This window comes from Micromonospora costi (assembly GCF_003626655.1).
GTDB lineage: Bacteria > Actinomycetota > Actinomycetes > Mycobacteriales > Micromonosporaceae > Micromonospora > Micromonospora costi.
In genome coordinates this window covers 168162-223427 of the sequence record NZ_RBAN01000006.1, presented here as the reverse complement: position 1 = coordinate 223427, position 55266 = coordinate 168162, and the positions used below count along the sequence as shown (strand labels likewise).

The window sequence follows — 55266 nt, the reverse complement described above, 5'->3', positions numbered from 1 at the left end:
GCTGCGCTTCGATCCCGTGACGCGCTGGTACGCCCGGCTCGCCGGCGACACCGACCACGAGGTCTGGGCGCTGAGCTGGCTGCCCGGGCAGGGCACCGACCTGCACGACCACGGCGGCTCTTCGGGCGCGTTCCTGGTCGTGGCTGGAACGCTCACCGAGGAGACGGTCGCCGGCGGGCGGCTGCGCCCGCACCGGCTGCCCGCCGGCACCGGTCGTCGCTTCGGCGCCCGGCACGTGCACCTCGTCCACAACCAGGACGGCGAGCCGGCGGTCAGCGTGCACGTCTACCGGCCGGCGCTGCGCCGGATGACCCGCTACCGCCTCGCCGACGGCCGGCTGCGGGTCGCGGACGTCGCCGAGGCCGGCGTCGCCTGGTGACCGGGGCGCCGCACCCGCCGCCGGCGAAACACCCGCGCGCCCCGACCAACCCGTTGTCGACATCGGAAGGAACCCACCATGCGTCAGACCCGCGCCACCCGCTGTCCGGCCCCCACGCCGCCGCCGGGCTCCCGCGGCATCGACGAGATCCTCGCCGCCGCCCGGGCCCGGCTCGACCGGCTCGACCCGGAGCGGGCGCACGTGGCGTACCGGACCGGCGCGCTGTTGGTCGACATCCGGCCGGCCGCCCAGCGGGCCGCGCACGGCACCGTCCCGGGAGCGCTCGCCGTCGAGCGCAACGTCCTGGAGTGGCGCTTCGACCCGCGCTGCCCGGCCCGCCTGCCCCAGGCCGTCGGCTACGACCTGCCGGTGGTGATCCTCTGCCAGGAGGGCTACACCTCCTCGCTCGCCGCCGCCGCCCTCCAGGACCTCGGACTGTGGCGGGCCACCGACGTGGTCGGCGGCTTCGCCGCCTGGCGGATCGCCGGTCTGCCCGCGCTCGGCCCGACCCCGCTGCCCCCGTCCCCGTTCCCGCCCCCGGTCACCGCCGCCCGGGCGCTCCACTGACCGCCGCGCTCCACCGGGCGCGGCGGGCGTACGCCACACCAGGAGGCACCATGTCCGTCGTCGCCATCCCTCCCCGCCCCCGCCCGCCGGTCCGCGGTGACCGCCCCGGGCCGGCACGTGCCGTGGCGACCCTCACCCTCACCGTGGACCTCCAGCCAGGGCCGATCACGCCCCGGCTGGCCCGGCTGCTCGACCTGCTCGGAGAACTCGCCGAGTCCGGCGAGGGGCGGCTGCGCGCCGTCGAACCGGCGCCGGTCGCGCCGCGCCCGGTCCCGGACCCGCCCGCGCCCCACGAGATCCGCATCCTCGCTGGCACCCGCGTGGTGCGCCACGGCGACCGGGCCCTGCCGCTCACCCGGATCGAGTACGACCTGCTGCTCTACCTGGCCGAGCGCCCCCGGCGGGTGTTCACCCGGCTGCAGCTGCTGGCCAACGTCTGGGGGTACGAGCACGCGGTGGCCCGCACCGTCGACGTGCACGTGCGCCGGCTGCGCGCCAAGTTCGGCAGCGGCACCCCGCTCGTGACCACGGTGTACGGCGTCGGCTACCGGCTCGCCGACGACGCCCGCATCAGCATCGAGCGCGAGCGCTGACGGGACGCCGGTCCCGGCCGGCGCGCCGCCGCCACCCGAACCGGGGGACGGCGCGCCGGCCGCCCGTTGTCCCTCCGGCGTGACGCGCCGGTCCACAGGGGAGCGCGGCCGGCCGACGTGAACGGCCCTCACCGACCGGGGGGCGGACGCCGCGGACGCGAGACGTGAACCGGGCGGGCACCCCCCGTATCGGGTCATCTCGGCGACTCTGCTGTAATCATCTCGGCCTCGTACGCAGAGCGAGCATCCGGCTCCGGTGTGTTCGTCAATTGTCACATTCATGCAACGCAGCCGCCCCTTGACCCCCGCACGGGCGCCGGGAAGCATCGATGAAGCGGCGTCCCGGGCCGTGGGGAGATACCCGGACCAGCCAAGGAGGACCATGTCGGTCAGCCCCGCCTCGTCGCGCGCCGGATGGCATACGTCCCAACCCGCGGTTCCCGGTCGACCCCCCGGCGGCCAGCGCCGTCCGGCGAACAGCCCCGCGCCGGTCCTCACGGTGACCCTGTCCATCCCGCTGTCCTGCGAGGAGTCGCTGACCCCGCCGGCCCGCCGGCTGCTGGAGGCCGCGCGGGAGCTGATCGAACGCGGCGAGGGCACGGTCTCCGGCGTCCCCGCCCCGGCCGGTCGGGTCGACGTCCCGGCCGGCCGCACCGCGCCCCGGCCGCTGGCCCCCACCATCCCCAGCCTGCACATCCTCGCCTCGTCCCGGTCGGTGCTGCGCGACGGCGAGCCGCTGCCCCTGACCCGGCTCGAGTTCGACCTGCTGCTGCACCTGGTCGCGCATCCCCGCCGGGTCTTCACCCGGCTGCAACTGCTCAACGCCGTGTGGGGCTACGAGCACGCCGGCGTACGCACCGTCGACGTGCACGTCCGGCGGCTGCGCGGCAAGGTCGGCGTCGACGTGCCGCTGGTCACCACCGTCTACGGGGTCGGCTACCGCCTCGCCGACGACGCCCGGGTCACCGTCGACCGCAGCGGCTGACCGGCGCGGGGGCAGGATGGGCGGGTGCGCATCCGACCCATCTCGCCCGAACGCCTCGTCACCGAGCTGACCGACCGGCTGGCCGAGCGGGCCGCCCACGCCGACGCCGCCACGCCCCCCGGCCGGCTGCGGGTGGGCGTCGACGGGCCGGCCGCCGCGGCGCCCGACGAACTGGCCGCCGCCCTGGTCGACCCGTTGCGCGAGCGGGGCCGCCCCGTGCTGCACGTCCGCGCCGCGGACTTCCTGCGCCCCGCCTCGGTACGCCTCGAACTGGGCCGCACGAACCCCGACGCGTACTACGAGGGCTGGCTCGACGAGGCCGGGCTCCGCCGCGAGGTGCTCGACCCCGCCGGGCCGGGCGGCTCCGGCCGGCTGCTGCCCTCCCTGTGGGACGCGACCGCCGACCGCGCCAGCCGGGCCGCGTACGTGCCGCTGCCGCCCGGCGGGGTGGTGCTGGTCAGCGGCCCGCTGCTGCTGGGCGGCGGCCTGCCCTTCGACCTCACCGTCCACCTGGAGCTCTCACCGGCCGCGCTGCGCCGCCGTACCGACCCCGGGGACTCGTGGACGTTGCCGGCCTTCGAGCGGTACGCCACGGAGGTCGCGCCCGCGTCGTTCGCCGACATCGTGGTCCGGTTCGACGACCCCCGGCACCCCGCGGTCGTGGAATCACCGGCGTCCGGCTGAGGACCGGAAATCCCCGGTTTGATCGTCTGATCCCGCGGGTATTCGCCCGGCTCACAGAGCACGGGTGACCGCCCGTGCACCCGACGCGACCGTGACCGGGGCCATCGCGCACCGGGCCCCCGGTTGTCCCGAGGCCAGGAAAGGCAGGCAGCCATGCTCGTCCACGACACGGTAGGCACGAGCCGCTCGCAGGCGGAGATCGACCAGATCCGGCAGTCCCTCCAGGCGCGCTACGACGAGCTGTCCGCCGAGTACGAGCAGGCGGTGCTGCAGAGCCAGGTGCTGCGGCTCGTGGAGGTCGGCGACACCGCCGGCGACGACCAGGCCGACAGCGGCACCAAGACCGCCGAGCGGGACACCGCGCAGTCGCTGCTGCGCACGATCCTCGACCGCCGGGCCCAGTACGAGCACGCGCTCACCCGCCTCGACGAGGGCACCTACGGCTACTGCGAGGGCTGCTCGTCGCCCATCCCCGTGGAGCGGCTGGAGATCTTCCCGTCGGCGACCACCTGCGTGTCCTGCAAGCAGACCCGCGAGCGCCGGGCGGCCTGACGTACGGTTGCCGGTCGGTCCGGAACGCGGTGGACTCCACTCATGGGTGACATCCTGGTGGGCACCGCGTCCTGGACCGACCGGACACTGCTGGATTCCGGGTGGTATCCGCAGACCGCCGACACCCCGGAGAAACGGCTCGCGTACTACGCGCGGCAGTTCCCGCTGGTGGAGGTCGACGCCACCTACTACTCCCCGCCGGCCGAACGCACGGCCCGGCTGTGGGCGGACCGCACCCCGGCCCGCTTCACCTTCAACGTCAAGGCGTTCAGCCTCCTCACCGGGCACCCGACCCGGGTCAGCGCCCTCTACAAGGACCTGCGCCCGCAGACGGACAAGCGCACCGTCTACCCCGGCGACCTGGCCCCCCAGGCGTACGAGGAGGTGTGGACCCGGTTCCTCTCCGCTCTCGACCCGCTCGTCGAGGCGGGCAAGCTCGGCGCGCTGCTGTTCCAGTTCCCGCCCTGGTTCACCATCAAGCGGGACAACAAGCAGTACCTGCTGGAGGTCGCGAAGCGCTGCGCACCGCTGCGCCCGGTGTACGAGTTCCGGCACGCGTCCTGGTTCGACGGGGCCAACCGGGACGAGACGCTCGCGTTCCTGCGCACGCACGAGCTGCCGTACGTCTGCGTGGACATGCCGCAGGGCCACCGCTCGTCGGTGCCGCCGGTGCTGGCGGCCACCGCGGACCTCGCGGTGGTGCGTTTCCACGGGCACAGCGACAAATGGACGAGCAAGGACATCCACGAGAAGTTCGGCTACCGCTACTCCGACCGGGAGTTGCGGGACTGGGCGCCGCGGCTGCGCGAGCTGGCCGGCGAGGCGCGGGAGACGCACGTGCTCATGAACAACTGCTACCGCGACTACGCCCAGACCAACGCGGCCACTCTCGCGTCGCTGCTCGACGCCGACTGACCGGACGTCACCCGGACGGGGTGAGGCGGGCTCACCCGGCACCGACGCAGTGTGGAGGGTGCGTGCGGTGGCCGCGGTCGACGCCGCCGGCGCACCACGAGGAGGTGACCGGGAATGACCGCTCGGGTGGTGGCGGATCCCCGCAGGGGTGCCGTCCTGCACGTGGTGGGCGCGTCCGGGGACGTACGGCAGGGCCCGCGGGCCGGCCGGCGGAGCCCGGTGCGGACGCGACCCGGCCCGGCAGGGCCGCCGCGACGGGACGACGACCGACGCTGGGAGACCGACGAACGGGGGTGGGGAGATGTCTGAGCAGTTCATTTCGGCGATCGAGTCCTCGATCGACAAGACCAACGTGATCCTGAAGGACATCGAGAACGCCTACGGCTGGCCAAAGGAACAGCGCAACCAGTCGTACGCGGCGTTGCGTACCGTGCTGCACCTGCTGCGCGACCGGATGCCGGTGCAGGAGAGCGTCGAGTTCGCCCAGCAGCTGCCGATCGTGGTGCGGGGCGTCTACTTCGACGGGTGGCAGCCGCAGGACGTGCCGGTCAAGCTGAACCGGGACGACTTCCTCTACGAGGTCCGGCAGGGCTTCCCGTACGACGTGGAGGGCGGCACCGAGCGGGTCGTGCAGGTGGTGCTGGACACGCTGCGCCGGCACATCACCCAGGGCCAGTGGGACGACGTCAAGGACACCATGCCCCGCGACCTGGCCCGGATCATGCCGTGAGGTGACGCCGGCCCGCCCCGCCCGGGGCGGGCCCGGGCTCACCCGCCCGGCACACGGCTCACGGCCAGCCCGTGGCGGCGGGCGAGGCCCGCGAAGGCCACCGCGTCCACGATGGCCGCGCCGCCCGGGTCGTTGTTGAAGTAGACGTACGCCGGCACGTCCCCGAACGCGCCGGCGAGCCGCCGTACCCACGAGCCGAGCGCCGCGCGGCCGTACCGCGGGTGCGGCCGTGCCCGCCCCTCGTGCAGGCGCAGGTAGCCGAAGTCGGTGGTCCGCCACAGCGGCGCGACCGGCCGGCCCCGCCGGTCGGCCCAGACCAGCGCGGCCCGGCGCCGCTCCAGCACCGCGCGCGTGGTGGCCGTCCACCAGGACGGGTGGCGCGGTTCGACCGCCACCCGCACGTCGGCGGGGAACAGCCGCAACGTGGCGTCGAGCGCGGGCGGATCCGCGGGCAGGTTCGGTGGAAGCTGGATCAGCACCGGGCCGAGCCGGTCACCGAGCGCCGTGGCCCGGTCCAGGAACCGGGCCACCGGTTCGGCCGGATCGCGCAACCGTTTGATGTGCGTGAGGTAGCGGCTCATCTTCACCGCCACGCAGAAGTCGCCCGGGGTCCGGGCCCGCCACGCGGCGAACGTGTCCCGCTCGGGCAGCCGGTAGAACGCGTTGTTCACCTCCACGGTGGCGAACCGCTCCGCGAAGTGCTCCAGCCACAGCCGCTGCGGCAGGCCGGTGGGGTAGAACGGACCGCGCCAGTCCCGGTACTGCCATCCCGAGGTGCCGACCAGCATCATCCGGCGGTCACCACAGGTCGAAGTGGAACACCTCGAACGCGGCGCCGTGGCGCACCCCGAGCCGGTCGCCGGCCGGCCGCGCCAGCCCCTCCAGGAACTCCGCGGCGTCGAAGCCGCCGTCGCCCAACCCGGTCAGGTATGCCTCGTGCGCCCGCAGCGAGGCCACCCCCCGGTCGAAGGTCGCCGTCACGTCGACCCCGTGCGCCGCGCGGGGCGACGCGGCCGCCCACACCTGGCGTACGCCGGCCCACCGCTCGACGCCCCCGGTCAGCTGCTCGGGGAAGACCCACCGGTTGCCCGCGTCGCGCGCCGCGTCCAGAACGGCCCGTCCCGTGGCGATGTGGTCGGCCTGGTTGAGCGCGTACGCGCCGTCCCAGGTCTCGCGGAAGTTGTTGGTGATGACGATCTCGGGACGGTGCCGGCGCACCACCTCGGCGATCGCACGGCGCAGCGGCACCCCGTACTCCAGGATCCCGTCGGGCAGCCCGAGGAACTCGACGGTGTCGACGCCGACCACGGCCGCGGACGCCCGCTGCTCCTGCTCGCGGACCCGGCGGGCCTGCTCGGGCTCCATCCCGTCGATGCCGGCCTCGCCGCTGGTGACCAGGCAGTAGACCACCTGCTTGCCCTGCCCGGTCCACCGGGCGACCGCCGCCGCGGCACCGAACTCCAGGTCGTCGGGGTGGGCCACCACGGCGAGGGCACGCTGCCAGTCCTCCGTCACCGGTTCGAGCGCGGCTGGCGCGATCGGCTCACTCATCGGCACCTCCTGCGCACCCATCCTGCCACCGCCGTCGCGCCCGCGCCGCCCGCGGTGACCGCCCGAACCCCGGCGTTCGCCCGCGGCGGGCGCTCACCGCGAACCGCCCATACGCGGCCAGGCGGGCGTCTACGGTGAGGTTAGAAGATCGGGCGTGGGGTACCACCCGCTGCACGACGGTCCCCGGCGTACGGCGGGGCGGCACAAGGGAGCACCCATGGCACTCAACGACGACGACATGACCACCCGCGGCGCCGGCGGCGCCGAAGGTCCCGCGGACGGCGGCGCGACCCCGGGCCAGCGTGACGGGGGCGCGGACGGCAGCGCCGACCAGGGCGTCGAGCGCGGCATGGACCGTGGCGCGGACCAGGGCGCCGAGGGCCCGGCCGACGGCGGTGCGACCCCCGGCAAGCAGGACGGTGGCGCCGACGGCGGCGCCGAGGGGCCGGCCGACGGCGGTGCGACCCCGGGCAAGCAGGACGGTGGCGCCGACGGCCCCGCCTCCTGAGGGACGACCGTGACGCGCAACGACCCGCCGGGCGGCACCGACCGCCCGGCGGTCCCGTCCGAGACCGCGGCCGCGGCGCTGGCCCGGTGCGTGGCCGTCGAGCCGGCGAAGTTCGCCGCCGCCCACTGGGGGCAGACGCCGCTGTTGTCCCGCGCCGACGAGCTGCCCAACCCGGCCGGCTTCACCGACCTGTTCAGCCCGGCCGACGCCGACGAGCTGCTCAGCCGGCGCGGCCTGCGTACGCCGTTCCTGCGGATCGCCAAGGACGGCGATCTCGTGCCGTCCGGCCGCTGGACCGGCGGCGGCGGCGCGGGCGCCGAGATCACCGATCAGGTGCTCGACGAACGGGTGCTGGAGCAGTACGCGGGCGGCGCGACCCTGGTGCTGCAGGGGTTGCACCGCACCTGGCCCGCCCTCATCGACTTCGCCCGCGACCTGGGCCTCGCGCTGGGCCAGCCGTTGCAGGTCAACGCCTACCTCACCCCGGCGGGTAACCAGGGCTTCGCCACCCACTACGACACCCACGACGTGTTCGTGCTCCAGGTGGACGGTCGCAAGCACTGGCGGATCCACCCGCCGGTGCTGCCGGACCCGCTGGAACGCCAGCCGTGGGGCGGGCGCGCCGACGAGGTGGCCGCCACCGCGCAGGGGCCCGCCGCGCTCGACGTGGTCCTCGCTCCCGGTGACGCGCTGTACCTGCCGCGCGGGTGGCTGCACAGCGCGCAGGCGCAGGAGTCCAGCTCACTGCACCTGACCGTGGGCATCCGCGCGCTGACCCGGTACGCGCTCGTCGAGGAGCTGATGGCGCTGGCCGCCGAGGACCGGCGGCTGCGCTCCAGCCTCCCGTTCGGCACCGACGTCGCCGACCCGGACGCCGTCGAACCGGAACTCACCGAGACCGTCGAGGCGCTGCGTGACTGGCTGCTGCGCGTCGACCCCTCGGCGGTGGCCGCCCGGCTGCGGCAGCGGGCCTGGCCGGCCGCCCGGCCGGCGCCGATCCGCCCGCTCGCCCAGGCCGCCGCGCTCGCCGCCCTCGACGCCGACGCGCGGCTCAGCCCACGCGCCGGGCTGCGCTGGCAGCTCGTACCGGCGGGCGCCGACCGGGTGGCGTTGCGGTTGTTCGACCGCACCATCGACCTGCCCGCGTCCTGCGAGCCGGCCGTGCGGGCACTGCTCACCGGCACCGCCATCCGCGTCGGTGACCTGCCGGGCCTGCCCGACGACGCCGACCGGCTCGTCCTGGCCCGCCGGCTGCTGCGCGAGGCGGCGGTCGTCCCGGCCTGAGCCGCGGGCCCGGGGCGCCGTCCCGGCCTGAGCCGCCGGCTGCCGGCCGCTGGCCGCGGCCCCGGAGCGTCGGCCTGCGGTCAGCGGCCGACCACGAGCAGCAGCGCCGTGGTCACCAGGCCGGCGACCAGCACCACGGTGATCGGGCGTGGGCCGAGCACGGCGTGCCGCCGGTCGGCGAGCACCTTCGCCGGCACGAGCCCCATGAGCGGCCCGAACAGCGTCACCACGAGCGCCAGCACCGGCATCCCGACGGCCAGGTCGCCGCCGTAGCCGACGCCGGCCGCCCGGGCGCCCGCCCCCAGCGCGTACGCGACGACCGCGCCGGCCACGCCGCAGAGCGCGAGCAGTGGGTTCACCGAGCCGGGCAGCTCGCCCGGCTGCCGGGTCCGGTCCAGCAGCTCCTTCACCCGGGCCAGCAGCAGCACCGGATCGGCGTCGACGCCGGCCGTGGGCGCCGGCGGGCCGGCCAGCCGCCGGCCCCCGGCGCCGAGCCGGTCCCGCAGCTGCTGCCACAGGTGCGCCGCCTCCGCGTCCACCCGCTCCTGGAGCTCGCTCGCGGTGGCGAGTTCCGCCTCGGCGCGCCGCACCTGCGCCTCCGCGTCGGCCACGGCCCGGTCCGCGGCGGCGCACTGCCGCTCGTACCAGGTGCGAGCCTCCTCGCGCTGGGCGTGGACCCGTGCGGTCAGCTCGGCGAGCCGCCGTACCTGCGCCGCGTACGTCTCACTCGTGACCGGCTGGTTCATCGTGACGGTCCATAGGGGATGATCACCTGTCCGGTACGGTGCACGGCCCGGTCGAAGAAGAGCCCGCGCCACGGGCGGGGGTACCAGTCCGGGCCGCCGGTGCCCGGGTAGAGCGAGGAGCCCAGCTCGCCGCCGTGGGCGTCCAGTGCCACCCACGCCCCGATCTGGTCGGTGCGCGCCGCCGGCCCACCGAGGTCGGCCCGCATCCGCGCCACCCCCCGCCACCAGGCCAGCACGTGGGTACGCCGCTCCGGCCCGTCGTGCAGGATGTGGCGCAGCTGCTCCAACCCCGTACGCCGCCCGGCCCGCGCGGCGAGCGCGCCCGCGGCCGCGTCGACCGCGAAGAGCAGCAGGTAGTGCGGGTCACCCGCGCTCGCCAACCCCTCCGCCGTCTCGGCCATCAGCTCCGGCACGGTCTCCTCGTCGTACCAGGCCGCGTCGTCGGCGAGGTCCTCGTAGAGCGCGCGGGCGACCGGGTCGGCGTCCGGGTCGAGGCAGGCGATGGAGAACCGCGCGGCACCCGGCCGGTGCTGCCGGGCGAGCGAGCGGGCGGCCGCGTCGAGCACCGCGCACGCCTCGTCGACCCGGGTGCCGAGCACCGCCAGGTTCCGCCCGGGTGCCCGGGGCAGCCGCAGCGCGGCCGACCGGGCCTGCACGTCGATGATCTCGCCGAGCAGCGCGACCGGGCCCCGCGTGGCACCGTCGCCGGGAGACAGCGCGCGGAAGTCGGGCGCGTCGGCCAGCCGCGGAATGGCGTCACCGTCGAACAGCCGGGCGGGCGCGGCGTCCTGCGGCCGCATCCGCCACAGCCGGTGCTGCAACCCGCTCCAGGTCTCCCAGTCGCTGGCCGACGGGATCCGGGCCACCTGGTTGCCCTCGGGCAGTCCCGACTCGGCGTTGACCACGGCGTGCCAGCGGGGCAGCGACTGCGCGGCGTCGTTGCGCTCGGCCAGGATGCGCAGCGCCTTGGGCAGCGCGATGCGCAGGGTGAACTGGGCGACCAGGGCGGGCCGGCCCCACAGCGCCTCGATGCCGCGGACGTCCTGCGAGGCGAGCACCAGGTGGATGCCCTGCGAGCGGCCCCGCCGCGCGAGGTCCTCCAGCAGGTCGGCCGCCTCGCGGGCGACCACGTCCCGGCCGGCGAGCAGCATCTGGAACTCGTCGACGACCGCCACGATCCGCGGCCACCGCCCGGTCGGGTCCACCGCGCGCAGCTCGGCGAGCTTCGTGACCTCGTGTTTCTTGGCCGCGTCGGCCCGCCGGCGCAGCTCCTCGGCGAGGAACCGCAGCAGCGCGAGCCCGAACTCCCGGTCGGTGTTCACGTTGATCCCGACCAGTCGCATGTGCGGCAGCCAGCTCGGGTCCCGCCGGCCCTGCGCGAACCGGGCGAAGGACACCCCCTCCTTGAAGTCGAGCAGGTAGAACTCCAGCTCGGCGGGGGAGTAGCGGGCGGCCAGCGCGCCGATCCACGCGAAGATCAGATTGGTCTTGCCGGTGCCGGACGGCCCGCCGATCAGCGCGTGCGGCGGGTAGTCGCCCAGCGTGACGGTGACCGGTCGGCCGTGCGGGCCCTCGCCGATCGGCGCGGTCAGCCCGGTCGCCGAGTCCTCCCGCCACATCCGCTCCGGCGGCGGCAGGAGATCGGTGAACGGGGTCGGGGGCGGGCCCGCGTTGACCCGGGCCGCGAGGTCCCGGCAGGTCTCGGTGACCAGCGGCGCGGGCGGCGGCGGGTCGAGGCGTACGGGCAGGCCGGCGACCTGCGCTCCGTCCGGACCCGTCACCACCCGCACGACCGTCGGGTCGTCGGGCAGCGCCACCCCCCGGACCACGAGGTGCACCCCGCACGCCGCCCCGGTACGCACCACCCGGTCGAGTTGCCCGCGCTCGTGCCGGGACAGCTCGTCGCCGCCGAGCAGCACCGCCACCCGCCACGGTTCGGGCCGCCGGCCGGTCGCCCCGGCCAGTTCCCGCAGCGAGACGTGCTCCCCGGCCAGGACGGTCTCGTTGATCCGGCGGATCTGCTCCACCAGGTCGTCCAGCAGCCGACCCAGCCCACCCGGGCCCACGAAGGTGAGCAGACCCGCGGTGCCGAGCGGGGCGAACCCGGCCAGGCCGCCGCCCAGGTGCTCCGGGTCGTACCCGACGAGCCGGACGGCGCCCGGGTCGGCGCGGCCCAGGGCCCGCAGCAGCAGCGCGGAGACCACCGCGTCGCAGCCCTCACGGTCGTCGCCGGACAGCTCCACGTGCCCCGCGTCGAGCAGCGGCACCAGCGCCGGCACCGGCTCGGCGCCGGGGATGGCGAGCGTGCCGACGCGCAGCGCGCCGGGTGGCTCCCCGCGGCCGGCCGGTGTGCCGCGCCAACGGTCCCACTCCTGCCCGGCGGCGCCGGGCGCCTCCCGGCCCGCCGCGTCGGCGGCCCGCCGGGCCAGCTCGGCGATCCGTTCGGCGTGGCGGGCGTCGATCTCGGCGAGCCGCCGGTCCCGTTCCGCGCCCACGCGTTCCGGCACGGCCGCCGCGGCCCGGCGTATCCGGGCCAGCCGCTCCCGACCGGCGGCCAGGTCGGACTGGGCGGCGAACAGCCGGGTCCGGGTCGCGCCCAGCGCCTCGGCGAGCGTGTCGCGGACCCGGCCGACCAGCTGCGCGCGCCGGTCAGCCATCGTCGCCCCGGCGACCGTCCCGCCGCGGCGCGTCGTGCCACGGGCCCGGCCGCAGCGGCCGGACACCGGCGCCCGCGGGCGCGCGGTCGGCCGCGCCGCCCGGCGTCCGACCGGCCTCGGCCCGGCCCGCGCCGGCCGTGGCCGGCGTGGCGTGCCCTGCCTCGACCCGGCGCGCACCGGCTGTGCCCAGCGTGGCGCGTCCGGCCTCGGCCCGGCCTGCACCGGCTGTGCCCGGCGTGGCGTGTCCGGCCTCGACCCGGCCCGCACCGCCGGCCGTCGTCGCCGTCGGCCGGCCGGCCCCGCCGCCGGGTCGCCCGCCGCCCGCGGTCCGCCCGGCGCCAGGATCCGCTCGGTCGGCCCCGGCCCGGCCCGCCTCGCCGGCGCGCGTCCGGTCGCCCGCGTCCGCGCGTCCCGGATCGTGCCCGCGGCCCGCGTCCGCCGGCAGGTCCCGGCCCAACCGGGCCAGCAGCACCCCGGCCAGGACGCCGGCGGCCACCGCGGAGTCGGCCGCGTGCGGCTGCTCGCCGGAGCGCCGCGGCGGGGGCATCCGGCACACGCGGGTCAGCAGCGTCTCCAGCACGGGCGCCGGCAGGCCGGGCAGCAGGTCGCGGACGCGGCCGTCGAGCTGGCCGCGCAGCCGGCCCAGGTCGTCGGCGCGGGGCGGGTGCCCGAGCAGTTCGGTGGCGAGGTCACGCAGCAGCGGCGGGGCGATCGCCGCGAGCCCCAGCCCGACGTCGGCGTGTGCCCGGCGCAGCTCGGTGCGCAGCCGGTCCCGGTCACCGGCGCGGACGCCACCCACGACGCGGCGCAGCAACTCGGCGGAGTCACCGACCCGCTCGTCGGGCTCCTCGGCGCCCTCCGGGCCCCCGGTCAGCTCGGCCACCCGCACCGACCACCAGCGGCGCAGGCGCACCTGCTCGGGTGGCTCGGGCGCGACGGTCACCGGGGCCGCGGCGCGCGGCGCGTCGTGCCGCGGCGCGGGCTGCCGGGGCTGCGCCGGCGCGCCGCCGCCGTCGGCTCCCAGACCGATCCCGGCCAGGTACGCGGCGAGCTGCTCCTGCGCCAGCCGCAGCGCGTACCCGGCGGTCTCGGCGTGCTCGGTCGCGGCGGACAGCTCCGGCACCCCCATCGGGTTGGCCGACTCCTGGCGGACCCAGCGCAGCCGCTCGCTGGCCAGCCCGAACTTCTCCAGGGCCTGCGCCACGAGACCGACCGGCAGGTCCTCGGCGGCGGCGCGGACCTGCGCGCCGACATCCTCGACGATCGACATCGCCGGGCTCAGAGGGCCGAGACGTAGAGCTGCGCCTGCTCGACCGCGACCAGGGTGGCGGCGAGGCACTCCTCCAGCTCCTGGCTGGCCTGGGTCAGCGAGGCCTGGGCGGCCTCGACGGTCTCGTGCCCGCTGCCCTCCAGCGCGCCGGCCAGGGTCTGCTGCGCCTCGGCGAGCTTCTCACCGGCGGCCTGCACGGCGCTCTGGCCGTCGCCGATCTGTTGCAGTGCCACGTCGATGGCTGCCTTGAGCTCGGCGACGCTCGCCACGGGGGTTACCTCCTGGGGGCGGGGAGGCCTTCATTAGAGCCTATGCGTACGGCGGGGGATCATCCGCCCTGTCAGTGTTCCTGCCCCGGTGACCGCTTGTCACCCTGAAGCGCCGGGAGTCCGATTGGCGGGACTGCCGCCATCCGGAGCGCCACCGCCGGACGCGGGATCCGGCGCCGGAACGGCGTCGCGCAGCCAGCGCGGCCCATACACCTCGGCACCCCGCGCGGTGACGCGGTCGCGCAGCTCCCGATCAGCCGTGACCACCACCCGCCGGCGGCCCGGATCGGCGCCCACCAGCTCGACCACGGCGTCGTCGCCGGAGCCCCGGGCCGCGACCACCGCCACCCCCGGCACGCCCGGCACGTCCCGCGCCCGGCCCTCCACGACCAGCACCACCTCCACCGGCGGCGGCAGCTGCGGCAGGCCGGCGGCGGCCACGCCGGTCAGCGAGTCACGCAGCCGGGCGGTGGCCCCGGCCCGGTCGCGCCACCAGCCGTCGGGGCGCGACCCGACCACGTTGGCGGCATCCACGATCAGCAGCGGCGGCACGTCCATGGCCTCCAGCGTGCCACCCCCGGCGGCGGGGGTGCCCGGGCGGCGGCGTTTGTCGCGGCGAGCGTCGGGTAGCCCCTGCCGACCGTGCCGCGCGACAGCGGAGGACAGACATGTTGGGACCCGGCGACTTCGGCACCGACCCGTGGGACGAGTTCCTGGCCCGGTACTTTGGCCGCGGCGAGGGCGGGCGCCGGCCGCCGCACCGGGTCGACATCACCCGTCTGATGACCGCAGACGCGCGGGAGATGCTCGCCGACGCGGCCCGCCGCGCCGCGCAGAAGCAGAGCAACGACCTCGACACCGACCACCTGCTGTGGGCGGCCCTGCAGCGGGAGCCGCTGCGGGACCTGGTCCGGCGGGCCGGCGCCGACCCGGACACGCTGCTCAACGCGCTGGGCGGGCGGGGTGACGGCGCGCCGCGCGGCGAGGTGCCGCCGAACCTGTCGCTGACCCCGGCGGCGAAACGGGCGCTGCTCGACGCCCACCAGCTCTCCCGGGCCATGGGCGCCAACTACATCGGGCCCGAGCACATCCTCATGGCCCTTCCGTTGAACCCGGAGTCGCCGGCCGGCCGGATGCTCGCCGCGGGGCGCATCCAGCCCGAGTCGTTGCAGGCGGCCAACGCCGAGCGGGGGCCGATGACCGGCCCGCGGCCGGACCGCGGCACACCCACCCTCGACCAGTACGGCCAGGACCTCACCGACCTGGCCCGCAACGACCAGATCGACCCGGTCATCGGCCGGGCCGACGAGATCGAGCAGGCCGTGGAGATCCTCTCCCGGCGTACCAAGAACAACCCGGTGCTGATCGGCGAGGCCGGCGTCGGCAAGACCGCCATCGTGGAGGGGCTGGCCGAGCGGATCTGCGACGGCGACGTGCCGCAGACGCTGCTCGGCAAGCGCGTCGTCCAGCTGGACCTCGCCGGCCTCGTCGCCGGCACCCGCTACCGGGGTGACTTCGAGGAACGGCTCAAGAAGGTCATCGACGAGATCCGCGCCCACCGCGACGAACTGATCATCTTCCTGGACGAGATCCACACCCTGGTCGGCGCGGGCGGCGCCGGCAGCGAGGGCGGCATGGACGCCAGCAACATGCTCAAGCCCGCGCTGGCCCGCGGCGAGCTGCGGGTGATCGGCGCGACCACGCTGGACGAGTACCGCAAGAGCATCGAGAAGGACGCCGCGCTGGCCCGCCGGTTCCAGCCGGTGCTGGTGCCGGAGCCGAGTGTCGACGACACGATCTCCATCCTGCGTGGCCTGCGCGACCGGTACGAGGCCCACCACCAGGTCCGCTTCACCGACGAGGCGCTGATCGCGGCGGCCGAACTGTCCGACCGCTACGTCACCGACCGGTACCTGCCGGACAAGGCCATCGACCTCATCGACCAGGCCGGCGCGCGGGTGCGGTTGCGGACCCGGACGCCCGCCGCCGACGTACGCGACCTGGAGCGGCAGCTCGACGAGGTGCGCCGGGACAAGGAGCAGGCCGTCGCCGACGAGAAGTACGAGCGGGCCTCCGCCCTGCGCGACCGGATCGCCGAACTGGAGCAGCAGGTACGCCGCGCGCACGGCGAGGACGGCAACGGCTCCCAGGTGCCGGAGGTGGGCCCGCAGGAGATAGCCGAGGTGGTCTCCCGGGCCACGGGCATCCCCGTCGCCCAGCTCACCGAGGAGGAACGGGACCGGCTGCTGCGCCTGGAGGGGCACCTCCACGAGCGGGTGGTCGGGCAGGACGACGCCGTCGGCGCCGTCGCCGAGGCGGTCCGCCGGTCCCGCACCGGCCTGGCCGACCCCAACCGTCCGATGGGCAGCTTCCTGTTCCTCGGCCCGACCGGCGTCGGCAAGACCGAGCTGGCCCGGGCCCTCGCCGAGGCGCTGTTCGGCGAGTCCGACCGGATGGTCCGGGTGGACATGAGCGAGTTCCAGGAGCGGCACACCGTGAGCCGGCTCGTCGGCGCGCCGCCCGGCTACGTGGGCTACGAGGAGGCCGGCCAGCTCACCGAGGCCGTTCGCCGCCGCCCGTACGCCGTCGTGCTGCTCGACGAGATCGAGAAGGCGCACCCGGACGTGTTCAACATCCTGCTCCAGGTGCTCGACGACGGTCGGCTCACCGACAGCCAGGGCCGGACCGTGAACTTCAAGAACACGGTACTGATCATGACGAGCAACCTCGGCTCGGAGCTGATCACCGGCACCCAGCGGGCCGTGGGCTTCGGCGCGGGTGAGCCCGGCAGCGCCCAGGAGAGCGACGAGCTGCGGGAGCGGCTGATGCGGCGGCTCCAGGAGAACTTCCGGCCGGAGTTCCTCAACCGCATCGACGAGGTGATCATCTTCCGCCGGCTGGAGGCCGCGCAGCTGCGCCAGATCACCGAGCTGCTGCTCGAGGAGACCCGCCGCCGGCTGCACGCCCAGGACATCGAGGTGGAGTTCACCACCGCCGGCATCGACTGGCTCGCCGAGCACGGCTACCAGCCGGAGTTCGGCGCCCGGCCGCTGCGCCGGGTGATCCAGCGCGAGGTGGACAACCAGCTCTCCCGCATGCTGCTGGAGTCGGCCATCTCACCCGGCCAGCGGGTGACGGTGGACGCCCGCGACGGGGCGCTCACCTTCGACGTGGGCGCCGGCGAGCGGGGCTACACCGCCGCCACGACGTCGCACCCGCGATGAGTGGCGGGAAGGGGCCCGAGCGGGAGGAACCCCGGGAGCGGGAGGAACCCCGGGAGCCGGAGGAGTCCCGGGAGGAGACCGGGCATCCCGAGCCGATCCGGGTCCGCCCGACGGCCAACCCGTCGCGGGTACGGATGCCGGCGGAGGGCCCGAGCCGGAAGAAGGACGAGGGGGACCCGGAGGAGACCGGGCCGCCACCCGGAGAGGAGGGCTGATGGTACGCGAGAAGCGGCTCGAACCCGAGGTGGAGGTGCTGTGGGACGACTTCCACGCCCAGGTCAACGTCCCGTCCGAGCAGCTGCGCCGGTGGCTGCTGACGCGGGGCTCCGGTGAGGAGGCCTTCGGCGCGGACCCCGACCTGGGCCTGCCCGAGCCGGGCCGGCAGATCCTCCAGGTGCTGACCAAGCGGAAGGTCGACCTCACGCCGGAGGACATCGAGGTGATGCGGGAGGCGGTCGACCGCATCCAGTCCCTCGTGGACGCCCGGCCGCCCCGGGGCAACGCCGACGACGAGTGGCGGCACTCCCTGCTGGACCTGGGCCACGACGTCCTCATCGAACGCTGAGGCACGCCACGTCGGCGTCGTCGCCCCGGCACACCCTGCCGGGGCGACGACGCCGTGGTCGGCCGCCAGTGCGGGCGGGTCAGGTGCCCTGGTCGGACTCCAGGCTGCCGATGGTGATCCCGGCGGCGTCGGCCGCGGTCTCCCGGTCGGCGCGCATCTGCTCCTCGCGGGTGAGCAGGTTGGCGTACTCGGTGATGTCCGCCGGCCCGGGCACGTCCGGCAGCCGGCGCAGAAAGGCCTCGACGTCCTGGGCGGCGGCGGTGTGCGCCGCCGCGGCCCGGCGCAGCCGCGCCCGGTCGTCGTCGGCGGAGGAAGAGTCCGTCATGGTGGCCCTGATACCCGCCACTACGCGGTTCGCACCCCATCCAGGTCGGTGAACGGCCCCGCCGGCGTCGACCGGCGGACGCCGAAGGCCGGGTTGCGCACCAGCCAGGCCAGGTACGCCGGGTGCGGAGCCAGCGAATCGGTGTACGCGGACTTCGCCGTCTCCAGCACCGGTTCGGCGACCGGGGCGGCGGGGGAGTCGGGGTGCCAGCCGAACATCAGCCGCCAGCGCAGCGGCGTGCCGGCCAGCCGCCGGGTGACCAGCCCGCCGGGCGGACGGAACGTGGCCTGGCACAACGCGACCGCCTCACCCGCGTCCACAAGGTCGACGCAGCCGCGGACGTCGGCCTCGTACACCTTCCGGGGTGTGAAGCCGGCCCGGGCGCAGGCGGCCGCGAAGCAGTCGCCGAAGCAGCCGTCGCCGGGCGCCGCCACCCACTGCTCGTCGCGCAGGTCCACGAGCCGGATCTCGTCGCGCCCGGCGAGGGGGTGGGTCTCCGGCAGCAGCACCATCACCGGGTCGACGGCCACCTCCCGCCAGCTGAGCCCGAGATCGGCCGACGGGTTCGAGTCCCCGCAGACGCCGGTCAGCACGAAGTCCAGCCGGCCGCCGACGACCAGCTGGGCCAGCTCGTCGACCGACCACGAGGCGTACGTGGTGATCTGCGCCTGCGGGTGCTCGGCCGCGAGCCGGTGCACGAGCCGGCCGAGGATGGGGCTGTTCACCCCGCCGAACCGGTACCGGCGGGGGGCGTCCGCGGCCCCGGCCAGGCGGGCGGCCTCGTCCTGCAGGCCCTTCATGGCGGGCAGCAGCACCCGGGCGCGGGCGAGCACAAGCTCGCCGAGCGCGGTCGGCCGGGCGCCCCGCCGGTCACGCTCGAACAGCGGGCCGCCGAGGGTCCGCTCGATGCGTTGGAGCTGGGCGGTCAGCGCCGGCTGGGCCAGGCCGAGCGTGGAGGCCGCCTTGGTGACGCTCCCCGTCTCGGCGATCGCGCACACCACCCGCAGGTGTCGCAGCTCCAGATTCATACCGTGACGGTATGGCCCCGCTCCGGCCGGCGGAAGGGCCCGGACGGATCGGCGATGGTGGATGAGCGGCGGGCGCGCCGGGCACCGGCCGCGGCGCGCCGCACCGGCGTCAGCCGCGCGGGGGCTCCGGCAGGTCGTCCAGGTACGTCGGCCGGCCGGTGACCGCGTCGCGGACCTTGTCCACCACGCCCAGCGCCGGCTCGACGATCCGGTTCCAGGGCGGGGTGGCCGGTGTGCCCGGGTGCGGCCGGGTGGGTGCGGCCTCCTCGGCGATCTCCAGCCGGTTGCCGAGCCGGATCAGCTCCTCCGCGGTGGCCACGGCCCGCAGCTCGGTGAGGAGCGCGCCGACGCCGTCGACGTGGTGGCGCACCCGCTCGGCGACCTCGCCGAGGTCGTCGCCGGCGAGCGCGGCGAGCAGCGTGAGCAGGGCCGCGTTCGCGTCGAGTTCCCGGTCCACCCGCTCGGCCGCCGCGGGCAGCGCCACCCGTACGGCCGGCAGCAGGTACTGCTCCTCGGCGGACAGGTGCCGCGACAGCGCGGCGGTCAGCACCTGCACGCCCTCCCGCGGGTTCGCGTCCGGCCCGGTGAGCTGCGCCACGAGGTCCAGCAGCTGCCGGTGCTCCTCGTCGACGATGTCGGTGATGCGGCGTCCGCCGGGCCGGTAGCCCTCGTCCGGAGTGGGCGGCAGCGGCGGCAGGGGGACGGTCATGGTGCCCTCCTCGTCTGGCGGGCGGTGCGGACGGGACGTACGGTCGCGGGCGGCGGTACCCGGGCGGGCGTGCCGCGAAACCGCGCCCCGGCGCCGGGGCGGCACGTGCTGACCGCGGCGGGCGTCGCGGCTGGTATGAAGAAGCGATGACGAGCGACGCCTCCCGACCCGCGCCCACCGACGAGGTCGTGGACCTCTGCCGCGACCTGCTCCGGATCGACACCACCAACACCGGCGACAACGACACCAGCGTGGGCGAGCGCCGCGCGGCCGAGTACGTGGCGGAAAAGCTCGCCGAGGTCGGTGTCACGGCCGAGATCCACGAGTCCGCGCCGGGGCGGGCCAACGTCGTCGCCCGGATCGCCGGCACCGAGCCCGGTCGCGGCGCCCTGCTCGTGCACGGTCACCTCGACGTCGTCCCGGCCGACGCCGACGAGTGGTCGGTGCACCCGTTCTCCGGTGAGATCCGCGACGGCTACCTGTGGGGCCGGGGCGCCATCGACATGAAGGACTTCGACGCCATGGTGCTGGCCGTCGTGCGGCACTGGCAGCGCACCGGCGTCCGCCCGACCCGCGACATCGTCCTCGCGTACACCGCTGACGAGGAGGCGGGCAGCGACTACGGCGCCCACTTCCTGGCCCAGCGGCACCGCGACCTGTTCGACGGCTGCACCGAGGCGATCGGCGAGGTGGGTGGCTTCTCGTACTCGGTCAGCGACACCCAGCGGCTCTACCTCATCGAGACGGCCGAGAAGGGGCTCGACTGGCTGCGCCTGCACGCCAAGGGCCGGCCGGGACACGGCTCGATGGTGCACGACGACAACGCGGTCACCGCGCTCGCCGAGGCGGTGGCCCGCGTCGGCCGGCACCGCTTCCCGGTGGTGGTCACCCCGACCGTCCGGGCCTTCCTCGAGGAGGTCTCCGACGTGCTCGGCATCGAACTCGACCCGGACGACCCGGAGACGGCGATCGCCAAGCTCGGGCCCATCGCCAACATCATCGGCGCCACGATCCGCAACACCGCCAACCCCACCCGGCTCGCCGCCGGCTACAAGGACAACGTGATCCCCGGTCGGGCCACCGCCACCATCGACTGCCGCAGCCTGCCCGGGCAGTCGGAGCTGCTGGAGGCGCAGCTGCGCGAGCTGGTCGGGCCGGACATCGCCATCGAGTACATCCAGCGCCAGCCGGCCCTGGAGACGACGTTCGACGGCGACCTGGTCGACGCCATGTCCGCCGCCCTGCGGGCCGAGGACCCGGGGGCGCGCCCCGTCCCGTACATGCTCTCCGGCGGCACCGACGCGAAGGCGTTCTCGCAGCTCGGCATCCGGTGCTTCGGCTTCGCCCCGCTGCGGCTGCCCGCCGACCTGAACTTCTCCGCGCTGTTCCACGGCATCGACGAGCGGGTTCCGGTCGACGGACTACAGTTCGGCGTGCGGGTTCTCGATCGGTTCCTCCGCACCTGCTAACCCGTGTCCGGTCGCAACCCGACGCGGAACCTCCCCATCGTGAAGGGACAACCTCGCATGACCGACCAGCACGGTGAGCTGGACGCCGCCCTCGAGCGGGTGATCGACGCGGCCCGTCGCCATCTGGCCGCCGTTCGCGCCGCGCAGGGCCGCATCGACGACGACGACGTCTGGCAGGCGTACGTGGCGTTGAACAACGCCTCCTACGCCTACGACGAGCAACTTCTGGACGCCTTCGGCGAGGTGACCCCCTGGGACGTCGACTCGATCGACCCCGACGAGGCCGACGAGCGCTTCGGCGGCGGCGCGGAGGGCGTCGAGGCCACCGACCCGCACCCGCGGGTCATCTCGGTCCGCCAGCGCCGCGACTACCGGGTGCCCAGCATCTCCGCGCTCATGCGGGTCGCGGAGATCGCGCGCCGCGAGAGCACCCCCGAGGACGACGAGCCGGCACCCGTCGAGGGCGTCGGCGAGGCGGTGCTGGAGCTGCTGCAGAGCGGCGACGGCTCGCTGGGCGCGCTGGACATCCCGGAGCTGGAGCCGCTCGACGGGGTGGTGATGGTCAGCGAGGTCGGCACCCCGGTCGACCTGGAGTCGTTCGACGACGACGACCCGGTCGGCCCCTTCCAGCCGGCCGCCGACGACCGCCTCGTCGGCCGGCTCGACGAGCACCCGTTCCTCGAACTCGACGACGAGCACGACCACGCCCACTAGGCCCGTCGCCCCGGGGCCCGGCCGTACGGCATCGGGCCCCGGGGCGCCGGCGTCTCCGGGTCCGCGGGACGCGGCCCTCAGTACGACAGGCCCGGCTGCGGCTGGTTGATCCGCCGACGGCGCAGCATGACCTGCCGCGTGCCGTCCCGGAACAGCCGTACCCGGGCCAACTCCCATCCGGAGAACTCCGCCTGGATCGCCAGCTGCGCCGCGGCGGTCAACCGGTCGACGTTCGGCGGCAACCGCAGCGGCGCGTATTCGTAGTCCATGGGCCCTATGCTGCCCAGCCCGGCGACCGTCCGCCACCCCCTGGGGCGTGACCGACGCCGCTGCCCGGGAGGTTCGTGCCGCCCTGGGCGTTACCCCGCCGCCGCGTTCGCCGTGAGCAGCCCGGCCAGCGCCGGCGCGGACAGCGCGACCGCCCGGGTGCTGCCCGGGTCCACCGCCAGACCCCACGAGGCGTCCGGCCAGTCCGCGAACAGCTCCGCGCAGGGCAGCGCGACGAACGGCACCCCGCCCCCGGCGAACGCCGCGAGGGCGCGCGGGGACGTGAACACCGGCAGCAGCGGGGCGCCCGTCGGGTCGCCGACCACCGTCCAGGGGAAATCGCCGTCGGGCGTCGGCTCCCCGGCCAGCGGCACGCACACCGTGGCGCCGGCCAGCAGTCCGAGGTACGCCGGCAGGTCCCGCCGCTCGGCGGCCTCGGCGAGCCGGGCCGCCACCTCGGGTTCGCCCTCCGCGTCGTCCGGGGCGGCCCGCGGGGCCGGCGCCACCGCGGGCGGCCGGTCGGCGTCCGGGCCCGCGGTCGGGCCGGGTGTCGGTGTCGGTGCGGCGGTCGGGCCGGGCGTCTCCGCGGTGGCCGGGCCGGGCGTCTCTGCGGCGGTCGGGCCGGGCGTCGGGGGGACGGGTCGGCAGGAGAGCGCGCCCGGATCGCCGGTCAGCACCTCGGCGGCCGTGCGGGTGACGAAGGCGCTGAGCCGGTCCAACTGCTCCGGGGTGCGGGCCGTCTCGTACCACCAGACCGTGCCGCCGGTCGACCGCTGCCAGCCGAGCGCGGCCAGGCGGGCCTCGTCGTAGCCGGGACACAGCGCCCGGACCACGTCGCGGCGCACCAGCAGGCGCAGCCCGCGGGAACCGGCGGACAGCTCCAGGTCGGTGTCCCGGTCGCAGCCCGCGAGCGTGTCGCGCAGGCGGGCCACGATCTGCGGCCAGGTCGGCGCTGTCATGCCGGCGCGTCCGGCAGACGGCCGCCGAGCCGCCCGAGCCGGTCGACGGTCTCCTCCAGGCGGCGCATGGCCGAGAAGTCGCCCGGCTTGCCGAACAGCTCGGTGAGGCCCGCGCCGAGCGTGGCGTCCAGCCCCTCGGTGCGTTCCTCCATCTGCGTCACGGCGGCCGTCCGGGCCTTGCCGTACGCCTCGAGCACCAGCTCCGCGATCCCCTCGGTGCCCAGGCGCAACGCGGCGGGCGCGAGAGTGAGACCGGTGAGCACGCCGGTGACGTCGACGGTCGCGGTGACCAGACCGGACTCGTCCGTCGCGGTGCCGGACAGCTCGGTCAGGTCGTCGCGGAGGCCGGCGAACCGGCGCTCGATGTCCGCGATCCGCCCGGCCAGTGCGTCGAACGCGGACGACGGGTCAGTCATGCGAATCCTCCCCCGTGGACGGTGGCACCGGGGTGGTGCCCGATGGCCGGGAAATCGTATCGTCGGTGCGCCGGACACACGGGGGAGGAGCGGGCATGCCGCCGGATATCGAGGTCGACGTGCAAGCGGTCCGTCGACTGGAGAACAGCGCCAGGCAGGTCGCCGGCTCACTGGGCGCCCTCGAGGCGCGGATCGCCTCGGCCGGTGACGTGCCGTCGGACGCCTTCGGCCACCTGCCGTTCGCGAGCGACATGCTGCGCGACAAGTACGCCGAGCAGGTCAACGACGGCATGGAGCTGTTCCGCGCCGCGCAGGCCGCCTTCGAGCGGGTGGCCTCGGCACTCGGCGACACGGTGACCGCGTACGAGCGCAACGAGCAGGAGATCGACTCCGGCTTCAAGGCCATCCAGTCGGGGATGGCCCGGTGAGCGGGCCCGCGGGCAGCGCCGTCCAGTTGTGGAACGGCCTCGACAACGCGCTCTCCGGGGTGGAGGCGGCGGTCGACAGCGTCTGCCGCACCCTGGCCTGGCCGCTCATCCAACTCGTCGACATGGTCGACGGCGAGCCCGCCGCCCTGCAGGCCAAGGCCACCGAGTGGGACGCGCTGGCCGCCCAGGTGCGCGAGCTGGCGCAGGGGCACCGCGGCACCCGCGAGGCCGCACAGCCCGGCTGGCGCTCGCCGGCCGGTGACGCGTACGGTGAGCGGCTGGCCGAGGTGGAGCAGCAGCTTCTCGACCTCGCCGAGCAGTTCGCCGCCACGGCGGAGTACCTGCGCGGTGTGGCCGAGGCGCTGCAGATCGTGCACGACGTGCTCGTCGACCTCTGCGTCGAGTTCGTGAACTGGCTGCTGGTCACCCTCGTCACCGCGCTGCTCATGGCGCCGTTCACCGCCGGCGCGTCGTGGGCAACGGGCATGGCGGTGTCGGCGACCCGCGGCATGATCACCGTGGCCCGGGCGCTGAAGGTCATCAAGCCGCTGGCCACCCACCTCCAGAAGGTGATCCGGCTGCTCCAGCGGGTGCTCGTCTACCTGCGGAAGCTGCGCAGCCACCTCGACAAGCTCGTCGACAAGCAGAAGGCGCTGCGCAAGGGCATGAAGTCGGTCAACAAGCGGCGGCTCGCCGGCAAGGCCGACAAGTGGTACCACAAGGTCACCGACCCGGCGAAGGGCACGTTCAAGCTGGGCAAGTCGGGTTCGCCGTTCGACATGAGCAGCCTGGAGCGGATGAAGGCCCTCCGCGAACACGGCTTCAGCGAGGGCGCCCGGGTCATCGGCCGGGACTGGGCCACCAACCTGCCGTGGAACGTGCCGAACTCGGTCGTGCACGGCGTCACCTGGGGTTCCGTCGCGCTCGTGAGCGGGCTGTCCGTGCCCGGTGCCGACCTGGTCAGCGACAAGGTCGGCCAGGCCGTGCAGGACGGCGCGGACTGGATCGACCAGAATGTCTTCGGGCAGCCGCCTGCCGAGCAGCCGGCGGGTCGTTAGGCAGGTCGAGGAGGCCGTACGTGACGTCAGGGGAGCGGGGTCGGCTCGGTCGGCTCGCCGACGCGGTGCTCGGCGGTGCGCGGGCCGCCCGCGACAAGGCCCGCGAGCTGCGCGACGAGTTCCGCACCAGCGACGGGCCCGAACGAGCGCTCGTCGCGCCGCTGGTGCCCGGCCAGGAGCTGCGCTACGTCGGGCTCGCCCCGGTCCGTACGCCCGAGACGCACCGCGCCGGCAGCCAGCTCGCCGACCGGATGGGCGACGAGCTGGCCGACGCTCTGGACCCGCGCGCCCTGTTCGGGCTGCTCAACATCGTCAACCCGGTGGTCTGGGTGGACGCGGTCATGACCCCCGTACGGTTGGCCGCGGGGGTGCTGCTGCTGCCCGGCAAGGCGGCCGCCGTCGCGGCCGGCCTGCCCGAGGCGGCGGCCGGGGATGCCGCGCCCGAGGCGGGTCCACCGCACCAGCCGGCGCAGCGGGAGCCGCTGCCGCTGACCGAGGAGCAGGAGGCGTTCCGGGCGCTGTTCCGCCTCAGCCGTTACCGTCCGCTGGCCGACCAGCTCGCGGAGATCGCCTACCGCCGCCGGTACGTGTTCAGCGGCGACCTCGCCACCCTCGCCGGCAGCCTGCTGCTGTTCCTCGACCGCTACACCGGCACGCCGCTCGCCGTGACCGACACCCACCTGCACCTGCTGCGGATGGGGCGGCGACCGGACGAGGGCCGGCCCGACCGGCGCCAGCCGCGGGTGCTGTGGAGCGTGGAGCGCCGCCGGGTGCTCCGCGTCGACTCCGACTCCGGCATGGCCGGCCTCACCCGGTTCCCGTCCACGATCTTCTTCGACGACGGATCGTGGATCCGGGTCGTCAACTCGGCGACCCGCGACGACCAGTCCCGGTTCCTCGCCGCGATCCGCGAGATCCCCGGGAAGCGCCCCACCCCCTGACACCGGTCCTGGCCGGCCCGGGGGTACGCCCTCCGCCCCCGGCCGGTCAGCTGTCGCGCTCGGGATAGCCGACGGGCACCGCCGAGACGTCGTCCAACGCCGTGGTGATCTCCTCCGGCAACGTCATCCGCTCGACCTGGAGCGCGCCGAGCAACTGGCCGACCGTGCGGGCGCCGAGGATCGGGGCGGTCACCCCGGGCCGATCCCGGACCCAGGCCAGGGCCACCTCCAGCGGCGACACGCCCAGCCCGCCGGCGGCGGTGGCCACCGCCTCGACGATGCTGGAGCAGCGCGGCTCCAGGTACGTGGCGACGAACCGCTCGAAGTGCGGCGAGGCCGCCCGCGAGTCCGCCGGGCGCCCGTGGCGGTACTTGCCGGTCAGCACACCCCGGCCCAGCGGCGACCAGGGCAGAACGCCCAGGCCCAGCGCGTCGCAGGCGGGCAGCACCTCCCGCTCCACGCCCCGTTCGAGCAGCGAGTACTCGACCTGGGAGGCCACCACCGGCGCGCGTCCCGGCCACGCCGCCTGCCAGGCCGCCGCCCGGGCGGTCTGCCAGCCGGAGAAGTTCGACACCCCGACGTACCGGACGCGGCCGCTGGCCACCGCGTGGTCCAGCGCCGCCAGGGTCTCCTCCAGGGGCGTGTCCGGGTCGTAGCCGTGCACCTGGAACAGGTCGACGTGGTCGGTGCCGAGGCGCCGCAGCGACGCGTCGAGCGTACGCAGCAGGTGCCCGCGGGAGTTGTCGCGGCGCCGGCCGTTGCCCGGCCGCAGCCCCGCCTTGGTGGCGATCAGCAGCTCGTCGCGGGGCACCAGGGTGCCGAGCAGCGACCCGATCACCGACTCGGCGTCGCCGTCGCCGTACACGTCGGCCGTGTCGATGAGGTTGCCGCCCGCGTCGAGGTAACTCTTCAGCTGGGCGGCCGCGTCGTCGGCGTCGGTGTCCCTACCCCACGTCATGGTGCCGAGGGCGAGCCGCGAAACCGCCAGCCCGCTTCGGCCGAGCGGTCGCTGTTGCATGGGTGAACCTTATTTCGAACCCGCCGCAACCGATATCCTCGCTCCCGTCATGTCTCCCGGGTTCTGCCGGTGTTCCTGCCTCCCGAGCGCCGGATCCGGCCCGTGGCCGCCACAGCGGTGAGCCGGTGATCGGGCCGCCGGCCCGCATTGCGTAACCTGATGCGACCTGTGGTGCGGATGGGGGAGGACCATTGCGACTCGGGCTCAGCCTCGGATACCAGACGGCGTGGAGCACGCCGGCCGACCACCTGGCCCTGGCCCAGGAGGCGGACCGGCTCGGCTATTCGGTGGTGTGGGCGGCGGAAGCCTACGGCTCCGACTCGCCGAGCATGCTCGCCTGGATCGCCGGGCAGACCGAACGGATCGACGTGGGCAGCGCGGTGATGCAGATCCCCGCCCGCACACCGGCAGCCACCGCGATGACCGCGGCGACCATCGACGCCCTGTCCGGCGGCCGGTTCCGGCTGGGCCTGGGCGTGTCCGGGCCGCAGGTCTCCGAGGGCTGGCACGGCGTACGCTTCGCCAAGCCCCTCGCGCGTACCCGGGAGTTCGTCGACGTGGTCAAGCTGGCGATCGGCCGTAAGGAGGTCGCGTACGCCGGGGAGCACTACACCCTGCCGCTGCCCGACGGCCCCGGCAAGGCGCTGCGGCTCAGCTTCCACCCGCCGCGCGACCATATCCCGATCTACCTGGCCGCCGTCGGCCCGAAGAACCTCGAACTGGCCGGTGAGATCGCCGACGGCTGGCTGGCCGTCTTCTACGCCCCGGAGTTCGCCGAGGAGCAGCTCTCCTCCGTCCGCGCCGGCCGCGCCCGCGTCGGCAAGGACCTCGCCGGCTTCGACGTGGTGCCGTCGGTCCCCGTGGTGGTCGGCGACGACGTGGCCTCCTGCGCCGAACTGGTCCGCTGGTACGCGGCGCTGTACGTGGGCGGCATGGGCAGCCGGAAGCAGAACTTCTACAACCAGCTCGCCACCCGGATGGGCTACGGCGACGCGGCGCGGGAGGTGCAGGACCTCTACCTCGCCAAGCGGCAGCGCGACGCGGCCGCCGCGGTCCCGCTGGAGTTCATCGACCGGACGTCGCTGCTCGGCCCGAAGGAGCGCATCGCCGAGCGGATGCGGGAGTACGCCGCGGCGGGCGTCACCACGCTGTCGGTGACCCTGTTCGTGGCGGACCGGGACAGCGGTGTGCAGACCCTGCGTACCGTCGCCGAGGCCCTGGACCTGTCCGGAGTCGGCGAGTGACCTGGGTCGAGGCCATCGTCCTGGGCATCATCCAGGGGCTCACGGAATTCCTGCCGATCAGCTCGTCGGGGCACCTGCGGATCACCTCCGCGATCTTCTTCGGGCGCGACGCCGGCGCGTCCTTCACCGCGGTGACCCAGCTGGGCACCGAAGCGGCCGTGCTCATCTACTTCGCCAAGGACATCTGGCGGATCGCCCGCACCTGGGTCGTGGGGATATGGGACCGCTCGGTCCGCTCCAGCCTCGACTACCGGATGGGCTGGTACGTCATCATCGGCTCGATCCCGATCGGGCTCTTCGGCTTCGTGTTCAAGGACCAGATCCGGACCGCGGGGCGCAACCTCTGGCTGGTGGCGACGACGCTCATCGTCTTCGCGTTCGTGCTCGCGTTCGCCGAGTACTGGGGGCGGCAGACGCGCAAGCTGGAGAACTTCCGGATGCGCGACGGCGTGGTGATGGGCTTCGCCCAGGCCATGGCGCTGGTCCCCGGCGTGTCCCGCTCCGGGGGTACGCTCACCGCCGGCCTGCTGCTGAACCTCACCCGGGAGGCGGCCGCCCGGTACTCGTTCCTGCTGGCCATCCCGGCGGTGGTGATGTCCGGGGTGTTCAGCCTGCCGGACGTCTTCGAGCCGGCCGCGGCCGGCACCGCGGCCCCGTCCGGCGCCCAGATGGTCGTCGCCACGATCATCGCGTTCGGCATCGGGTACGCGGCCATCGCCTGGCTGCTGCGCTACGTCGCCCACCACACCCTGTACGTCTTCGTGCTCTACCGGGTGGCGCTGGGCACGCTGGTCCTCGCGCTGCTGATGACCGGCACGATCGACGCCACCTGATCCCGACCTGAAGACGCCGCTGGCCGGCACCCCGTGTGTGGGGTGCCGGCCAGCGTGCTGCTCGTGTGTGTTGCTGGTTGTGTCAGCTGTTCCAGTGCTGGGCGACGAGGTCGGCGGCCTGCTGCTCCCACTGCGCGTACGCGTCGGGGTAGGCCGACACCTGCACGGTCTGCGCCGCTTCGGTCAGCGGCATGTCGTGCCAGCCGTCGACCTGCTTGAGGCCCTTCTGGAACGCCATGGTCGAGTACTGCGGGTCGGTGATCTGCTCCGGGGTGCCCCAGCCCGAGCTCGGGCGCTGCTGGAACAGGCCCAGCGAGTCGTGGTCGTTGGCGTCACCCAGGTGACCCAGGTTCTCCAGCTTGGACTCCTGCAGGCTGGTGGCGATGGAGATGACCGCGGCCCGCTCGTCCAGGCCCGACTTCTTCGTCGCGGCGATGATCGCCTTCGCGTTCTTCACCTGCTCATCATCAAGCTGGATCTGCGACTGGTTGCCCTGCGTGCCGTGTGGGATGAGCTTGGCCTTGTCCACGGTCGGCTTGTCCGTCTGCACGGCGGCGACGGGCTTCAGGTCGTGGGTGGGGGTGGCGGCGTGGGCGGCGATGGGGCCGGAGGCGACACCACCGGCGAACGCCAGACCAGCGATACCGAGCACGCTCTTACGCAGCATGGTGTTCATCGAAAGCTCCTCGGGGGTGAGACACCCGCCATGCCGTCGGGGGACGGCAAGCGGGTGCGAGCACCAACAGGCGCTCAACAAAACGGGGGAAAGTCTGTGGTCGGGGCGGCCATAGGGGGTTGGCCTGCGCCCGTGGGCCCAGCGCAACGGGCGGGGGGTGCTCCACCGCGCCGGGTCCGTCTGCAACGACCGGCGGCCCGCCATCATTCCCGGGGCCTGCGCTCGGCCCGCACCCTGGCGGGCTGGTTCCTCGGCCGTCGCGGATAGTCAACGCCCCCGACCCGCCGACGATTCCGGCCCCAGGATGCCACCGGTCACACCCACAAACCACCCACACCCACCCAGCGCGGCCACAAGCCGACCGAGCCCCCGCAGCCGGCCCGCCCGCCCGCTACGGCCAAAGGGTCAGGCCGGGCGGTTGCCGGTCTCCCCACGAGCGTGATGCCTCACAGGCATATTTATGCCTCTGAGGCATCACGCTCACGGTGGAAGGGGTGCCCGCCGACAGGCCCGCGAACCGGACACAGGACCCAAACCGGGCCGCCCGAAACCGGTGATCGACTCGACATCCTGGAAGTCGCGCTGTCCACCCCACCGGGACACCGCGACATACACGGAACCCGTGTCGATCACCGCCCGACCCGACCCGCGAACGCCCACGCAACCGCGATCGCGTTTCGCCGGAACATCGGTCGGGTGCGGGCGGCGGCCGTTGCCGTGTGTTGCGACCCGCGGCAGCCCACCGCTGATCACCCAGCCCTCGGGCCGGGCATCCAGCCCGGTCAGGTCCGCGGCGATCACCCCTCGGACTGGGCGCAGCCTCGTCAGGTCCGGCCCGGAGCCCATCTGGCCCGCCGCCGGTCGGCCAGCCGGGCGTGATCCACACCAGATCGCCGATATGGCGGCATCCCGCCCACCGTGACCCCGCCGTATCGGCGGAACGGAGTCGATCACGCCTGACACCCGCGCGCCCCACGGATGATCGACCCGACATCCGTGACGTCGCGGTGTCGACCCGACCCGGACACCGCGACGTGCACGGAACCCGTGCGGGTCACGACGTCGACCACCCCGAGGCGCGGTACCCGACCGGCCGGGCCGGGGTGGGGCGAGGCTCCGGGGGCGCGGGGGCGAGGCCCTAGGGTGGTGACCGTGGCGACCCTTCTGCTTCTGCGACACGGCCGTACGACCGCGAACGCCGACGGTGGTCTGGCCGGGCGGCAACCGGTCGAGCTGGACGACACCGGCCGGGCGCAGGCCGCCGCGGTCGGGGAGCGGCTGCGGGCGGTGCCGCTGGCGGCCGTGGTGACGAGTCCGCTGATCCGCTGCCGGCAGACCCTGGAACTGGCGCTGCCGGACGCGTCGCCGGTGGTGGAGGAGGGGCTGATCGAGTGCGGGTACGGGGCGTGGGAGGGGCAGCCGCTCAAGAAGCTGGCCAAGGACCCGCTCTGGCCCGTCGTGCAGCAGCACCCGAGCGCAGCGGTCTTCCCCGAGGGGGAGTCGATGGCCGCGATGGCGGCGCGGGCGGTGGCGGCGGTGCGCTCGTGGGACGCCCGGATCACCGCCGAGCACGGGCCGGAGGCGGTCTGGCTGGCGTGCAGCCACGGCGACGTGATCAAGGCCATCGTGGCGGACGCGCTCGGCGTACACCTGGATCTCTTTCAGCGGATCGTGGCCGACCCGGCGTCGGTGACGGCGATCCGCTACACCCCGTTGCGGCCGTTCCTCGTGCGGCTCAACGACACGGGCGGCGACCTGGCCGGCCTGGTGCCCCCGCCGGCGAAGAAGCGGCGGCGGGCGCCGCGACGTACCGATTCCGACGCCGCGGTGGGCGGCGGCGCGGGCGCGTCCGGGTGATCCTGGTGACGCTCGGGTGTGACGCCGGTACCCACAAGGGGGCAGGGGTGGCGATTCGGGTCGGTGGGGTGCGCGGTGCCATGGCACGCCGGATAGGGTCGTGGGTATGACCCACCAGGTGCACGCCTTCGAGCCGCCGGAGCGGTTCGTCGCCGGGACCGTCGGGCCGCCGGGGGAGCGGACGTTCTTCCTCCAGGCCCGCGGTGGAGGCCGGCTGGTCAGCGTCGCGCTGGAGAAGGTCCAGGTGTCCCTGCTCGCCGAGAAGCTCGAGGAGCTGCTCACCGAGGCGCACCGCCGGTTCGGGGTGGACCTGCCCGAGGCGCCGGCCGCGCTCGGCGACAACGACCCGCTGGACACACCGGTCGACGAGGAGTTCCGGGTCGGCACGCTGGGGCTGGCCTTCGACGTCGACACCGCGACCGTCGTGATCGAGGCGATCGCCGCCGGCGAGACGGAGGCCGAGGTCGAGCTGGGCGACTCCGAGGACGACGAGGACGAGGACGAGCCGGACGACGACCTCGACCGGCTGCGGGTCCGGCTGACCCCGCAGGCGACCCGCGAGTTCATCGAGCGGGCTCGGCGGGTCGTCAACGCCGGGCGTCCGCCCTGCCCGCTCTGCGGCCAGCCGCTGGATCCCGCGGGGCACCTCTGCCCGCGGCACAACGGTTACCACCGGTGACGTCGTCCGGCATCCAGCCCCGCCAGGACGGCAGCGCGGCGCTCCGGCTGCTGCGTGACGGCGAGCTCACCCTCGAGGGGCGGCTGGTCGACGCGTCGAACGCCACGCTGCGCGGTGTGCTGACGCTGGACGGCGCCAGCGCCCACTGCGTCTACAAACCGGTGCGCGGCGAGCGTCCCCTCTGGGACTTCCCGGACGGCACCCTGGCCGGCCGGGAGGTCGCCGCGTACCTGGTCTCGCGGGCGACGGGTTGGGATCTGGTGCCGCCCACGGTGCTGCGGGACGGCCCGTTCGGCCCGGGCTCGTGCCAGCTCTGGATCGACGAGCCGGCCGACGCCGAGCCGCTGGTCGGGTTCGTGCCGGCCGACGCGCTGCCGCCCCGCTGGTTTCCGATCGCGGCGGCCCGTGACGACGACGGCACTCCGTACGCCCTGGCGCACGCCGACGATCCCCGGCTGGCCCGGCTCGCGGTGCTCGACGCGGTGATCAACAACGCGGACCGGAAGGGCGGGCACGTCCTGGTCGGCCCGGACGACCGGATCTACGGCGTGGACCACGGCGTGAGCTTCCACGTCGAGGAGAAGCTGCGGACGGTGCTCTGGGGCTGGGCCGGCCGGCAGTTGCCGCCGGACGCGGTGCGGATGCTCGACACGCTCGCCGGCCAGGTCGCCGGCCCGCTCGGCGAGGAGCTTGCCGAGCACCTGACGATCAGCGAGGTCACCGAGGTGGCGGCCCGGATCGACCGGCTGCGCGACAGCGGCCGGTTCCCGCTGCCGCCGGAGGAGTGGCCGGCGGTTCCCTGGCCGCCCATCTGACGGCCGCCGTGACGGCCGCCCATCTGACGGCCGCCGATTTTACGGCCTCCCGCCGCGACGTCCGGCTCCCGGACGCCGCCCCGGCGACGACCCGGTGGGTCGTGCTGTCATGTTGATCACCCACGGGCGTGCCCTCGTGGTGTCGTGCCGCTCGTTAGGCTGGCGGGCATGGAACCGTGGGCGGGACACGAGGTGCCGCGGCTGCCGGGCAGGGGCGGGCCGCTGGCGTTGTACGACTCGGCGCGGCAGGGCGTGTATCCGAGCGATCCGACGGACGCGCGGATGTACGTCTGCGGCATCACCCCGTACGACGCGACCCACCTCGGCCACGCCGCCACCATGATCACGTTTGATCTGGTGCAGCGGGTGTGGCGGGACGCCGGGCGGCAGGTGCGGTACGTGCAGAACGTCACCGACATCGACGATCCGCTGCTGGAGCGCGCGGAGCGCGACGGTGAGGACTGGGTGGTCCTCGCGATGCGGGAGACGGCGCTGTTCCGGGAGGACATGGAGGCGCTGCGGATCATCCCGCCGCAGCACTACGTCGGCGCCGTCGAGTCGATCCCGGACATCGCCGAGAAGGTCCAGGTCCTGCTGAAGGACGGTGCCGCGTACCGCCTCGAGGACGGCACGGGCGACGTCTACTTCGACATCTCCGCCACCCCCCGGTTCGGCTACGAGTCGAACATGAGCCGCGAGCAGATGCTGGAGATCTTCCCGGAGCGCGGCGGCGACCCGGACCGGGAGGGCAAGCGCGACCCGCTCGACCCGCTGCTGTGGCGGGGCGCCCGCGAGCGCGAGCCGTCCTGGCCGGGCGGCGAGCTGGGGCCGGGGCGTCCGGGCTGGCACATCGAGTGCGCGGTGATCGCGCTCAACCTGCTGGGCGACCGGATCGACGTGCAGGGCGGCGGCAACGACCTCATCTTCCCGCACCACGAGGCGTCCGCGGCGCACGCCGAGCGGCTGACCGGTGAGGCGCCGTTCGCGGACCACTACGTGCACGCCGGCATGATCGGCCTGGACGGCGAGAAGATGTCCAAGTCGCGCGGCAACCTCGTCTTCGTGTCGCGGCTGCGCGCCGACCGGGTCGACCCGATGGCGGTCCGCCTGGCGCTGCTGTCCGGGCACTACCGCAGCGACCGCACGTGGACCGACGAGCTGCTGGCCGCCGCGCAGGAGCGGCTGGCCCGCTGGCGGCAGGCCGCCGCCGCGCCCGCCGGGCCGTCCGGGGCCGAGCTGCTGGCCGGCGTACGCGCTCGCCTCGCCGACGACCTCGACAGCCCGGGCGCGCTGGCGCTCGCCGACGCCTGGGCCGAGCAGGCCCTCGCGGGCACCGGCGACGACCCCGCCGCCCCGGCCCTGTTCGCCGACACCGTGGACGCCCTGCTCGGTATCCGCCTCTAACCCGCCCCCGCGCTCCCGCTCGTCCTCTCTCCCCGCGATCTTGCACTTTGTGCCCCGGCACAGAGGGCATACCGGGGCGGGACAAGGTCGGGCCCGCGTGGTTGCGGGTTGTCCTCACGAGCGTGATGCGTCAGGGGCATGAATATGACTCTGAGGCATCACGCTCCCGGTTGGCAGGTGCGCCGCCAACAGGCCACGCGAATCGGATAAAGCCCCAAACCCGCCGCCCCGAACCGATGATCGACTCGACATCCTTGAAGTCGCGGCGTCCACCGCACCCGGACACCGCGACATACAGACAACCCGTGTCGATCACCACCCGCCCCGACCCGTGACACCCACACAGTCCGAAGGGCGCACCGAAAGCTGCAAGATCGCGGGGGAGAGCAGGCCGGCGCTCGCGAACTCCCGCGCCGAGCAGGCCCTCGCGCGGCGCCTTCCACCACCGCGATCTTGCACTTTGTGCCCCGGCATAGGAGACATACCGGGGTGAAAGAAGGGCCGAAAGTGCAAGATCGCGGGGGTGGGGAGCGGGGGCGGGGAGCGGGACGGGGGGCGGGGAGCGGGGGTCAGCCCAGGACCAGGCCCGGGTCGGGGTCGGGGGCTTCGGCGGGGGCCGGGATCTTGTACTCCTCGGTGAGGGTGGTCATGGGACCGGGCCAGGTGGCCTGGGCGACCTCGATCGGTTTGTGCGCGCCGTCGTACGCGACGTGCAGCAGGTGCAGCACGGGGGTGTCGGGCCGGATCTGGAGGGTCTCGGCCTCCTCCCGGCTGGGCTGCCGGGCGCTGATCGTGTCGGTGGCGGTCACGTACCGCCGGCCGGTGGCCTCCTCGGCCTCCTGGTAGAGCGGCCGGCCGAACGCCTCGGCGCGCTCCAGCGAGGTGCCCGCGGCGTCTCCGGTCAGGAACCAGGAGGCGCCGACCTCGACGGGGGAGTCGTCGGTGCGGACGAGGTGCCGGCGGCAGATCAGCTCGGTGCCGTCGGGCACGCCGAACGCGTCGGCCACCTCGGGCGGTGCGGGCGCGCGGCCCACGGAGACGAGCTGCTGGCGGTACCGGGCGGCCAGGTCGGTGTGGTAGCCGCGGAAGCCGCCGTACCGTCCGCGGGCCAGGCGGTTGAGCCGCCGCCGGGTCCCCCGGACGTACGTGCCGGAGCCCGGCTTCGTGATGAGGACGCCCTCGACCCGCAGCTGGTCGACGGCGCGTTGCACGGTCTGCTTCGCGACGCCGAACATCTCGGCCATGGCCGGGATGGAGGGCAGCCGCTCGCCCGGGGCCCAGTCGCCGCGCCGCACCCGGGCCTTGAGCTGCGTCGCGATCTGCCGGTGCGGGAACTCGGCCGCCCCCGGGTTGATCTCCATGCCCGCCTCCCTGATCACAGCTAGGTTCCTAGGATGCCGTACACGGTGTGCGGCGCGCCACCCCGACACGCCACCACCGGCAGCGCGACTCACGACCGGGGGAAAAGACGAAAGCCCGGGCGGGGAAAAGACGAAAGCCCGGGCCACGAACCGGTCGTGGCCCGGGCTTTGGAATCGAGTGGACCGGCGATCCGGCGGTGTCCCGGGTGGAACGGATGGATCCCGTGAGCCGGGAGGGCTACCAGGAGCCGGCGGTGGGGCCGGCCGAGCCGCCGCGCCGGCGCAGGTACTTCTCGAACTCCTGGGCGATCTCATCGCCGGTCAGCGGCGTGATGCCGGCGTCGCCGACCCGTTCCTCCAGCTCGCGGACGTACTCGCCGAGTTCGGCGTCCTGCTCGGCGGCGCTGCGGACGCGCTGCTCCCACTCGGCGGCCTCCTCGGCGAGGTCGGCCATCGGCACCGGCAGGTCCAGGACCTCCTCGACCCGGTGAAGCAGGGCCAGGGTCGCCTTGGGGCAGGGCGGGTTGTTGGCGTAGTGCGGCACGTGCACCCAGAACGAGACGGCGTCGACCTCGGCGCGGGTGCACGCGTCCTGAAGGACGCCCACGATGCCGGTCGGCCCGTCGTAGCGGGTGGGGGTGAGCTGGTAGCGCTCGGCGGCCCGGGAGTCCGAGGCGCTGCCGCTGATCGGCAGCGGCCGGGTGTACGGCACGTCGGCGAGCAGCGCGCCGAGCAGCACCACCCGCTCGACCTCGAGGCTGTGGCAGATCTCCAGCACCTGTTCGCAGAAGGTGCGCCAGCGCATGCTCGGCTCGATGCCGCGAATCAGCACCACGTCGCGGTCGGTGCCCTCGGGGCTGGCGACCATGAACCGCGTCGTCGGCCACTCCACGCGGCGGGTCTCGCCCTCGGCCATCGTGATGGTCGGCCGGCTCACCTGGAAGTCGTAGAAGTCCTCCGGGTCCAGTTCGGCGACCTGGCGGGCCTGCCAGACCTGCTCCAGGTGCTCGACGGCGGCGGTGGAGGCGTCCGCGGCGTCGTTCCAGCCCTCGAACGCGGCGATGGCCACCGGCGAGCGCAGCACGGGCAGTCCGTCGAACTCGGTCACGCCCTCACCTCACCCTGCTCGTGGCGGGCGGCGGGGCCGGGCCCGGTCGTCCGCCGGCGGTGCACGGTGGCGTCCCTGTTCTCCTTCACGTCCGTCAGCCTACGTGCCGGGCCGGGATGCGGCCCGTCGGCCGCGCCGGTCGGCCGGCCCGACCACTCGGACGAAGTGGGTGAAAGCTCGCGCGGGTGATCCCGCTGACAGTATGTGGGAAGCACGGGTTGCGGCGGCCCGTCGGCGCCGCGCCGCACTAACCTGGCCGTGTGCGGACTTCGTTGCTCGATGCGCTGGCGGACCGGATCCTGATCGCCGACGGGGCGATGGGGACGATGCTGCAGGCGGCCGACCTGACCCTGGACGACTTCGACGGCCTCGAGGGCTGCAACGAGATCCTCAACGTCACGCGGCCGGACGTGGTCCGGGGCGTGCACGAGGCATACCTGGCCGCGGGCGCGGACTGCGTGGAGACCAACACCTTCGGCGCCAACCTGCCCAACCTCGGTGAGTACGGCATCGCGGGGCGGATCCGCGAGCTGTCGGAGGCGGGTGCGCGGCTCGCCCGGGAGGCCGCCGACGCGTACGCCTCGTCGGAGCAGCCGCGGTTCGTGCTGGGCTCGATGGGCCCCGGCACGAAGCTGCCCACCCTCGGGCACGCCGCCTACGCCACCCTGCGCGACGCGTACCAGGAGAACGCGGCCGGCCTGATCGCCGGTGGGGCCGATGCGCTGATCATCGAGACCTGCCAGGACCTGCTCCAGGTGAAGGCCGCCGTGGTCGGGGCTAAGCGTGCCCGGGCCGAGCTGGGGCGGGAGGTGCCGATCATCTGCCAGGTGGCCGTGGAGACCACCGGCACCATGCTGCTGGGCAGCGAGATCGGTGCGGCGCTGACCGCCCTCGAGCCGCTCGGCGTCGACCTGATCGGCCTCAACTGCTCGACCGGCCCGGCCGAGATGGGCGAGCACCTGCGTTACCTGTCCCAGCACGCGCGCATCCCGGTGTCGGTGATGCCGAACGCCGGCCTGCCCGTGCTGACCGCCGACGGGGCGTACTTCCCGTTGAGCCCCGTCGAGCTGGCCGACGCGCTGGAGCAGTTCGTCACCGACTACGGCGTCGCGCTGGTCGGCGGCTGTTGCGGCACCACCCCGGAACACATCCGGGTGCTGGTCGAGCGGCTGCGCGGACGGCGGCCGGTGGCCCGGGAGCCGCGTCCCGACGCGGGCGTCTCGTCGATCTACCACCACGTGCCGTTCGCCCAGGACGCGAGCATCCTGATGGTGGGGGAGCGCGCCAACGCCAACGGGTCCAAGGCGTTCCGGGAGGCGATGCTCGCCGGGGACTGGCAGGCGTGCGTCGAGATCGCCCGCGCCCAGGCGCGCGACGGCTCGCACCTGCTGGACCTCTGCGTCGACTACGTGGGGCGCGACGGCACGCAGGACATGCGCGAGCTGGCCGGCCGGTTCGCCACCGCGTCGACCCTGCCGATCGTGCTCGACTCCACCGAGCCGGCCGTGATCGAGGCGGGGCTGGAGATGCTCGGCGGCCGCTGCGTGGTCAACTCGGTGAACTTCGAGGACGGCGACGGCCCGGAGTCCCGGTACGCGCGGGTGATGCCGGTGGTCCGCGAGCACGGCGCCGCCGTGGTGGCGCTGCTCATCGACGAGGAGGGCCAGGCCCGTACGCGGGACTGGAAGGTACGCGTGGCGTCCCGGCTCATCGACGACCTGACCGGCCGGTGGGGGCTGCGCCGGGAGGACATCCTCATCGACGCGCTGACCTTCCCCATCGCCACGGGGCAGGAGGAGACCCGGCGCGACGGGATCGAGACGATCGAGGCGATCCGGGAGATCGCGACGCGCTACCCGGGGGTCAACTTCACGCTCGGCATCTCGAACGTGTCGTTCGGCCTGAACCCGGCCGCCCGGCAGGTGCTCAACTCGGTCTTCCTGCACGAGTGCGCGCAGGCCGGCCTGACGTCGGCGATCGTGCACGCCAGCAAGATCCTGCCGATGTCGAAGATCCCCGACGAGCAGCGCGAGGTCGCGCTCGACCTGATCCACGACCGGCGCCGCGAGGGGTACGACCCGGTGCAGCGGTTCATCGAGATCTTCGAGGGGGTCGACGCCGCGTCGGCGCGGGCCACCCGGGCCGAGGAGCTGGCAGCGCTGCCGCTGGACGAGCGGCTCAAGCGGCGGATCATCGACGGCGAGCGCACCGGCCTGGAGGCGGACCTCGACACGGCGATGGCCGAGGGGCGTACGCCGCTGTCGATTATCAACGACCTGCTGCTGGACGGCATGAAGGTGGTCGGTGAGCTGTTCGGCTCCGGCCAGATGCAGCTGCCGTTCGTGCTCCAGTCCGCCGAGGTGATGAAGACCGCGGTGGCCTACCTGGAGCCGCACATGGAGAAGACGGACGACGACGGCAAGGGGCGCATCGTGCTCGCCACCGTGAAGGGCGACGTGCACGACATCGGCAAGAACCTGGTGGACATCATCCTGTCCAACAACGGCTACGACGTCGTCAACATCGGCATCAAGCAGCCGATCAACGCGATCCTCGACGCCGCCGAGGAGCACCGCGCCGACGCCATCGGCATGTCCGGCCTGCTGGTCAAGAGCACGGTCATCATGAAGGAGAACCTGGCCGAGATGGCCAGTCGCGGGGTCGCGGAACGCTGGCCGGTCCTGCTCGGCGGGGCCGCGCTGACCCGGGCGTACGTCGAGGACGACCTGCGGTCGATGTTCCCCGGCCAGGTGCACTACGCGCGCGACGCGTTCGAGGGCCTGGCCCTCATGGACCGGGTGATGGCCGCCAAGCGCGGCGGCGCGCCCGTGGTCGACCCGGAGCGGGAGGCGGCTCTCGCGGCCCGCCGGGCGCGCCGGGAGCGGCAGCGGGCGGTCGTCACCGAGTCGCTGCCGGCGCTGGACGACGCCTCGGTGCGCTCGGACGTGGCGCGGGACGTCCAGGTGCCGGCCCCGCCGTTCTTCGGCACCCGGGTGGTCAAGGGTGTGCCCCTCGCGGACTACGCGGCGCTGCTCGACGAGCGGGCCACGTTCCTCGGACAGTGGGGGCTGCGCGGCGCCCGGGGCGGCACGGGTCCGTCGTACGAGGAGCTGGTGGAGACCGAGGGGCGGCCCCGGCTGCGGTACTGGCTGGACCGGCTCATCGCCGACCAGGTGCTCGAGGCGGCCGTCGTGTACGGGTACTTCCCCGCGTACAGCGAGGGCAACGACCTCGTGGTGCTCGACGAGAACGGCCACGCCGAGCGGGCCCGGTTCTCCTTCCCTCGGCAGCGCCAGGAGCGGCGGCTCTGTCTGGCCGACTTCTTCCGGCCGCGGGGTGAGGAGCTGGACGTGGTGGCCCTGCAGCTGGTCACCGTGGGGCAGCCGATCAGCGAGTACACGGCGAAGCTGTTCGCCCGCAACGAGTACCGCGACTACCTGGAGGTGCACGGCCTGTCCGTGCAGCTCACCGAGGCGCTGGCCGAGTACTGGCACAAGCGGGTGCGCGCCGAGCTGACGCTGCCCGGCGGCCGTACGGTGGCCGACGACGACCCGACGGACCTGGCCGGCCTGCTGCGCACCGACTACCGCGGCTGCCGGTACGCCTTCGGCTACCCGGCGTGCCCCGACCTGGAGGACCGGGCGAAGATCGTGGAGCTGCTCGGGGCGGAGCGGATCGGCGTGCAGCTGTCCGAGGAGTTCCAGCTGATGCCGGAGCAGGCCACCGACGCCATCGTGGTGCACCACCCGGAGGCCAGCTACTTCAACGCGAAGTGACATGTCCCTGCCCGAGCTACGCGACCTGCTGGAACGGCACGTACGGCCCGATCTGACCACGGCGATCGACGGCGTCCGGATCTGCAGGATCGACCCGGGCGCTCCGCCGGTGACCTCGATGTCGGGCACCGTTCTGGCGATCATCGCCCGGGGTCGCAAGCGCCTCGCGTTGGCGGACCGGATGTACGAGTACGGCGTCGGTCAGTACCTCGTCGCCTCGGTCGATCTCCCGGTGACGGGGCACGTCGTCGACGCGGACGCGGGCCGGCCCGCGCTCGGTTTCGGGATGACCCTGGAACCTGCCGCCGTCGCCGAGCTGCTGCTGGAGGTCGGGCCGGGGGATCTGCCGGGTTCCGCCGGTACCGCTCGGCCGGGAATCGCGGTCAGTGACGCTCCGGACGAGTTGCTCGACGCTGTCGTCCGGCTGCTGCGCCTGCTCGACCGGCCCCGGGACCGGAAGGCGCTGGCCCCGGTGTTCAAGCGCGAGATCCTCTGGCGGTTGATGACCGGTGAACAGGGCGACCTCGTCCGTCAGCTCGGCCTCGTGGACAGCAGCCTCAGCCACATCACACGGGCGGTGCGGTGGATCCGGGAGAACTACGCCCGGCCGTTCCGCGTCGAGGAGCTGGCGCAGCTGTCGGGGATGAGCCTGTCCGCCTTCCACCGGAACTTCCAGGCGCTGACGGCGATGAGCCCGATCCAGTACCAGAAGCACATCCGCCTGCAGGCGGCGAGATTGCTGCTGGCGAACAACCCCCACGACGTCACCGGCGTGGGCAGCCGCGTCGGATACGAGAGCCCGTCCCAGTTCAGCCGGGAGTATCGCCGCCTGTTCGGTGTTCCGCCCAGCGTCGACGCGGCACGTATCCGTGGCGGCGCCGGCCCCGCCGCCGGCGCACCGGCGTTGCCGTGACATCGCCGCGGCGAGCAGGATCGTGCAACCACCCAGGACGATTCTGCTAGCACGGGGTTTGCGGGTTTGTTTTGCTGGAATCACCACCGGAACGGCCACAGGGTTCCGGACCGGTGCTGGCAGGACAGGAGGCAGGGACCGTGGATGACACCGTCGCGCGAGCCCTCGCCATCGGACCGGACTCCTCCCCGGCGGAGCGCACCATCGACATCACCACGCTGGGCGCCCGCACGGGCATCCCGCGCCGCATCGAGATCTGGTTCCACCGCGTCGACGGTCGCTGGTACCTCAGCGGTATGCCCGGACCCCGTAGTTGGTACGCGAACCTGCGCGCCAACCCGCGGTTCACGGTGCATCTCAAGCACGGGGTCAGAGCCGACCTGCCAGCGACCGCGGTGCCCGTCGACGAGCCGACCCGACGGCGAGTGATCACCGCGATCCTCGACCTCCAGAACCGGCCCGAGATCGCCGCCCGGGTCGCCCGGCGCCAGGAGTTCGACGACTCGCCGCAGTACTTCAGCGACGAGCGGAAGCTCGACGTGGTCGAACAGCTCGTTCCGCTCGCCGAGAAGGCCGGCCTGCCGATGGCCCACCTCGCGATGGCGTTCGCGATCGCCCATCCGGGCGTGACCTCGGCGATCCTCGGGCCACGCACCATGGAACAGCTCGACGACCTGCTCGCCGGCGCCGACGTCATCCTGGACGACGAGATCCTCGACCGGATCGACGAGATCGCCCCGCCCGGTACCGACGCCGGCCCCAACCAGGCGGCCTACACGCCACCGGCCATCTCGGACGTGAACCTGCGCCGCCGGCCGATCGCCGAACGTTCCGCGGCCTGAGACGACGGCTCCGGTCGCGCCGGGAGCATCAGCTCCGGGCACTACCAGGTGGGGGCCGGGCGATCCGCCCGGCCCCCATCCTGTTGATCAACCGCATCGCTCGTTCCGATGGCACTTGATGCCGATTCGGGCGAGCATGCCCAGAATTATCCCTACGATGAGGTCTCTCCATGGAGGTGAAGGACATGCCGACCTATGTCGCGTTGCTGAACTGGACCGATCAGGGGATCCGAAACTACAAGGACACCGCGACGCGCGCCGACGCCTTCGCCACAGCGACCAAGATTGTCGGGGCGGATCTCCAAAAGCTTTACTGGACCGTCGGTCCGTACGACCTCGTGGCCGTCGTCGAGGCGCCCGACGAGGAAACCGCAGCCGCGGCGCTCCTGCAGCTCGGCGGGGCGGGCAACGTGCGTACCACCACCCTGCGGGCCTTCGGTCGGGAGGAGATGGAACGCGTCATCGGCAAGACCGCTGGCTAAGGGCCTTCCACCCGCTGCCGTTGTTGATGAGGATGTGCAGTGGGCCCTGCCAGTCGGCAACGAACGCCGCCACCGAGGCCAGTCGGCGAGGTCGAGCGGGGCCACCAGGGCCTGACCGGTATCGGTGCCGGCGGAGATGGCGTCGGCGACCCGCTGGCCCGCCTCGACATTGCGGACCGCAAGGGTTCGCCGGCGGATGCTTTCCCCACGAGGCCCTGTGTGGAACGGGTGGGGGCCGGGCGGTTCGCCCGGCCCCCGCCGTTCGTTCCGGCTCGGTCAGCCGAGGTACTTCTCCCACGGGCCCGTGATGGCCAGGGTGAGGCCCGGGTCCTGCATGTTGACGAAGAGCACCTTGCCGTCGGCGCTGAACGTCGGCCCGCAGAACTCGGAGTCGTTGAGCTGGTTGCGGGCGATCGCGTACGTCGGGCCGCCCGGGATCGAGCTGAGCACGTGGGACGCGCCCGAGCCGTCCTCGGCGAGCACCAGGCTTCCCCACGGGGTGACGGTCACGTTGTCCGGCCCGTCGAAGGTGAGGTCGTTGTACTTGACCGCCGTACCCTCCTCGGACTGGGTCTGGTGCGGGAAGTACGTCACGAGCTGGATGGTCTGGGCGCGGTAGTCGTAGAACCAGACCATGCCGTCGTGCGGCGCCGCGTCCGCCGGCAGGTCACCCTCGTCCCACGCGTACGAGTTGACCACGTACACGCCCTCGTCGGTGCCCCACACGCCCTCGAACTTGCGTCCGCGGGTGACCTGGCCGTCGGCGAACTGCTCGCGTACCGGCTTCGTCCGCGCGTCGCGGTCGGGCACCTCGATCCACCGGACGGGGAACGGGCGGCCCAGCTGGGCGGAGGTCAGGTAGGCGACGTCCGGCAGCACCGAGCCGTCGTCCATGATGATCTGCATCGCCGCGAGGACGCCGGCGTCGGCCTGGAGACCGGTGAGCACGCCGGGGCCGAGCTTCACGCCGCGGGGCGCGGTCCAGCGGTAGAAGAGGCCGTTGGGGCCGTCGGCGTCCTCGGAGAGGTAGACCTTGGTGCGGTCCTTGTCGACGGCCAGAGCCTCGTGGGAGTAGCGGCCCAGGCACTTGATCGGCCGCGGGTCCGCGCCGCCGTCGGCCCGGACCTCGAAGACGTAGCCGTGGTCCTTCTGGAAGACGCCGGTCCGGCCGTTCTCCTCCCACGTCTCGCCGGCCCGGTCCTCGGTCTCCTCGCAGGTGAGCCAGGTGCCCCACGGGGTCGGCCCGCCGGCGCAGTTGGCGACGGTGCCGGAGAGGGCGACGAACTCGCCGAGGTTGCGGCCGTCCCGGTCGGTCCTGATCACGGTGCAGCCACCGGCGTCGACGGCGCCCGGGTCGTAGACCGTGCCCTTGACGTGCGGCACGCCGAACGCCTCGCCCGGGTCGATCTCGTGGTTCTGGATGAGGGTGTAGCGGCCGTGCCCGGCGTCGTAGACGGCCATGCCGTCGTGGGCGGCCGGGGTCAGGCCCTGGCCCTGGTCGAGCCGGGTGACGCCGGTCCGGGTCACGATGGTGTAGCGGAAGCCCTCGGGCAGGGCCAGGATGCCCTTGGGGTCGTCGACGAGCGGCGGGAAGGGCACGTGGCCGGCGCCGGCCGGCGGGCGGGGCCGACCCGGGTGGGCCTGAGCCAGGGACGGGAGGCCGCCGGCGACGGCAAGCCCCACGCCGGCGGCGGCACCGCCGGCGAGGAAGGTACGACGGGACGAAGGCACGTGGATCAGCTCCTGGTCAAGGCAAGTGTGACGTGGGGACAGCCAACTCCTGCGGGCGGACGCCGACGCGTCCCTCGCGGGATCGACCGGTGACATCCGCGTGAAGAATCAGGGCTACTCACGCGTCGTCCAGGCGGCGGTGTGCCGCCCCGGGACGGCCTGACGGGGCCGGGCCGGAAGGGCCGACCGCCACGACTCGTGGAAGATCAATCGCTCTCCGCACTGGTCACATGATCGATTTTCCTGGCAGGGTTGGTAGATGGCCGCGCTGCTCCGCTCCCGACTGACCGACTGGACCGTCGTCGTACCGCTGCTCGCCGTGCTGGTGCTAGCCCTCACCTGGAATCGTGAACTACCGGCCGCCGTGACGTTCCTGGTGGCCGCGTTCCTCGCGGGCGCGGTGCTGGCGGCCGTGCACCACGCCGAGGTGGTGGCGCACCGGGTGGGGGAGCCGTTCGGCTCGCTGGTGCTGGCGGTGGCGGTGACGGTCATCGAGGTGGCGCTCATCGTCACGCTGATGATCAGCGGCGGTGACAAGACCCAGGCGCTGGCCCGGGACACCGTGTTCGCGGCCGTGATGATCACCTGTAACGGGATCCTCGGCCTGTCCCTGCTGCTCGGCGCGCTGCGCCGGCGGGTCGCCGTGTTCAACCCGGAGGGCACCGGTGGCGCGCTCGCGACCGTGATCACCCTCGCCGCGCTGAGCCTGGTGCTTCCCACGTTCACCACGAGCCGGCCGGGCCCGGAGTTCAGCCCCGCCCAGCTGACGTTCGCGGCGGTGGCGTCGCTCGCGCTGTACGGGCTGTTCGTGCTCGTGCAGACCGGCCGGCACCGCGACTACTTCCTGCCGGTGACCAGCGAGGGGCGGGTGATCGACGCCGAGGAGCACGCGAGCCCGCCGACCAACCGGGCCGCCCTGCTGAGCCTCGGCCTGCTGCTGGTCGCCCTCGTGGCGGTCGTGGGCGACGCCAAGACCGTCTCCCCGACCATCGAGGCGGGCGTGGCCGCCGCGAACCTGCCCCAGTCGTTCGTGGGCGTGGTGATCGCCCTGCTGGTGCTGCTGCCCGAGACGCTCGCCGCCGCCCGCGCGGCCCGGCGCGACCGGGTGCAGATCAGCCTGAACCTGGCCCTCGGCTCGGCGATGGCGAGCATCGGGTTGACCATCCCGGCCATCGCGATCGCCTCGATCTGGCTGGACGGGCCGCTGCTGCTCGGGTTGGGCGGCACCCAACTGGTGCTGCTCGCGCTCACCGCCATAACGGGTGTGCTCACCGTGGTGCCGGGGCGGGCCACGCTGTTGCAGGCCGGTGGGCATCTGGTGCTGCTCGCCGCGTTCGTCTTCCTGGCCGCCAGTCCCTGACCCGCCCCGGCCGGTGCCGCCGCGGGGCCCCGGTCCGGCGCCACCCTGTGCCAGGTGACGCGTGGACCGGGATCCCGCGGGTGTCGGGACTACGGCCAGGGGTAGAGGACCAGCGTCCAGGACGACGCCGACTCCTGCCGGCAGGAGTACGCGCTGTAGATCTGCTGGGCGTACACCCAGTCGTCACCGGTCTCGTCGCAGGCCGCCGCGGACGGGTAGCCGCCGCCGTTGATGACCTTCTGCAGGAGCTTGGTGGCGACGTAGTCGGCGACCCTGTTGCCGGTGGCGACGCCGTAGTCGGCGTCCCACTGGTAGTGCACGCCCAGGTAGATGCGGCTGCGGGCGTTCTCGGTGGCCGCCGCGCTGAAGCTGCTGAACGTGCGGGTCACGCCGACGGCGTGCGGGTCCTCGGTGGTCGCCGTGAAGGAGATGGCGTCGGTGCCGAAGTAGCGTTCCATGGTGCGGGCCCAGGCGGCGCCGAAGGTGGCGTGGCCGGAGACGTACGCGGGGAACGGCGGGCTGAAGTTGACGCCGTTGCGGTCGGCCGACAGCGGCTTCCACGCCGTGTCGGCGGTGGTCTGGGCGTTGCCGTCGGTCGCGGCCAGCTGGATGGCGCTCTCCGGCCGCCACAGGTCGATCTCGGTGAGGTACTTCGCGTCCCACGAGGCGATGCCGGCGTCGGCCATGGCCCCGGCGACGAGGGCGAACAGGCGCAGGTTGGCCATCTGGTCGAGGCCGCGCTGGGCGGACACGATCCGGGTGTGCGCGAACAGCTGGCCCGGCGGCTTGTAGGTGCCGTCGAGGTCGTTGGCCCAGAACCAGGCGATCTGCGTCTGCGTGGCGGTGCGGGTGGAGCCGGTGGCCCGGCCCAGGCTCTTGACCTCGTTGACCTGGCTGGCGTACGCGGCGCTGCTCAGCAGCGCCGGCATGGTGGAGTAGCCGCCGGGCAGCCGCGGCCGGAACTGACCGATCTTGTACGCCTCGGAGGCGCGGGAGAACATGCGGACGTTACCCCAGTTGGGGGTGGCGGCGTCGCCGGAGCCGGTGGGACGCCAGTAGCCCGGGTTGGTGTTGGGCGTGTACGTCGTGTTGGTGGCCGACCCGTCGCTCTGCCGGTAGGTGACCATGTTGGTGCCGGCCTTGACGCCGACGGCGCTCCCCTGCTGCTGGGAGGCGTCGGTGGGGATGCCGCTCTGCGCGGCGGTGAGGTCGGCCGAGAAATTGATGGACGGGTACAACGCGGTCAGGACGGTGTGGGCGGCGTAGTCGATGGCCGTTTCGACATCCGGGTTCGCCCAATTTCCGCTGATTGTGTTGTCGCCGGTGTAGTCGATTGCCAGGCAGTCGAAAACGTTGTAGCTGCCCGACTTGTAGCAGTTGATGGTATTGACGGCGTTGTACATCGCGAGGTGCATCATCGCGCCGGATCTGGCCAGCGGGCCGGGTGCGCCGCCGGCCATGCGGTAGGTCTTGAGCAGCACGTCGTTCCAGTGCAGGACGTGGTCGCCGATCGGCGCGGCCTGCGCCGGGCCGCCGGCGGCCGTCACGGCGACCGGTGTGAGCAGGAGGGCGAGCGCTGTGGCGAGCGCGCGTCTGAGGGATTTCCGCATGACGATTTCAGCTCCCTTGTTTCCCCGTAGGTGCCATGCCGCAGTGAGTCTCCGGTCCGAAGGAGACGGGCAGGCGACAGCGAGATCACGGGAACGCATCGAAAAATAGAAAGTATTCAATGTATGGGGAAAGCGGGATTTCCCGCGCTTTGGCGGCTGTCGACACCGAATTTCGATCCGGGCGGCGCGGAGGTCAGCCGGCGTCGGTCAGCCGGTCGGCCCGGCCGTGCAGGTAGCGCTGCTGGGCCAGGTTCGTCGACCGCGCGGCGGCCGTCCGGTAGGCGTCCCGGGCGGCGGCCCGCTCGCCGAGCAGCTCCAGCAGGTGGGCCCGCGCCGCCGGCAGGCGGGGATCGCCCGCGAGCCGGTCGTCGGCGGCCAGCTCGTCGAGCAGCGCCAGGCCCGCCGACGGGCCCCGGCTCATCGCCACCGCGACCGCGTGGTTGAGGGCCACCACCGGGTTGTCCTTCCCGTCGCGCAGCACCTCGTACAGCGCGGTGATCTGCGCCCAGTCCGTCTCGGCCGCGCTGGGCGCCTCGTCGTGCAGGGCGGCGATGGCCGCTTGCACCTGGTACGGCCCGACCGGGCCGCGGGGGAGCGCGGCGCTGACCAGGGCGACGCCCTCGGCGATCTGGTCGGCCTTCCAGAGGCCGCGGTCCTGCTCGGCCATCGGCACGAGCTCGCCGTGCGGGCCGGTACGTGCCGGCGCCCGCGCGTCGGTGAGCAGCATGAGGGCGAGCAGCCCGGCCACCTCCGGGTCGTCGGGCAGGAGCCGGTGCACCAACCGCGCCAGCCGGATCGCCTCGGCCGCCAGGTCGGCGCGGAGCAGACCCGGCCCCGCCGTGCGGGTGTACCCCTCGTTGAAGATCAGGTAGAGGACGTGCAGCACGGTGGCGAGCCGCTCCCGGCGCTGCTCGCCCGTCGGCAGGCGGAACGGCACACCGCTGTCGCGGATCCGCTGCTTGCCGCGGCTGATCCGCCGGGTCATGGTGGCCTCCGGCACGAGGAACGCCCGCGCCACCTCACCCGTGCTGAGACCGCCCACCGCCCGCAGGGTGAGCGCGATCTGGGACGCCGGCGAGAGCGCCGGGTGGCAGCAGAGGAAGAGCAGGATGAGGCTGTCGTCGCCGTCGGCCGGCGGCTCGTCGGCGGCCGGTGCCACCCGGTCGGCGGGCAGCACCCACCGGGCGACCGTGTCCTCCCGCCGGGCCCGCGCCTGCTCCCGGCGGAGCAGGTCGGTGAGCCGGCGGGCGGCCACCGCGATCAACCACGCCCGGGGACTGTCGGGTACGCCGTCGCGCGGCCACGCGGTGGCGGCGGCGATCAGCGCCTCCTGGGTGGCGTCCTCAGCGGTGTCGAAGTGTCCGTACCGGCGTACGAGCGCGCCGAGGACCTGCGGCGCGAGGTCGCGCAGCAGATCCTCGACGCGTCCGGCGGGCACCGGTCAGCCGGCCAGGTCCTCGATGCCGTCGACCACCGGCCGCACGTCGACGTACTCGCCCGGTGCGTCCGGGTTCACGAAGCCGGCGGCGATCTCGGTGGCCCGGTCGAAACTGGCGCACTCGACGATCGTGTAGCCGGCCAGCACCTCCTGCGTCTCCGGGTACGGCCCGTCGGTGACCACCGGCAGGCCGCCGTCGACCTGCACCCGCCGGGCGTGCACCGGCGCCGTCAGGCCGCGCGCGTCGACCAGCTCGCCGGACTCGGCGAGCGCCTGGTGGACCTTCTCCATGTGGGCGTGCATCTCGGCGACCTGCTCGGCCGACATGGCCGGCTTGTCGGACGGACCGCCGGTCATCATGTCGTAGTCCTGCTGCGAGCCGTACAGCATGATCATGTACTTCACGTCTGCTCCTTCCGCGGGCGCCCACGCGGCGCCGCTCACCCGAGACGTCGTCGCCGCCGGCCGGTTCCGGACATGCCCCTCGCGGGTCACCGCACCCGACCCGCCGCGAGAACGGCAGCGGTGGGCAGCCCGAGCAGCCCGTCCGGACCGAGGTACGCGGCGGCGAGTCGGTCGTACTCCGCACGGACCCGCCCACGCAACCGCGCCGGCGCGCCGTCCAGCAGAATCCCGAGCCACCCGATCCCGTTGGCCGGGCCGGACCACCAGTCGTCCGGATCGGTGCAGTGCACCCAGGACAGCGTCTCGCACCGCACCCACGTCCAGCTACCACCCGGCGCAGCTGCGCCGCGGCGGCGCGCGGGTCACCGACGTGGTTGACCACGAAGTTCGCCACCGCGGCGTCGAAGGCGCCGTCGGCGAAGGGCAGGTCCGGCAGCGCGGCCCGCACGTACCGTCCGCCGGGCCGGGACGCCCGCGCCGCCCTGATCGTGCTGGTCGGCGTCGACCGCCGTCACGGTCGGGGTGACCCTAGACCCGGGGACCGGCTCGCGTGGCCCTCGTACTGTCGGCTCATGACGCCGTGGATCGTGCTCGGGATCGTGGCCCTGCTCTTCGTCGGCTGCTTCCTGTACGTGGGTCGGCGGGACCGCCGCCGCCTCGGCGCGTCGGACGACGCGACCGCCGTCCGCGACGCGCGGGCGTCCCAGCAGCGGTACGAGGTCGAGCGGCACCAGTCGCAGGGCGAGACCTGGCTGAACGGCCGGACCGACGGCACCTGAACCGCAGCGCCCCCGCGCCCGTGGATCGTTTCGCATGGCGGCCGCGCCGCCGGGGTACTGGCTCGCGACAGGATGGACGCCGGGGAGGGCATAGTGGAGACACGGGCGGCACGACGGTCGCGGGGGCTGTTGGCCGGCCTGCTGGTGGTGCTGGTGGCCACCGCCGGCTGTTTCGTCGGCGGCGTCTCCGACCCGCAGGAGGGCGGTGAGCCGGCGCCGCGGCGCTCCGCGGCCGCGCCCGACCCGTCCACCACACGCGCCGACGGCACCACCAGCGTGGAGGAGTTCGCGCAGGACGTGGCCGACGCGCAGGCGGTGGCCGAGCGGTACTGGGCGGCCCAGTTCCGGGCCTCGGGGCAGCAGTTCCGGCCGGTCCGGCGCATCGTCCCGTACGAGCGGGCGGGGCAGGTCTCCTGCGGCGGGCAGCCGCTGCCCCGCAACAACGCCGTCTACTGCTCGCAGGGCGACTTCATCGCCTACGACGTCACCTGGTCGGTGGCCGCGTTCCGGCAGGTCGGGGACGCGTTCGTGTTCTACCTGCTCGGCCACGAGTACGCGCACGGCATCCAGGTACGCCTCGGCATCCGCTACGACTTCACCATCCAGCAGGAGCTCCAGGCCGACTGCATGGCCGGCGCCTACCTAGGCGACTCGGTGCGGGACGGCACCCTCACCCTCGGCGAGGGCGACCTGGAGGAGTTCCGGGAGGGGCTCGCGGCGGTCGGCGACGACCCGGACCAGCCCTGGTTCGCGGAGGGCTCGCACGGCACCGCGGAGCAGCGCACCGAGTCGTTCTTCCGCGGCTACGAGCGGTCGCTGGCCGCCTGCGACCTCGGCTGACCGTGCCCGGCCCGCCCCGCGCGGCCGGCCGGATTGCGTGGGTCACCCGGGCGGGCACCGCGACGACCGGCCCGGCGGATCCCTGAGAGGATCCCGGCATGTCTGCCGAGGACCCGCACACCCGTCGTCACCCGGCCGCCGTGCTCTTCGACATGGACGGCACCCTCATCGACAGCGAGAAGCTGTGGGACGTCGCGCTCACCGAACTCGCCGAGACGTACGGGGGCACCCTGTCCGACGCCGCGCGCAAGGCGATCATCGGCACCAGCATGGCCGACTCGATGCGGATCTTCCATGAGGACCTCGGCCAGCCGCACCGGGACCCGGCGGTCAGCGCCGCCTGGATCGACGCCCGGATCCTGGAGCTGTTCGGCACCGGGCTGCGGTGGCGTCCCGGCGCCCTCGCGTTGCTGCGGGCCGTACGCGCCGCGGGCATCCCGACCGCGCTGGTCACCTCGAGCGTCCGGCCGCTGGTCGAGGTGGCCCTGGAGACCCTCGGGCGGGACAGCTTCGACGCGGTGGTCTGCGGCGACGAGGTCGACGCCGCCAAGCCGCACCCGGAGCCGTACCTCACCGCGGCGCGGATGCTCGGCGTGCCGATCGAGCGGTGCGTGGCCATCGAGGACTCCGCCACCGGGGTCGCGAGCGCCCTGGCCGCCGGCGCCGCCGTGCTGGCCGTACCGGCCGAGGTGCCGCTGCCGGCCACCGAGGGCGTACACCAGTTGGAGAGCCTGACCGCCGCGGACCTGGAGCTGCTCGCGGCGCTGCTCGGCGAGCGCACCGCCGGCCTGTGACGCGACGAGGGGCCCCGCCGGCCGGCGGGGCCCCTCGCATCCGGTGCGTCAGTCGTGGGCGATGGCGCCCAGGACGTTGATCCGGGCCGCCCGGATCGCGGGCAGGACCGCCGCGACCACGCCCACGATCGCGGCGAGGCCGAGGAAGACTCCCATCTGCGACCAGGGCAGGATCAGGTCGGTGATGCCCTCGTCCTTGAGCGCCTCCACCACCGCGGCGCCGAGGCCGGCGCCGACGACGACGCCGAGCAGCGCGCCGAACACCGAGATCACCACCGCCTCCACGGTGATCATCCGCATGGTCTGCGCCCGGCGCAGCCCGATGGCCCGCAGCAGGCCCAGCTCCCGGGTGCGTTCCAGCACGGACAGCGCCAGGGTGTTGACGATGCCCAGCACCGCGATCACGATGGCCAGCGCCAGCAGGATCTGGATCATCGTGAGCAGCCCGTCGACCTGGCTGGCCTGCTGCTCGATGAACGCGTCCCGGTCGGCCACGGAGACCTCGGGGGAGTCGGCGAGCAGCGCCTCCACCTGCGGCTGCACGTCGGCGACCCGGGCGCCGGGGGCCAGCTGGATGAAGCCCTGGATCGGCTGCGGGATGGCGAAGTCGCGCACCGCCTCCGCCGGAAGCAGCACCCCGCCGGTGATCTGGCTGCTCTCGTAGATGCCGGTGACCGTGTAGGTGGTGGGCTCGCCGCGGGCCAGCTGCACCGGCACCGTCGAGCCGACCGACAGGTTGCGCGCCTCGGCCGTGTCCGAACTGACCAGCATCTGGCCCGGCGCGAGCCGGTCGATGTCACCGGCGGTGGGCCGCACACCGAAGACCTGCCGCAGCGCGGCGTCCTCGCTGCTCGCACCCACCCAGGTGCGCTCCCCGCCGACCACGGCCAGGTCGCCGTACTCGCCGTCGACCAGCTGGACGCCGGGGATCGCGGCGGCCTTCTGGAGCACCGCCGGGTCGAACGTCGGCGGACGCGGCCCGCTCTGCACGCCCGCGATCACCAGTTCGGCCTTGATCGTGTCCTGGGCGAGGCCGCTGATGCTGCTCTTCGCCGAGTCGAGGATCACGGTCACGCCGGTGACCAGGGCGATGCCGACCATCAGCGCGGCGGCCGTGATGGCGGTGCGGCGCGGGTTGCGCCCGGAGTTCAGCCGGCCCAGCTTGCCCGGCACCGACCAGGCGAAGATCGCGCCGAGCAGGCTCACCACCGGCCTGCTGATCAACGGGGTCAGCAACGCCACCCCGATGAAAGCGAACAGGACGCCACCGAGGATCGTGACGAGCGTGTTGCCCCCGGCGTTGCCGCCCAGCCCGAGGACGAGCAGCGCGGCGCCGACCGCCGTGACCAGCCCGCCGGCCAGCGTGATCCGGGTCAGCGGCCGGTCCGGGGTCGCGACGTCCTGCATGGCCGCGATCGGCGGGATCCGGGACGCCCGCAGCGCCGGCAGCAGCGCGGCCACCACGGTGATGACCAGGCCGACGGCGAACGCGCCGATCACCGCCGACGCCGGCACGCCGAGACCGGCCAGGGTGAGGCCGCCCGCGAGGTTGCCGAACGCCCACGCCAGCAGCGCGCCGATGCCGATACCGGCGGCCAGGCCCAGCACCGAGGCGATGAGCCCCACGGCGACGGCCTCCAGCACGACCGAGCCGATCATCTGCCGGCGGTTCGCCCCGATGGCGCGCATCAGCGCCAGTTCCCGGGTCCGCTGCGCCACGATGATCGAGAACGTGTTGAGGATCAGGAACGTGCCGACCAGCAGCGCCACCGCCGCGAAGCCCAGCAGGATCCGGTTGAAGAACGACAGGGCCTCCTTGAAGCCCTCGGCCGCCTCGGTGGAGAGCTGCTCACCGGTCTTCACCACGAAACCGTCGCCCACGGCCGAGGCCACCGCGTCGCGCAGCGACTCGTCGGACACCCCGCCGGCGGCCTTCACGGACACGCTGTTGAACGTGCCCGGCTCGCCCAGCATCAGCCGCTGCGCCATCGGCGTGGTGAACATGATCTCGTTGGCGCCGCCGATGGAGTCCCGGTTGCCGCTGTAACCGAAGATCCCGACGATCGTGAACTCGCGCTTCGGCTCCAGCGGGGTGAGCACGCCCACCCGCTCGCCGAGCTTCACCTTGCCGGCGGTCGCCAGGCCCTTGTTGATGACGATCTCGTCGTCGGCACGCGGCTCCCGCCCCTCGCGGAGCCGCACCACGTCCGACTCGCCCGTCCAGTTCTCGCCGAGCTGCGGCGGGCCGAACGAGGCCACGGCCTTGCCGTTGCTGCCGATCAGCCGCGCGCCGTCGGCGGCCACCACGCCGGTGGCCTCGGCCACCCCGGGCACCGCCTTGACGGTGTCGACCGTCGTGGCCGCGAACGGCGGGGCGGTCTGCTCGCCCTCCATCTCCGACATCGCGATCTTCGGCTTGGCCGCCACGTTGACGTCGATGCCCTCGTACGCGTCGGCGAAGATCGAGTCAAATGTACGGCCGAGCGTGTCGGTGAGCACGAACGCGCCGGACACGAACATCACCCCGAGCACGACCGCGAGTCCCGAGAGGATGAGCCGGAGCTTGCGGGCCAGCAAACTCTTCAGCGTCGCCCGGATCATCAGCCGTTCACCTCGGCCGGGGCGTCCAGCTTCTTCATCGTGTCCAGCACCGTCTCGGCGGTCGGCTCGATCAGCTCCGACACGATCTGCCCGTCGGCGAGGAACACCACCCGGTCGGCGTACGCGGCGGCGGTCGGGTCGTGGGTGACCATGACGATCGTCTGGCCGTGCTCGCGTACCGAGTTGCGCAGGAAGTTGAGCACCTCCGCACCGGCGCGCGAGTCCAGGTTGCCGGTCGGCTCGTCGGCGAAGATCACCTCAGGGCGCGACACCAGGGCCCGGGCGCACGCCACCCGCTGCTGCTGGCCACCGGACAGCTGCGCCGGCCGGTGGTCGAGCCGGTCCCGCAGGCCGACCGTGTCGATCACCGTGTCGTACCAGGCCGGGTCCGGCTTGCGCCCCGCGATCGACAGGGGCAGCAGGATGTTCTCCTTCGCGCTCAGGGTGGGCAGCAGGTTGAACTGCTGGAAGATGAACCCCACCTTGTCCCGGCGCAACTTGGTGAGCCCGGCGTCCCCCAGACCGGTGACCGTGGTGTCGCCGATCGCCACCGTCCCCCGGGTCACCGTGTCCAGGCCCGCCAGGCAGTGCATCAGCGTCGACTTGCCGGACCCGGACGGGCCCATGATCGCGGTGAACCGGCCCCGCTCGAACTCCGCGCTGACCCCCCTCAGCGCGATGACCTGCGCCTCGCCGCTGCCGTACACCTTCCACACGTCGTTCGCCCGGGCCGCGGCCTGCGCCTGCCGGCCTACCGTCGCGGTCACGTCGTCTCCCTCGTTCGATTCGTCGGTCCGCGCCGCCCCCCGCTGGATTCGGCGCGGCTGTTTCCCATCCTCGGTGCTTCCCGCCACCGTTCCGTCCGCCTGCGGTCGGAGCCGGCGCGGATTTCCGCGCTGCGGGTGCC

General features: G+C 73.8%; 55 protein-coding genes and 2 pseudogenes (1 of these 57 cut by a window edge). 32 read left to right on the top strand and 25 right to left on the bottom strand.

From position 1 onward, the window contains the following. From D7193_RS28415 to D7193_RS28375, 8 genes are all read left to right on the top strand, one after another. A protein-coding gene (locus D7193_RS28415; protein WP_120782699.1) for a cysteine dioxygenase crosses the window boundary here: on the top strand, window positions 1-379 show its 3' portion. 71 nt of this gene lie to the left of the window's left edge; only the last 379 of its 450 coding nucleotides appear in the window; the start codon falls outside the window, past its left edge; the stop codon is at window positions 377-379. A 78-nt stretch (window positions 380-457) separates the two neighbouring features. Next, window positions 458-946 carry a rhodanese-like domain-containing protein gene (locus tag D7193_RS28410; protein ID WP_120782698.1) on the top strand — a complete coding sequence of 163 codons (489 nt, stop codon included), beginning with the start codon at window positions 458-460 and terminating at the stop codon, window positions 944-946. A 50-nt stretch (window positions 947-996) separates the two neighbouring features. Then, a complete protein-coding gene (locus tag D7193_RS28405; protein WP_120782697.1) occupies window positions 997-1539 on the top strand; it encodes a winged helix-turn-helix domain-containing protein in 543 nt (180 codons plus the stop codon). Between the two features lie 382 nt (window positions 1540-1921). Beyond that, entirely contained in the window at window positions 1922-2524 is a 603-nt protein-coding gene (locus D7193_RS28400) for a winged helix-turn-helix domain-containing protein (protein WP_120782696.1), read from the top strand. 24 nt (window positions 2525-2548) lie between these two features. Continuing rightward, complete coding sequence (locus D7193_RS28395) at window positions 2549-3208, top strand: nucleoside/nucleotide kinase family protein (protein WP_120782695.1); 660 nt, start codon at window positions 2549-2551, stop codon at window positions 3206-3208. A 153-nt stretch (window positions 3209-3361) separates the two neighbouring features. After that, window positions 3362-3760 (top strand): TraR/DksA family transcriptional regulator, encoded by a 399-nt coding sequence (locus D7193_RS28390; RefSeq protein ID WP_120782694.1) that lies wholly within the window; start codon window positions 3362-3364, stop codon window positions 3758-3760. Between the two features lie 42 nt (window positions 3761-3802). Beyond that, entirely contained in the window at window positions 3803-4675 is an 873-nt protein-coding gene (locus D7193_RS28385) for a DUF72 domain-containing protein (RefSeq protein ID WP_120782693.1), read from the top strand. A gap of 301 nt (window positions 4676-4976) precedes the next feature. Next, on the top strand, window positions 4977-5405 hold the full coding sequence (locus D7193_RS28375) for a DUF2267 domain-containing protein (protein ID WP_120782691.1): 429 nt from the start codon (window positions 4977-4979) through the stop codon (window positions 5403-5405). 38 nt (window positions 5406-5443) lie between these two features. Here D7193_RS28375 and D7193_RS28370 read toward each other — a convergent pair whose 3' ends face one another. Both D7193_RS28370 and D7193_RS28365 read right to left on the bottom strand, forming a co-directional pair. Then, the gene (locus tag D7193_RS28370; RefSeq protein ID WP_120782690.1) at window positions 5444-6196 is read right to left on the bottom strand and encodes a DUF72 domain-containing protein; all 753 of its coding nucleotides are present in this window, start codon (window positions 6194-6196) and stop codon (window positions 5444-5446) included. Between the two features lie 7 nt (window positions 6197-6203). Beyond that, a complete protein-coding gene (locus D7193_RS28365) occupies window positions 6204-6956 on the bottom strand; it encodes a PIG-L deacetylase family protein (RefSeq protein WP_120782689.1) in 753 nt (250 codons plus the stop codon). A 217-nt stretch (window positions 6957-7173) separates the two neighbouring features. Here D7193_RS28365 and D7193_RS28360 point away from each other — a divergent pair, with 217 nt between their 5' ends. Continuing rightward, complete coding sequence (locus D7193_RS28360; RefSeq protein ID WP_120782688.1) at window positions 7174-7464, top strand: hypothetical protein; 291 nt, start codon at window positions 7174-7176, stop codon at window positions 7462-7464. 9 nt (window positions 7465-7473) lie between these two features. After that, the gene (locus D7193_RS28355; protein WP_120782687.1) at window positions 7474-8748 is read left to right on the top strand and encodes a cupin domain-containing protein; all 1275 of its coding nucleotides are present in this window, start codon (window positions 7474-7476) and stop codon (window positions 8746-8748) included. Between the two features lie 80 nt (window positions 8749-8828). On the opposite strand, the gene D7193_RS28350 is transcribed toward D7193_RS28355, so the two are convergent. The 5 genes and pseudogenes from D7193_RS28350 to D7193_RS28330 all read right to left on the bottom strand — a co-directional run. Continuing rightward, a complete protein-coding gene (locus D7193_RS28350; protein ID WP_120782686.1) occupies window positions 8829-9494 on the bottom strand; it encodes a hypothetical protein in 666 nt (221 codons plus the stop codon). Next, window positions 9491-12151, bottom strand: coding sequence for an FtsK/SpoIIIE domain-containing protein (locus tag D7193_RS28345; protein WP_120782788.1), 2661 nt, complete (start codon window positions 12149-12151; stop codon window positions 9491-9493). Before D7193_RS28345 ends, D7193_RS28350 begins: the two co-directional genes overlap by 4 nt. After that, window positions 12144-13421 carry a hypothetical protein gene (locus D7193_RS28340; RefSeq protein ID WP_241563562.1) on the bottom strand — a complete coding sequence of 426 codons (1278 nt, stop codon included), beginning with the start codon at window positions 13419-13421 and terminating at the stop codon, window positions 12144-12146. Before D7193_RS28340 ends, D7193_RS28345 begins: the two co-directional genes overlap by 8 nt. 8 nt (window positions 13422-13429) lie before the next feature. Then, window positions 13430-13690: a hypothetical protein gene (locus D7193_RS28335; protein ID WP_091589290.1), complete on the bottom strand. Its 261-nt coding sequence runs from the start codon at window positions 13688-13690 to the stop codon at window positions 13430-13432. 189 nt (window positions 13691-13879) lie between these two features. After that, a pseudogene (locus D7193_RS28330) lies at window positions 13880-14248 on the bottom strand (hypothetical protein); the annotation flags it as partial. 110 nt (window positions 14249-14358) lie between these two features. Here D7193_RS28330 and D7193_RS28325 point away from each other — a divergent pair. From D7193_RS28325 to D7193_RS28315, 3 genes are read left to right on the top strand one after another with little or no spacing between them, the layout of a single operon-like run. After that, window positions 14359-16914, top strand: a complete 2556-nt coding sequence (locus D7193_RS28325; RefSeq protein WP_120782685.1) for an ATP-dependent Clp protease ATP-binding subunit — start codon at window positions 14359-14361, stop codon at window positions 16912-16914. Further along, window positions 16911-17129, top strand: a complete 219-nt coding sequence (locus tag D7193_RS28320) for a hypothetical protein (protein ID WP_120782684.1) — start codon at window positions 16911-16913, stop codon at window positions 17127-17129. Before D7193_RS28325 ends, D7193_RS28320 begins: the two co-directional genes overlap by 4 nt. Beyond that, entirely contained in the window at window positions 17129-17479 is a 351-nt protein-coding gene (locus D7193_RS28315; RefSeq protein ID WP_120782683.1) for a DUF3140 domain-containing protein, read from the top strand. The genes D7193_RS28320 and D7193_RS28315 overlap by 1 nt, the downstream gene beginning before the upstream one ends. Window positions 17480-17558: 79 nt before the next feature. On the opposite strand, the gene D7193_RS28310 is transcribed toward D7193_RS28315, so the two are convergent. The 3 genes from D7193_RS28310 to D7193_RS28300 form a co-directional block, all read right to left on the bottom strand. Next, window positions 17559-17804 carry a hypothetical protein gene (locus D7193_RS28310; RefSeq protein WP_120782787.1) on the bottom strand — a complete coding sequence of 82 codons (246 nt, stop codon included), beginning with the start codon at window positions 17802-17804 and terminating at the stop codon, window positions 17559-17561. A 20-nt stretch (window positions 17805-17824) separates the two neighbouring features. Next, window positions 17825-18832 carry a LysR family transcriptional regulator gene (locus D7193_RS28305; protein ID WP_120782682.1) on the bottom strand — a complete coding sequence of 336 codons (1008 nt, stop codon included), beginning with the start codon at window positions 18830-18832 and terminating at the stop codon, window positions 17825-17827. 109 nt (window positions 18833-18941) lie between these two features. Beyond that, window positions 18942-19541: a hemerythrin domain-containing protein gene (locus tag D7193_RS28300; RefSeq protein ID WP_120782681.1), complete on the bottom strand. Its 600-nt coding sequence runs from the start codon at window positions 19539-19541 to the stop codon at window positions 18942-18944. Between the two features lie 146 nt (window positions 19542-19687). Between D7193_RS28300 and D7193_RS28295 the strand changes: the two genes are divergently transcribed. Continuing rightward, window positions 19688-21010, top strand: a complete 1323-nt coding sequence (locus D7193_RS28295) for a M20/M25/M40 family metallo-hydrolase (RefSeq protein WP_120782680.1) — start codon at window positions 19688-19690, stop codon at window positions 21008-21010. 57 nt (window positions 21011-21067) lie between these two features. Then, window positions 21068-21724: a hypothetical protein gene (locus D7193_RS28290; protein ID WP_120782679.1), complete on the top strand. Its 657-nt coding sequence runs from the start codon at window positions 21068-21070 to the stop codon at window positions 21722-21724. Window positions 21725-21801: 77 nt separating this feature from the next. Here the strand turns inward: D7193_RS28290 and D7193_RS28285 are convergent, their stop codons facing one another. From D7193_RS28285 to D7193_RS28275, 3 genes are all read right to left on the bottom strand, one after another. Next, window positions 21802-21993 carry a DUF5703 family protein gene (locus tag D7193_RS28285; protein ID WP_088993715.1) on the bottom strand — a complete coding sequence of 64 codons (192 nt, stop codon included), beginning with the start codon at window positions 21991-21993 and terminating at the stop codon, window positions 21802-21804. 90 nt (window positions 21994-22083) lie between these two features. Continuing rightward, window positions 22084-22950: an SseB family protein gene (locus D7193_RS28280; RefSeq protein ID WP_120782678.1), complete on the bottom strand. Its 867-nt coding sequence runs from the start codon at window positions 22948-22950 to the stop codon at window positions 22084-22086. Further along, a complete protein-coding gene (locus tag D7193_RS28275) occupies window positions 22947-23366 on the bottom strand; it encodes a YbaB/EbfC family nucleoid-associated protein (RefSeq protein WP_120782677.1) in 420 nt (139 codons plus the stop codon). The genes D7193_RS28280 and D7193_RS28275 overlap by 4 nt, the downstream gene beginning before the upstream one ends. 95 nt (window positions 23367-23461) lie before the next feature. Here D7193_RS28275 and D7193_RS28270 point away from each other — a divergent pair, with 95 nt between their 5' ends. Genes D7193_RS28270 through D7193_RS28260 form a run of 3 tightly spaced genes read left to right on the top strand, consistent with a single transcriptional unit; the run spans window position 23462 to window position 25793 of the window. Continuing rightward, a complete protein-coding gene (locus D7193_RS28270) occupies window positions 23462-23794 on the top strand; it encodes a hypothetical protein (protein ID WP_120782676.1) in 333 nt (110 codons plus the stop codon). Beyond that, on the top strand, window positions 23791-24852 hold the full coding sequence (locus tag D7193_RS28265) for a WXG100 family type VII secretion target (protein ID WP_120782675.1): 1062 nt from the start codon (window positions 23791-23793) through the stop codon (window positions 24850-24852). The genes D7193_RS28270 and D7193_RS28265 overlap by 4 nt, the downstream gene beginning before the upstream one ends. Window positions 24853-24872: 20 nt before the next feature. Then, window positions 24873-25793 (top strand): hypothetical protein, encoded by a 921-nt coding sequence (locus D7193_RS28260; protein ID WP_120782674.1) that lies wholly within the window; start codon window positions 24873-24875, stop codon window positions 25791-25793. Between the two features lie 46 nt (window positions 25794-25839). Here the strand turns inward: D7193_RS28260 and D7193_RS28255 are convergent, their stop codons facing one another. Next, window positions 25840-26811 (bottom strand): aldo/keto reductase, encoded by a 972-nt coding sequence (locus D7193_RS28255; RefSeq protein ID WP_120782673.1) that lies wholly within the window; start codon window positions 26809-26811, stop codon window positions 25840-25842. Between the two features lie 191 nt (window positions 26812-27002). On the opposite strand from D7193_RS28255, the gene D7193_RS28250 reads away from it, so the two are divergent. Further along, window positions 27003-28055 carry an LLM class F420-dependent oxidoreductase gene (locus D7193_RS28250; protein WP_120782672.1) on the top strand — a complete coding sequence of 351 codons (1053 nt, stop codon included), beginning with the start codon at window positions 27003-27005 and terminating at the stop codon, window positions 28053-28055. Beyond that, window positions 28052-28888, top strand: a complete 837-nt coding sequence (locus D7193_RS28245; protein WP_120782671.1) for an undecaprenyl-diphosphate phosphatase — start codon at window positions 28052-28054, stop codon at window positions 28886-28888. Before D7193_RS28250 ends, D7193_RS28245 begins: the two co-directional genes overlap by 4 nt. Window positions 28889-28970: 82 nt before the next feature. On the opposite strand, the gene D7193_RS28240 is transcribed toward D7193_RS28245, so the two are convergent. Next, a complete protein-coding gene (locus D7193_RS28240; RefSeq protein WP_120782670.1) occupies window positions 28971-29564 on the bottom strand; it encodes a hypothetical protein in 594 nt (197 codons plus the stop codon). Window positions 29565-30707: 1143 nt separating this feature from the next. On the opposite strand from D7193_RS28240, the gene D7193_RS28235 reads away from it, so the two are divergent. The 4 genes from D7193_RS28235 to mshC all read left to right on the top strand — a co-directional run bounded on the left by D7193_RS28235 (window position 30708) and on the right by mshC (window position 34319). Next, window positions 30708-31421, top strand: coding sequence for a histidine phosphatase family protein (locus D7193_RS28235; RefSeq protein ID WP_120782669.1), 714 nt, complete (start codon window positions 30708-30710; stop codon window positions 31419-31421). 106 nt (window positions 31422-31527) lie between these two features. After that, window positions 31528-32100 (top strand): DUF3090 domain-containing protein, encoded by a 573-nt coding sequence (locus D7193_RS28230; RefSeq protein WP_120782668.1) that lies wholly within the window; start codon window positions 31528-31530, stop codon window positions 32098-32100. After that, the gene (locus D7193_RS28225; protein WP_120782667.1) at window positions 32097-32915 is read left to right on the top strand and encodes an SCO1664 family protein; all 819 of its coding nucleotides are present in this window, start codon (window positions 32097-32099) and stop codon (window positions 32913-32915) included. Before D7193_RS28230 ends, D7193_RS28225 begins: the two co-directional genes overlap by 4 nt. Before the next feature lie 168 nt (window positions 32916-33083). Beyond that, the gene (gene mshC, locus D7193_RS28220) at window positions 33084-34319 is read left to right on the top strand and encodes a cysteine--1-D-myo-inosityl 2-amino-2-deoxy-alpha-D-glucopyranoside ligase (protein WP_120782666.1); all 1236 of its coding nucleotides are present in this window, start codon (window positions 33084-33086) and stop codon (window positions 34317-34319) included. Window positions 34320-34888: 569 nt separating this feature from the next. On the opposite strand, the gene D7193_RS28215 is transcribed toward mshC, so the two are convergent. Both D7193_RS28215 and D7193_RS28210 read right to left on the bottom strand, forming a co-directional pair. Further along, window positions 34889-35680, bottom strand: coding sequence for a GntR family transcriptional regulator (locus tag D7193_RS28215; protein ID WP_120782665.1), 792 nt, complete (start codon window positions 35678-35680; stop codon window positions 34889-34891). A gap of 238 nt (window positions 35681-35918) precedes the next feature. After that, window positions 35919-36788, bottom strand: coding sequence for a PAC2 family protein (locus D7193_RS28210; RefSeq protein WP_120782664.1), 870 nt, complete (start codon window positions 36786-36788; stop codon window positions 35919-35921). 260 nt (window positions 36789-37048) lie between these two features. On the opposite strand from D7193_RS28210, the gene metH reads away from it, so the two are divergent. The 4 genes from metH to D7193_RS28190 all read left to right on the top strand — a co-directional run bounded on the left by metH (window position 37049) and on the right by D7193_RS28190 (window position 42801). Continuing rightward, the gene (gene metH, locus D7193_RS28205) at window positions 37049-40564 is read left to right on the top strand and encodes a methionine synthase (protein WP_174242755.1); all 3516 of its coding nucleotides are present in this window, start codon (window positions 37049-37051) and stop codon (window positions 40562-40564) included. Window position 40565: 1 nt separating this feature from the next. Next, window positions 40566-41477 carry an AraC family transcriptional regulator gene (locus tag D7193_RS28200; protein ID WP_120782662.1) on the top strand — a complete coding sequence of 304 codons (912 nt, stop codon included), beginning with the start codon at window positions 40566-40568 and terminating at the stop codon, window positions 41475-41477. Window positions 41478-41617: 140 nt separating this feature from the next. Next, window positions 41618-42319 (top strand): aldo/keto reductase, encoded by a 702-nt coding sequence (locus D7193_RS28195; RefSeq protein WP_120782661.1) that lies wholly within the window; start codon window positions 41618-41620, stop codon window positions 42317-42319. A gap of 170 nt (window positions 42320-42489) precedes the next feature. Continuing rightward, window positions 42490-42801 carry a GYD domain-containing protein gene (locus D7193_RS28190; protein ID WP_206612010.1) on the top strand — a complete coding sequence of 104 codons (312 nt, stop codon included), beginning with the start codon at window positions 42490-42492 and terminating at the stop codon, window positions 42799-42801. 276 nt (window positions 42802-43077) lie between these two features. Here D7193_RS28190 and D7193_RS28180 read toward each other — a convergent pair whose 3' ends face one another. After that, window positions 43078-44532: an alkaline phosphatase PhoX gene (locus tag D7193_RS28180; protein WP_120782660.1), complete on the bottom strand. Its 1455-nt coding sequence runs from the start codon at window positions 44530-44532 to the stop codon at window positions 43078-43080. Between the two features lie 259 nt (window positions 44533-44791). On the opposite strand from D7193_RS28180, the gene D7193_RS28175 reads away from it, so the two are divergent. Next, on the top strand, window positions 44792-45892 hold the full coding sequence (locus D7193_RS28175; protein ID WP_174242754.1) for a calcium:cation antiporter: 1101 nt from the start codon (window positions 44792-44794) through the stop codon (window positions 45890-45892). Window positions 45893-45981: 89 nt separating this feature from the next. Here the strand turns inward: D7193_RS28175 and D7193_RS28170 are convergent, their stop codons facing one another. From D7193_RS28170 to D7193_RS34945, 5 genes and pseudogenes are all read right to left on the bottom strand, one after another. After that, window positions 45982-47502, bottom strand: a complete 1521-nt coding sequence (locus D7193_RS28170) for a vanadium-dependent haloperoxidase (protein WP_206612009.1) — start codon at window positions 47500-47502, stop codon at window positions 45982-45984. Window positions 47503-47695: 193 nt separating this feature from the next. Beyond that, window positions 47696-48940 carry an RNA polymerase sigma factor gene (locus D7193_RS28165; RefSeq protein ID WP_120782659.1) on the bottom strand — a complete coding sequence of 415 codons (1245 nt, stop codon included), beginning with the start codon at window positions 48938-48940 and terminating at the stop codon, window positions 47696-47698. 3 nt (window positions 48941-48943) lie between these two features. Next, on the bottom strand, window positions 48944-49336 hold the full coding sequence (locus D7193_RS28160; protein ID WP_241563585.1) for a YciI family protein: 393 nt from the start codon (window positions 49334-49336) through the stop codon (window positions 48944-48946). Between the two features lie 95 nt (window positions 49337-49431). Continuing rightward, on the bottom strand, window positions 49432-49659 hold the full coding sequence (locus tag D7193_RS28155; RefSeq protein ID WP_120782657.1) for a hypothetical protein: 228 nt from the start codon (window positions 49657-49659) through the stop codon (window positions 49432-49434). Between the two features lie 59 nt (window positions 49660-49718). After that, window positions 49719-49793, bottom strand: a pseudogene (locus D7193_RS34945) (hypothetical protein); the annotation flags it as partial. 124 nt (window positions 49794-49917) lie between these two features. On the opposite strand from D7193_RS34945, the gene D7193_RS33305 reads away from it, so the two are divergent. The 3 genes from D7193_RS33305 to D7193_RS28140 all read left to right on the top strand — a co-directional run bounded on the left by D7193_RS33305 (window position 49918) and on the right by D7193_RS28140 (window position 51758). Then, entirely contained in the window at window positions 49918-50124 is a 207-nt protein-coding gene (locus D7193_RS33305) for a hypothetical protein (protein ID WP_147434470.1), read from the top strand. 93 nt (window positions 50125-50217) lie between these two features. Beyond that, window positions 50218-50964 (top strand): neutral zinc metallopeptidase, encoded by a 747-nt coding sequence (locus D7193_RS28145; protein WP_241563556.1) that lies wholly within the window; start codon window positions 50218-50220, stop codon window positions 50962-50964. Window positions 50965-51104: 140 nt separating this feature from the next. After that, the gene (locus D7193_RS28140) at window positions 51105-51758 is read left to right on the top strand and encodes an HAD family hydrolase (RefSeq protein ID WP_277749931.1); all 654 of its coding nucleotides are present in this window, start codon (window positions 51105-51107) and stop codon (window positions 51756-51758) included. 48 nt (window positions 51759-51806) lie between these two features. Here the strand turns inward: D7193_RS28140 and D7193_RS28135 are convergent, their stop codons facing one another. Together D7193_RS28135 and D7193_RS28130 are read right to left on the bottom strand one after the other, a co-directional pair. Further along, window positions 51807-54359 (bottom strand): ABC transporter permease, encoded by a 2553-nt coding sequence (locus D7193_RS28135; RefSeq protein WP_120782655.1) that lies wholly within the window; start codon window positions 54357-54359, stop codon window positions 51807-51809. Further along, a complete protein-coding gene (locus tag D7193_RS28130; protein ID WP_120782654.1) occupies window positions 54359-55126 on the bottom strand; it encodes an ABC transporter ATP-binding protein in 768 nt (255 codons plus the stop codon). Before D7193_RS28130 ends, D7193_RS28135 begins: the two co-directional genes overlap by 1 nt. Between the last annotated feature and the right edge of the window lie 140 nt (window positions 55127-55266).

What these genes read in the sequence shown, in the direction of transcription:
- D7193_RS28315 (WP_120782683.1), top strand. Translation starts at nt 17,129, where the DNA reads ATGGTACGCGAGAAGCGGCTCGAACCCGAGGTGGAGGTGCTGTGGGAC.
- D7193_RS28135 (WP_120782655.1), bottom strand. Translation starts at nt 54,359, where the DNA reads ATGATCCGGGCGACGCTGAAGAGTTTGCTGGCCCGCAAGCTCCGGCTC.
- D7193_RS28200 (WP_120782662.1), top strand. Translation starts at nt 40,566, where the DNA reads ATGTCCCTGCCCGAGCTACGCGACCTGCTGGAACGGCACGTACGGCCC.
- D7193_RS28275 (WP_120782677.1), bottom strand. Translation starts at nt 23,366, where the DNA reads ATGACTGACCCGTCGTCCGCGTTCGACGCACTGGCCGGGCGGATCGCG.
- D7193_RS28270 (WP_120782676.1), top strand. Translation starts at nt 23,462, where the DNA reads ATGCCGCCGGATATCGAGGTCGACGTGCAAGCGGTCCGTCGACTGGAG.
- D7193_RS28345 (WP_120782788.1), bottom strand. Translation starts at nt 12,151, where the DNA reads ATGGCTGACCGGCGCGCGCAGCTGGTCGGCCGGGTCCGCGACACGCTC.
- D7193_RS28175 (WP_174242754.1), top strand. Translation starts at nt 44,792, where the DNA reads ATGGCCGCGCTGCTCCGCTCCCGACTGACCGACTGGACCGTCGTCGTA.
- D7193_RS28325 (WP_120782685.1), top strand. Translation starts at nt 14,359, where the DNA reads ATGTTGGGACCCGGCGACTTCGGCACCGACCCGTGGGACGAGTTCCTG.
- D7193_RS28285 (WP_088993715.1), bottom strand. Translation starts at nt 21,993, where the DNA reads ATGGACTACGAATACGCGCCGCTGCGGTTGCCGCCGAACGTCGACCGG.
- D7193_RS28300 (WP_120782681.1), bottom strand. Translation starts at nt 19,541, where the DNA reads ATGACCGTCCCCCTGCCGCCGCTGCCGCCCACTCCGGACGAGGGCTAC.
- D7193_RS28170 (WP_206612009.1), bottom strand. Translation starts at nt 47,502, where the DNA reads ATGCGGAAATCCCTCAGACGCGCGCTCGCCACAGCGCTCGCCCTCCTG.
- mshC (WP_120782666.1), top strand. Translation starts at nt 33,084, where the DNA reads ATGGAACCGTGGGCGGGACACGAGGTGCCGCGGCTGCCGGGCAGGGGC.
- D7193_RS28385 (WP_120782693.1), top strand. Translation starts at nt 3,803, where the DNA reads ATGGGTGACATCCTGGTGGGCACCGCGTCCTGGACCGACCGGACACTG.
- D7193_RS28340 (WP_241563562.1), bottom strand. Translation starts at nt 13,421, where the DNA reads ATGTCGATCGTCGAGGATGTCGGCGCGCAGGTCCGCGCCGCCGCCGAG.
- D7193_RS28350 (WP_120782686.1), bottom strand. Translation starts at nt 9,494, where the DNA reads ATGAACCAGCCGGTCACGAGTGAGACGTACGCGGCGCAGGTACGGCGG.
- D7193_RS28290 (WP_120782679.1), top strand. Translation starts at nt 21,068, where the DNA reads ATGACCGACCAGCACGGTGAGCTGGACGCCGCCCTCGAGCGGGTGATC.
- D7193_RS28190 (WP_206612010.1), top strand. Translation starts at nt 42,490, where the DNA reads ATGGAGGTGAAGGACATGCCGACCTATGTCGCGTTGCTGAACTGGACC.
- D7193_RS28410 (WP_120782698.1), top strand. Translation starts at nt 458, where the DNA reads ATGCGTCAGACCCGCGCCACCCGCTGTCCGGCCCCCACGCCGCCGCCG.
- D7193_RS28280 (WP_120782678.1), bottom strand. Translation starts at nt 22,950, where the DNA reads ATGACAGCGCCGACCTGGCCGCAGATCGTGGCCCGCCTGCGCGACACG.
- D7193_RS33305 (WP_147434470.1), top strand. Translation starts at nt 49,918, where the DNA reads ATGACGCCGTGGATCGTGCTCGGGATCGTGGCCCTGCTCTTCGTCGGC.
- D7193_RS28305 (WP_120782682.1), bottom strand. Translation starts at nt 18,832, where the DNA reads ATGAATCTGGAGCTGCGACACCTGCGGGTGGTGTGCGCGATCGCCGAG.
- D7193_RS28365 (WP_120782689.1), bottom strand. Translation starts at nt 6,956, where the DNA reads ATGAGTGAGCCGATCGCGCCAGCCGCGCTCGAACCGGTGACGGAGGAC.
- D7193_RS28295 (WP_120782680.1), top strand. Translation starts at nt 19,688, where the DNA reads ATGACGAGCGACGCCTCCCGACCCGCGCCCACCGACGAGGTCGTGGAC.
- D7193_RS28310 (WP_120782787.1), bottom strand. Translation starts at nt 17,804, where the DNA reads ATGACGGACTCTTCCTCCGCCGACGACGACCGGGCGCGGCTGCGCCGG.
- D7193_RS28390 (WP_120782694.1), top strand. Translation starts at nt 3,362, where the DNA reads ATGCTCGTCCACGACACGGTAGGCACGAGCCGCTCGCAGGCGGAGATC.
- D7193_RS28405 (WP_120782697.1), top strand. Translation starts at nt 997, where the DNA reads ATGTCCGTCGTCGCCATCCCTCCCCGCCCCCGCCCGCCGGTCCGCGGT.
- D7193_RS28160 (WP_241563585.1), bottom strand. Translation starts at nt 49,336, where the DNA reads ATGATCATGCTGTACGGCTCGCAGCAGGACTACGACATGATGACCGGC.
- D7193_RS28255 (WP_120782673.1), bottom strand. Translation starts at nt 26,811, where the DNA reads ATGCAACAGCGACCGCTCGGCCGAAGCGGGCTGGCGGTTTCGCGGCTC.
- D7193_RS28215 (WP_120782665.1), bottom strand. Translation starts at nt 35,680, where the DNA reads ATGGAGATCAACCCGGGGGCGGCCGAGTTCCCGCACCGGCAGATCGCG.
- D7193_RS28360 (WP_120782688.1), top strand. Translation starts at nt 7,174, where the DNA reads ATGGCACTCAACGACGACGACATGACCACCCGCGGCGCCGGCGGCGCC.
- D7193_RS28375 (WP_120782691.1), top strand. Translation starts at nt 4,977, where the DNA reads ATGTCTGAGCAGTTCATTTCGGCGATCGAGTCCTCGATCGACAAGACC.
- D7193_RS28230 (WP_120782668.1), top strand. Translation starts at nt 31,528, where the DNA reads ATGACCCACCAGGTGCACGCCTTCGAGCCGCCGGAGCGGTTCGTCGCC.
- D7193_RS28370 (WP_120782690.1), bottom strand. Translation starts at nt 6,196, where the DNA reads ATGATGCTGGTCGGCACCTCGGGATGGCAGTACCGGGACTGGCGCGGT.
- D7193_RS28240 (WP_120782670.1), bottom strand. Translation starts at nt 29,564, where the DNA reads ATGAACACCATGCTGCGTAAGAGCGTGCTCGGTATCGCTGGTCTGGCG.
- D7193_RS28400 (WP_120782696.1), top strand. Translation starts at nt 1,922, where the DNA reads ATGTCGGTCAGCCCCGCCTCGTCGCGCGCCGGATGGCATACGTCCCAA.
- D7193_RS28320 (WP_120782684.1), top strand. Translation starts at nt 16,911, where the DNA reads ATGAGTGGCGGGAAGGGGCCCGAGCGGGAGGAACCCCGGGAGCGGGAG.